Raw genomic sequence first — 57,671 nt, 5'->3', positions numbered from 1 at the left:
TTGTCGTCGATTTTGACGCAAACTTGCTTCACTACAGTGCCGCGCTTGGCTTTGAACTCGTTGTGCATCTTCATCGATTCTAGAATAACGAGCGTTTGGCCCTCCACAACAGGGTCGCCCGCTTCTACGAGCACATCTACAACAAGGCCGGGCATCGGCGCTTTTATAAGTTGTTCGCCACCGGCCTCTCCAAGCACCGCCTTCACGCCTTCGAGGCGACGTCTCCGTTCGTCGAATACTTCGACAAGAATGTTCTCGCCGTTTAATAGGACACGGTACTGATCGCCTTCTGGGACAACTCGCAGTTCGTAGGACTTGTTGTCGAGAATCAGTGAATACAGATTGGGATCCTTCCCTACCTGGAAATCGTATTCCAGACGATCCCCATCAAACCTCAAAGAACCATCGTCCTCGATATCGATTGCGAAGGACTCTTCGCCAGCTGTCGTTTCGTATTTCATCTCAATCAGAATCTCGCTGCTAGTTGAACGGTCCGGGCATATTGCTGCCACTTCTCTCCCACAGGTCTCCGGCCAAGAACAAAGGCGTTCTTGGTTTTCTGATGAGATAACAATGTCGCCGCTACTGCCGCCACCTTGGCTCGCTCATGCGAATTGACCTGCGTAATCATATACTCGTCTTCCAAAAATCGGGTATGGATGCCTCCGCCCATGAACTCGGGCGTCTTCAAGAGCTGAATATAAAAGGGTATCGTAGTATCGATCCCAGCAATCTGGAATTCTTCCAATGCTCGACAGGTTCTTATAATGGCCTCTTCGCGACTGGTATCCCAAATAATGATCTTGGCCAACAATGAGTCGTAGTACGGCGTCACTTCTGATCCCAGGCCCACTCCAGTATCCGTTCGAACACCGGGACCTGATGGAAGGCTGAATCCGCTGATCTCACCGATCGAAGGCATAAAGCCCTGCCATGGATTTTCAGCAAGGATACGGCACTCAATTGCCCATCCATTGAATTCCACTTCCTCCTGCCGAATCGATAGGCGTTTTCCTTGGGCAATTCGAATCATCTCCTTCACGATGTCGATACCGGTTACACGCTCGGTCACCGTGTGCTCCACCTGTAAGCGCGTGTTCATCTCGAGAAAGAAGAACTCCTTCGTATTGTTATCTAAAACGAACTCTACCGTACCCGCTGAGTAATAACCTACCGCACGGGCGGCTTTGAGCGCAGCCTCCCCCATTGCCGCTCGTAGTTCAGGATCCACTACTGGCGATGGTGACTCTTCGATCAGTTTCTGGTGGCGACGCTGCAAGGAACAGTCCCGCTCTCCCAAATGGATTATATTCCCATAGCGGTCTCCCAAGATCTGGATTTCCACGTGCCGAGCGTTAGTCACGAAACGTTCGAGATAAACCCGATCGTCGCCAAAGGAAGCCTGTGACTCGAGACGAGCGATCCGGATGCCCTCCTCCAACTCCTCTGGCTTCGTCACGATGCGCATCCCCTTTCCTCCGCCACCGGCGGCTGCTTTGATAAGGAGCGGGTATCCGACCTCTTCGGCTCCCTTGATCAAATCATCATCACTGATCGCCTCGTTCTTCCGCATACCTGGCACAAGCGGAATTCCCGCCTCCATCGCAGACGCACGAGCTGTGAGCTTATCTCCCATTAGATGAATCGCTTCAGCCGATGGACCAATCCAAACAATCCCTTCATCTTCAAATGCACGAGCTGCATCAGCGTTTTCAGCGAGGAAGCCGTATCCTGGATGAATCGCATCCGCACCTGACCGCTTCGTGACCTCGAGAAGCTTGTCTATGCGAAGATAGCTCTCCGAAGCGGGTGCAGCGCCGATACAATAGGCTTCGTCCGCCATGCGAACATGCGGCTGCATTCTGTCCGCTTCCGAGTAGACGGCAACAGTTGAGCAATTGAGCTCGTTGCACGCTCTAATGATACGAACCGCAATTTCTCCACGGTTCGCGATTAAGATTCTGGATACCTCACTCATGATTGGAAATCTCTTTGTAGCTACAACGCTTATAAATCAGCCATTACTCTATCGAAAGGTAGGGCGGTCTGGCCCAGACCGCCGCAATGTCATGATCCTGCAGCGCGGCTGACTGGGCCAGTCAGCCCTACCATCATCGTCCTAGAGTGGAATGTTACCGTGTTTCTTAGGTGGATTGGTGTCCCGCTTGTTCCGGAGCATCTCGAGCGCATTAATAATACGCGGTCGACTCTCTGATGGCTCTATAATGTCATCCAAATATCCCCAGCTTGCTGCCACGTAAGGATTAGCGAACTTCTCGCGGTAATCTTCTACAAGTTTGGATCTCAAGCCTTCGGGATCTTCCGAGTCCAACAGCTCCTTGCGGTGTAATATGTTGATCGCTCCTTCAGGACCCATCACGGCAATTTCCGCTCCCGGCCACGCCAAGTTAATGTCACCGCGAAGATGCTTACTGCTCATCACATCGTATGCGCCGCCATAGGCCTTTCGGGTAATGAGCGTCACCTTAGGGACGGTCGCCTCCGCATAGGCAAAGAGCAACTTCGCCCCGTGACGAATGATTCCGCCGTGCTCTTGGTTCACACCTGGCAAGAATCCGGGCACGTCAACGAAAGTGAGAATTGGGATATTGAAACAGTCGCAGAAACGAACGAAGCGAGCCGCTTTGGTTGAAGAATCAATATCCAGGACTCCAGCTAACACCTGTGGTTGGTTCGCCACTACGCCTACAGTCTGGCCGTTCATTCGAGCAAATCCAACAACGATGTTTCCTGCAAAATGCTCATGCACTTGCATGAAATCACCTTGGTCCACAACAGATTGGATAATCTCCACCATGTCGTACGGCTTGTTCGGATTATCCGGGATGATCGTATCGAGCTTGGAATCCGACCGCAACGGATCGTCCTCGGTAGTCAGCTTCGGCGAGCCATCCAAGTTATTGCTCGGCAAGAATGCGACTAACTTCCGCACTAGATAAAGCACATGCTCTTCGGACGCACCCGAGAAGTGAGCCACCCCACTTTTCGAATTGTGCGTGCTCGCACCACCGAGCTCTTCAGAGCTGACCTCTTCGTTCGTCACACTCCGCACCACTTCTGGTCCGGTAACGAACATGTAGCTCGAACCTTCGGTCATGAAAACGAAATCTGTCATGGCCGGCGAGTAGACCGCCCCCCCTGCACAAGGACCGAGGATACAGGAAATCTGCGGTACTACACCGCTAGCCAAAACGTTTTTGAGGAAAATATCCGCGTATCCAGCGAGACTAACAACACCTTCCTGAATACGCGCTCCGCCAGAGTCATTGAGTCCGATAATCGGAGCTCCGTTTTTCATGGCGAGATCCATGACCTTTACGATCTTGTTAGCATGCCCCAATCCCAGGCTGCCACCATAGACCGTAAAGTCCTGGGAAAATACATACACGATACGACCGTCAATCGTACCGTAGCCAGTTACAACTCCATCACCCATCAACACACCATCACCTTCGCGACCACCCGTCGCGAAGGTGTCGAGCTCGCGAAACGAACCCTCGTCCAGAAGAAGCTCGATACGCTCGCGAGCCGTCAGCTTCCCCTTGGCCTTTTGTTTCTCGATGCGAGCGACTCCGCCACCGAGCGCCGCCTCTGCGCGGGCTTCGCGCAAGCGATTTAGCTTTTCTTCTATTCCGTGTTTCTCAGCGTCTTCCAGTTGCATAACCGTATCGATTCGGGGCCCGGCGTTGACGGGCCCTATTTGTATTCAGTCATTCGGGTCAACGCCCCGAGATACACGAGCGAGGGTGCGCTTTTCCGCTAATCTCTTTCCGCTAGCCAGTCTACGACTTCTGGCCAAAGCTGCTTTTGAGCTTTGCCGCCAACCGCGAGACCGATGTGCCCTGCTTTGAACTTTATGATCTTCTCGTCTTTCGAAGAGATCAGCTTATTGAGCGGTTCACTTTGGGCAGGCGGAACGAGATCATCGTTGGTCGCCATCAGGTTCAGTACGGGGCAAGTAATCTTGCGCAGATCTACGATGTGCTTGCCGACGGGGAACTTGTTTTGAGTCAGCAGATTCTTTTGGAACAAGTACTTTGCAAACTCGCGATAAACTTCGCCCGGAACGGCGATGTTATCGTTCAACCAAGTTTCCATGTGGAGGAAGTCGTCAACGAAACGGTCGTTTTCGATGTTTTCCCAGAAGCTGAGAGGTTTCTCGATAAGGTTTTGAACCGGCTTCAACATCAAGAACGCCTGTTGCAAGAACTCGGCTGGCACGTTGCCCACAGTGTCCACAAACGCGTCTACATCAAAGTGCTTCTCGTCCGCCCAGAGATTGATCAAACCTTCTCGCGTAGCGAAGTCGATCCCCGTTGCGAGAAGTATCAGATTCTTGACTACGTCTTGATGAAGAGCAGTGAACATAGTGCTCAATGTTCCCCCCATACAATAACCAAGCACGTTAGCTTGTTTGGTACCGCACCGTTCATTCACATAGTCGATGCAGTTTTTGATGTAGCCGTTGACATAGTCGTCGGTGGTCAAGAAACGGTCTGACTGGTTAGGACGTCCCCAATCGATGAGGTAGGTGTCAAAACCTGCGTCCACGAAGTTTGCCACCACGCTGCGTCCTTCCTTAAGGTCGACGATGTAGGGACGATTCACGAGGGCGAACACGATCACCAAGGGAGTCTTGTGCTTAATCGGCCCTTTGCCGATGTAGCGGTACACCTTGAGCTTGTCCTCTTCGTAAACAACTTCCTTTGGAGTTACACCTTTACGCACCTTCTGAGCCTTCTCATGCAAGAAAGGCAATGCCGCCATACGGCGCATGTTGGCGAAAGATTCCTCAACAAGAGACTTTTGCCATGCGAGTACGTCAAATTCCTGATCTGAAGAACTTACCATTGTCACTTCCTCCTCGTCGTTTTAGTTGCGGTTTTGCGAGCCGTCTTGGTTGCTGGCTTCTTAGCCGCTACCTTTTTAGCCGGAGCTTTTGTCGCAGGTGGGCGAGCAGCAGGAGCTGCCTTCTTACTCAAGGTCCGTTCGATCGCGCTAAGCTTCTTCACCAGCTCTTCCTGAAAGGCGTCATTAATCTTGTCGGCGTGCTCTTCGTTCAAGGAACTCAGATCCGTTTCCAAGCCTTCAATCAAATCCTGCAAGGTTTCCAAACGGTCGAGTACACGCTTTTCAACATGGCGGATCGCAAGCAAGACACCATCGATATCCTGTTTTGAAGCAGTCCCCATTGTTTCATGCATGCGGCTCGCGCCTGCCTTGGCTTGGGCGCCCCAGCTTGCGGCTTGCCCCATCGATTCCCTCATCATATCGAGGAATTCAGGGGTTCGCATGAAGTCTTCCCAGGATTTCGAAATAGCCCCTAGCATACGCTGACGCGCTTTCTTCATTTCCTCTCCAGGATCGTTGCTTGGCGAATAATCACTCCAAGACTTAGCCATGCCAGTCATGGAATCTACCCAGAGGTTCTGCAGAGCCGTAGCTCTCTCAAATGACTTTTTGAAATTATCGTCCATCTTCATAGTCCAGCTTGCGGCGTCTCCACGAATGGAAGACGCCGCTCTTACCTTTATTCTACACTAGCTCAATCGCCATAGCGACCGCTTGGCCACCACCTATGCAAAGGCTAGCGATACCTTTTTTCTTACCTGCTTCCTGCAGGGCGTGGATCAAGGTCACAACGATGCGCGTACCGCTCGCGCCAATCGGGTGTCCGATACAAACAGCGCCACCGTGCACATTGACCTTTTCGCGGGGAATACCGAGCTCCTGTATTGCAGCCATGGGCACAACGGAGAACGCCTCGTTGATCTCAAACAGATCAACTTCACCAACGTCCCAATCGATCTTTTCGAGCAGTTTCTTCAAGGCTCCAATGGGAGCGAGCGTGAACCACTCAGGATCGTCCGCGTGCTGAGCATAGCCTACAATCTTTGCCTCAACTTTCGCATTGAGTTCTTCTGCTTTCTCAGGAGAGAGAATCACCACAGCGGCGGCCCCGTCGTTGATGCTGGAAGCATTCCCAGCTGTAACAGTGCCTTCCTTGGAAAACGCAGGACGCAGCGCCCTAAATTTACCTTCGTTGAACCGCTGTGGTTCTTCGTCCGTATCAACTACTGTGATACGTCCTTTTCGATCGGCGATTTCAACAGGAGCGATCTCGCTGGCGAACTCGCCCGCTTCAGTCGCCGCCAAAGCGCGCTTATAGCTCGAAATGGCGTAATCATCCTGTTCTTCACGGCTAAAGCCTCGCTTTTCTGCAGCTTTATCGCCACAGAGGCCCATATGCGAGCCATCAAAAGCGTCGATCAAAGCGTCTCTCAACATTGAGTCGTAGACTTCTCCATTTCCCAGTCGATAGCCATCACGGGCGTGCTCGAGCAGATAGGGAGCGCGAGACATGTTCTCGGCTCCACCAGCAACGACGACGCCGCAGTCCCCCGATTGCACGGCTTGGGCGGCCATCATGATGGTTTTCATTCCTGAACCACAGAGATTATTTACCGTAGTTGCGTTGGCGGATACAGGCACTCCTGCCCCTACCGCTATCTGACGGGCGGCGTTTGGTTTCAAACTGCCGCTTAGGATATTTCCGATTAACACGTCCTCGACCTCGCTCGCAGGAACTCCTGCGCGATCCAAGGACGCCTTGACCGCAACCTTTCCTAGATCAACTGCACTAACGTTTGCAAATGCGCTTCCAAAACTACCTACAGGTGTCCGAGCGCTGCCAGCTATCAAAACATCGCGTAACATGGTGGGCCTCCATTCAGTTGTATATTAAGATAGAAGAGCTACTTCCTGTTGAGCAGATCGTCCCAAGACTTTGTAATCTGGGAGTTCATATCCACCACCGCATGCACGTTTGAACGGAGCGCGGTAAGGGAAGTCTCAACGAGATCCTGCAGCTTTTCCTGGCCTTCTGTAGGAGTGCTTACCTGACAAAGGCCTACTGTCTTGCTGAAGACGTCAGTGCATTGCTTGGCGCTGTCTTGGAATACCTTAGTAATGCTGTCGAGGCGTTCACGATTCAGAGGAACCGCGTCTTTAGTCAACGCTTCGAGTTTCGTTTTTAACTCGTCGGGTGAACCGACTTGATCAAGCACGTCTTTCCAGAGCTTGATGGATTCTTCTTGGAGCTGAATACCGGATTTCAGGGCGTCCTCGAAAAACTTGAGGGCATCCTGAAAAGCTTCTTTTGTAGTTTCAGCAGCAGGTTTTTCAGGTGTTTTAGTGGTCATGATACATAGGTTGGGGTTCGACGCCCTTTGCATCACCGTTAACAACCGGGAACTTCAACTCCACCGGAACCTACTACAAAAATCTTCGGCTCGAGAGAGCTAATGAGCACGATTGGCGCACAGGGCGAACATGCGAATTAGCATGATAAGGAACTAATCACGCTCCACCTGATCGTCAACGCGTTTTGTGCATTTGCACAACGCGAAATCGAAGTAGAAAACAAACTGATATAGGGGATTAATTTTCCCTATATATGAAGCTATTGTTTTTGCTTCTTTAAGTCCTCTACTTCCTTACGTAACCCCGCAATTTCGTCCGCCAATCGACTGGCGTCATCCGATTGACCCTGCTGAGCCCCACCAAACATATTTGCGAAGGGATTCATTGAGCCAAACGATGAAGCGAACGGATTCGAGCTCTGAGACGGCATCCAGGGCGTTTGCCGCAAAAAGTCCTCCATCCCCTTCTTCGATTCCGAAAAGGCCGACAGAGCCTTTCCGAAGTATCCCTCGAAGAACTCCTTTAATATAGAGTCATTAACACGAATCACTTGAGTAAGCAGTTCACTGGAGAAGAAGTTCAGTTTCGTCGGCTCATACTCGAGAAGCACCTGCATTAGAACCTTGGCGGTGATGTCCTCGCCACTCTTCGCGTCCGTTACCTTAATATCGTACCCTTCACAGATCTTGCGGTGGATTTCCTCCAGGCTCATGTGACGACTTTCGGTCGTATTGTAGTACCGTCTGTTCTGGTATTTACGTATCTCTAGAAGCTTCATTTTACAGATCCAAAGCAGCGACTTTTACACAAAGTTAAAAAGTGATAATCGATGCTTATCTCAGTTTACAGAATCCTTATATTTTGCAATTGCAAAATCTTCAAATTGACTGACTCCATCGCTCGGCATATGTTCCGAGCACTCTATTGACGGAAGCACTTTTCCGCCATTTGCCCCAAACCCGAAATCCTACAGAGAAAGGAAACCGATGGAGAACTTATCGGAAAAAGTTGCAGTCATCACCGGCGCTGCTGGCGGCATCGCAAGAGCGTTGGCCAAAGACCTCACTGAAAAAGGCATCAAAGCGATCGCCATGGTAGACTACAGCGACGTAGTAACTGAAGTCGCCGAAAACTGCGACGAAATCGCGGGAAGAAAAGTAGCGTATCCCTTCATTGGAGACACTTCGAACGCAGAGTTCAGAGAACACGTCTACGCAAGTATGACCGAAGAAGTGGGCACGCCAAATATCTGCGTCCCAGCAGCCGCGATCACCCGAGACGATCTCGCCGTGAAGATCAATCGCGAGACAGGCGATCCAATGCTCTACCCTGTCGAGAAGTTCCGCCAGGTGGTTGAGATCAATATGATCGCTCCCATCTACTGGGCCATGGAAATGATTGGCGGCATCGCCAAGGATCGCGTTGTCCAAGGTCTCAAACGCTGGAGCCCTGAGGAAGGCATCCAGGGGGCGGTCGTATTCATCGGTTCCATCGCCTCTGTCGGCAACAAGGGACAGATTTCCTACTCATCTACCAAAGCCGGACTAGAAGGCGCCGCATCCACCCTCATGGCAGAAGCCATGTTCTACGGAATTCGCTGCAGCGTCATCCATCCAGGCTTTACGGATACACCTATGGTGCAGGCCCTCGGCGATGACTATATTCAGAGCAAGGTCCTCCCACAAACCCAACTCAAACGCCTCATCAAACCTGAGGAAATAGCAGACGCGATCTGCTTCATGATAACCAACTCCGCGGTAAGCGGCGAGCTGTGGGCAGACGCCGGCTGGCGTCCCGCCTCCTAACCGCAAGCTTACCACGCGTTTCCAAGCAACATTCTGTTCACCCTAGTTACAACGCCGCATCGTTCATCCCGATCGCGGCGTTCGTATCCCTAAAGAAGAAAGAGCCCATAATGATAATGAAACCCACCGCTAAGCCCCTTAAGGGGAAACGAGCCCTGGTAACAGGGGGATCCCGTGGCATTGGTCGCGCCATTGCCATCGAACTCGCACAAAATGGCTGCGATGTAATAGTCAACTACTGCCATTCGGACGAAGCTGCTGAAGAAACCCAAAAAGCGATCGAGGAATACGGAGTTGAATGCGAACTCTACAAAGCCGACATCTCCAATCGCTCCGAATGCGACAAGATGGTGGCTGACCTTCTTGAAAAGGAAAAATGTATCCACATCCTGGTGAATAATGCGGGCATCAACCGTGACCGCACCTTCCTGAAGATGACCTGCGAAATGTGGGACGAAGTGCTAGGCGTCAACCTAAACGGACCCTTCAACGTCACTCATGGCCTACTCCCCGCAATGGTCGACAACCACTGGGGACGCATCATCAATATCTCCTCCATGGGCGGCCAGACCGGCAACTTCGGACAGGCCAACTATTCTGTTACCAAGGGCGGCATCAACGCCTTCACCATGACGCTAGCACGCGAGGTTGCCCGCAAAGGGGTTACCGTCAATTCGGTCTCACCTGGATACACCGAAACCGATATGACCAACGGAATTCCCGAAACCGTCAGCAAACAGATCTGCAGCTCAATTCCGATGGGACGCATGGCGACCCCGGAGGAAATAGCTTCTGCTGTATCCTTTATCGCCAGCCCTAAGGCCAGCTACATCACTGGCCAAGTCATCGGCGTAAACGGCGGTATGTACATGTAATCCTACCCTCAAAACCTAACTACCCTATACAGAGCGGCCCTTGTCACCCGACGAGGGCTGTTTTGCATTCCGGAGGGCAATGCTCCGTCATTGCCAGCAACAACAAGATCAAATCCCAACGGCAAACACGGGCCATGCCGCTCCCATTCAAGAGTTGACCTCACCCCTCATCCACGCCCCCATTGAGGCAATCCCAAACCTCACCCATGCCTCGCAAGAATTACGACTGGACCCTTCCACCGGAAATCGAATCACGCCTCAGCGCGGAATCCTACGGCCCTCAACGCGCCATTCACGAGGCCGGCCACCTTCTCATCATTCTACACCGCCCCCCATCCGAAGACGATGACCTCAATCGCGAGCGCATTCTCTTCCTCCTTCCCCCGGATGGAAAACTCCAGTGCAACGGTAAACCTGATGGAGAAGCGAAACTGAAGCGGCTCATCACCGACTACAGGACTCGCTGGGAAGAGCTAGATCGCGACTACTCGCTACACCTCGACGCATCTGGACTATTCGAGCTTATCGAAGCAGTGACGCCTCTCAAGCGCTCATCAGCCAACCTCGCCAACACGCTTCAGTCTGCCCGCGAGGCCTCCCAAGACAATCGCTTCCTCATCGGCATGCGTGACGCCTCTCAAGACATAGCCCGAGCTTTCGAAATTCTCCTCTCGGACCTTCAAACAGCACTCGACTTCCGGGTCGCGAAAAACGCTGAAGAACAGTCCGCCAAGACCGAGGAAATGGCCGCTGCCCAACACCGCCTCAACCTCCTAGCCGCATTCACATTCCCCGTGATGGCAGTCGCGACTCTCCTAGGCATGAACCTCAAGCACGGCTTCGAGAAGCAGCATCCCTCTATTTTCTGGAGCGTACTCGGAGCGGGAATACTGATTGGGTTCTTCGTCCGAAGCTGGATTCTTAAAAAGCCAAAAGCTAAGAAACCACAGAAGCTAACCAAGCCGCAGGATTAACGCCAGACCGGCAGGAACGACGCTCGTCCCGCACCGACCAGCATCCTATCTCTCCCAATGAGTCATCGGGTGCTCGAAACACGATCCCGACAAATCCTCCAGGCGTGCTCTCATGAACGCTTCCGCGTCGCCTACTCCTTTGTTGTAGGCAAAAGGACCGATCTCCTTCAAAAAGAACTCCATGAGGAGTTTCGTCTTTAAATCGCTTGAATCGACGCCGTATTCATCGGACAGGTACTGCTGAATCGACTCAACCGCCGCTTTTTCCTCTTCTTTGCTCAACTCCATTTTCATACTCCGCTAATCTCCGCTTAATGTTCCTGTCCTCAGCTTTTCAGCAATATCTAGTGCCCGCTTAATGCGGGTCTCTTCTCGTTTTGCGGAGCCAACATGATACGCAAGCCCCCTTTGTTTCCCCAAAGTCAGGCTTTCCCATCGATCCCTCGCAGCCTTATCCTGCTCCAGGGCGATCAACAACTCGTCACATACATCAATTCCGTTAGCGTTCGGATCCGCCTCTACCTCCACCTTAACCGCATCGCCAAGGCTCGCTCCAGCTTCCCTCAGCAGCGACAGACCAACCACGATATGGCTGCCAAACTCCCGACTCCCCTGCAATCCACGTCTTAACTCGTATCCGTTTACTCTGACAAGCAGTCTTCTCGTGGCAGACTCCCACAACGCTTCAGAAACCTCATCAGGAATTGGAATTCCGTGTGGATTCATTGCCCCATCCACGCGCACAACTCGGGATTTGAACTTATACACTTGCATGTTTGAAGGCTGAGCCCACTCGACCGCATTTGCAATTACCATAAACGGAGAACGACCGCACTTTTTTTGAATCCCTCTTCAAAGTAGAGACGTAATATCCAACAGATTCGCCCATACGAATCGCGAGTAAGCTTACCTCTCCTTAACCGTAGTCCCCAACAGACTACATTGTGTGTGAACCCACGAAGTAGCCCATGCTATTTCCGTCTCCCCCTATCCTCTAATGAAAAAGCTATTCGCTTCTCTTACCCTATTCCTATTCGTCTTTCACGCCTGCCCTGTCCATTTAATCGCCCAAGACAGCGATGAGGAAGAAGTTTTCGAACTAAGCCCATTCCAAGTCAGCAGTGGACGCAATAGTGGGTACCGATCAAAAAACACCCTAGCCGGAACACGCCTCAAAACCGACCTAAAAGATGTTGGAGCAGCGATCAATGTGCTCGACGCTTCGTTCTTCCAAGATTCAGGGGCGAGCATCCTGGACATCGACGACGCAAACGAGAGCCACTACGCCTACGCCAGCGGCATTATTGTTCGATTCGCAGTAGGCTATTACGACGACCTTGAGAAAAACAGACGTAAAGGTCTGACGGATACACTAGCCAAAATCCACGAGAAAGCAGCAAGTGACCGCGACCTCTACTACACGCCGGGGGCGCTCAAAGTGTCCAAGGGCGATCGTAAGAAAATGAAGAGCAAGCCCAAGTCCTACTTCACCTCCTACGCCCATTTCTCCTTGAGCTTCACCCTAGAGGACGGTCTCTCCGCCCTGAAACGAGTCGCAGCTGTACGGCAATTGATAGCCGCCATGGAGCTCGATACCGAGATAACCAAGGTCTACTACGGCGAAGCGTTGCTTCTTACAGAATCCCCATTTTCCAATTCCGCCTACGAAGCCCCCATCTCCCCCATGATTCGTTCAGCCCGCGCCACATCAGACATAGGAGCGAGTCTTCCGTACCTCACCAACGTGCAGGGACAAAAGCTACGCGAGTCCATCCCCCTTTGCTCGGTCACGCTAATCAAGCCAGCAGATAGCGTGTGCTTGAAGTTCGCGATCGATACGCAATCTGGTCTAGAGGAGGAACGTATCCAAGTTTTGAACTCAACCCTAGATACCATCCGCTCTCTGCTCGACGCGCATGCCGGCCTCTCCTTTATCCCCGGAAGCATACTCCTCAGACACGGAGACTCAATTGGTGACCTAGCCAAACCGCAGGCCTCCTTCACCTCCCAAGCCCAATTTTCAGTTGCATTCGAGGTCAACGGCAACCTCGATGCAATGCAGAGAATCGCCTCAATCCGGACCATCGTCCAATCCGCCAAACTCCCGGAAGCCATCCACAAAGTCCACTTCGGATCCGCGTCCCTGATACTCGACAATCCCCAAGCTCATCACACCGAAATCCTAAAGGCGATTTTCAAGGAACTAGCTGACCTCCAACAAAGCGTTGGCGAGTCTTTCGAAGTGGTCCCGCAAATCCAGCACAAGCGCGTCCAGCAACGTCGCCACTCATTAACCGAAGTCGAGCTCTGGATTCCCTACGATTACAAGATCGAGTCGGTCCGCCTTCGCGAACTCGAAGAACGCAAAATGATGCTCGAACATGAACGCGCCCTCGCCGCAAACCAGGCAGCCGCGCACCATTGCCATCACTGCGAATCGAAAACGGATCACTAGAATGCGACAAACCGCTTTGCCTTGACCGCGTCCCTCCTATTGTCTGCTCATCCTCTGCAAAAGGATGAGCCTACCTTTCGACAACACCTACACCAAACTCCCGGCCCGATTCTACGCGCGTCAAACGCCTAGCCCCGTGCCCAGTCCCAAGCTGCTCAAGTTCAACCACGCGCTAGCCAAGCAACTCTCAATCCCAGAAAACTGGCCCAGCACTCCTGAAGCCCTAGCCGCGCTCTCGGGCAACGGTATCCCAGACGGCTCAGAACCCATCGCTCAGGCTTACGCCGGGCACCAGTTCGGGCATTTCGTTCCCCAACTGGGCGATGGACGCGCGCTCTTGCTCGGCGAACTCAAGGCAAAGAACGGGCAACGCTACGACATACAGCTCAAAGGCTCCGGACAAACCGCCTTTTCCCGAAACGGCGACGGCAAGTCTGCGCTCGGTCCCGTCATCCGCGAATACATCCTAAGCGAGGCGATGTCGGCCCTTGGCGTTCCAAGCACGCGAGCGCTCGCCGCGGTCGAGACGGGCGAAACCGTATGGCGACAAGAGGGAGAGGTCCCAGGGGGCGTGTTCACTCGCGTCGCAGCCAGCCACATCCGCGTCGGCACCTTCCAGTACTTTTACGCTCGAAACGATGTGGAAGGGCTCAAACACCTAGCCGAATACACCATAGACCGCCACTACCCCAAGGCCGGAGAATCAGAAGCCCCCTACCTTGAGCTCCTCAAAAGCGTTGTCGAAGCTCAAGCACGCCTCATCCCGCACTGGATGTCTCTCGGCTTCATCCATGGCGTAATGAACACAGACAATTGCGCCGTGTCAGGCGAGACCATCGACTACGGGCCCTGCGCTTTCATGGAGGCGTTTCATCCCAATTGCGTATTCAGTTCGATCGACCAAAACAGCCGCTACGCCTGGGGCAACCAAGGGAACATAGCTCTTTGGAATCTGACCCGTTTCGCCGAGACGCTGCTTCCGCTCGTCAATGACGATCCCGCCAAAGCCGCCCCCAAAGCGGAAAAAGAGCTCGAACGATTCCCCAACCTTTTCGCGGAGCAATACGCCGAACGCTTCAAGACCAAACTCGCGTTACCTGAATCCGCTCCGGACACCGTCATCAAGGAGTGCCTGCAGTTGCTCGCAAAAAACGAAATCGACTTCACCTTGTTCTTTCGCCGACTCACGGAGCTAGCGAGCGGCGGCAACAGCTCAAACGTGGAATCCTTATTCGAGGATCCAGACAAATTCGTACAATGGCGAAACGAATGGCAAAAACACGCCGATATCGAGGGGCTATTGGAAACAATGAAATCCTCAAACCCGATCCGCATTCCGAGAAACCATCGAGTCGAACAAGCGATCCAAGCGGCATACCAGTCAGATTACAGTCCATTCAATCGCTTGGTTGTAGCGCTCAAAAAACCGTATTCGGAATCCGATGACTTCGCCGACCTGGAATCATTACCGCTACCACACGAGATAGTGCATCAGACCTTCTGCGGAACCTGACGCACTCAGAGGCCGTTCTCTCTACAGGTTCCACATCCTCAAACCCTGGATATCAAACCCGCTCAACGAATCCCACTGTACGAAATACCCGACAATTGGGATAATTCACGGTCCCAAGTCGCTAGGTCATCGAGGCTGAACTCACTCAAGCTCGAATGCCCGCAAGCCCGAGCCATCACCTGCATCAGTTCGACCGAAGCATTAAAGAAATTAGCTAACTGTAGTGAACTTTTCGCGACATTTAGTTTTTGCCTGAGATCTTTCTTTTGCGTAGCGATGCCTGCGGGACAATTGTTGGTATTGCAGATACGAGCTGCCACACAGCCAATCGCTTGCATTGCACTATTGGATACAGCAATTCCATCCGCACCCAGCGCCATTGCTTTGATGAAATCGCTCGGCACACGTAAACCGCCAGTGGCGATTAAAGTCACGCGACCACTCGCTCCCTCACTATCAAGAAAGCGTCGAGCACGAGCTAACGCTGGTATACCAGGCACGCTTATGTGGTCACGGAAAAGTAACGGAGCTGATCCCGTTCCGCCCCCTCTGGCATCCAAGATAACGTAATCGGCACCTGCTTTGAGTGCGAAGCCAATGTCACGCTCGATATGGTTAGCGCTTAACTTGAACCCGATTGGTATCCCGCCAGAAACCTCACGGACACGGTCCGCAAAACGCGCATATTCCTCCGGAGTGTTTAGGTCCGAGAAGGTCGGTGGTGAAACAGCGGGCTGCCCTTCCGGTATTCCACGAACCTCCGAAATGCGACCTACATTTTTCGCCCCCGGCAAATGCCCACCGGTTCCTGTTTTTGCGCCTTGCCCAGCTTTGAAATGGAAGGCTTGAACACGTTCGAGCAGCTCTTCCTTGTATCCAAATTTCGCACTCGCCAACTCGTAGAAATAGCGGCTGTTCGCTTCCTGTTCGTCGGGTAGCATGCCCCCTTCGCCAGAGCAAATACCAGTACCCGCCAGTTCAGCTCCCCTCGCCATCGATACCTTTGCCTCCTCCGAAAGCGCTCCGAAGCTCATGTCGGAAACGAACAGGGGAATCTTGAGACTCAATGGCTTCTTCGCTTCTGGCCCGACTACGAGTTCAGTCGCGACCTCCTGGTCCTCCAGCAACGGTTTTCGGTCGAGCTGAGCAACCATGATTTGGATGTCATCCCACTTGGGAAGATCCTTCGCCGGCACCCCCATTGCAGCCATAGGACCATGGTGGCCCAACTTGCTCAACCCCTCCCGAGCGAGTTGATGGATAAAGGCTACATGCGGTTCTTCCTCCGTTGGCTCAACCGCCGCATCCTCTCCATCCGAAACGCCAGGACCTTCCTTTCCAACGAGGTCCGCCCCAAAACTCTTGTGCGAGCCATCACAAAAAGGAGGATTTTTCGTATGCTTGCAGTGACACAGATAGGCATCGCCATCCTCATCCGCAGTGAATGCCTTCGGTGTGAAATTGGTCCCACGATGGGCACCGTCGCAAAACGGTTGCTTGGCTGAACGCCCACAAATGCAAAAATAGTATTCTTCCCCCTTCTTTAGAGCGGCGGGGTGAGGTTTGTTATCGGCAATAATCGGATTAGTCATGTCGGAGTCAGGTTAGGTGAAAGAGCAAAACGTCTGTGCCGAATATACAATGACTCGCCAGAATTGACCAATGCCGAGTTCTTTTCCTGAGCATGCATCTGAAGCATGCTCAGGTGCCATCAGTCATATCGATAACAAAGGGCTCAATCGCTCTTTTCCAACTCCGGAGCAATATCCTCACGAGCGTGAATGATTCGAGCCCCTTTCTTGTAGGTAAGATAAGAATACACCCAATGAAACAGAACCGTCGTCTTATTCCTAAAGCCAACGAGAAAAACGAGGTGGACAAACAACCAAGCCAGCCAAGCCGGAAACCCTTTCAGTTTAAGCCGGGCTACCTGCGCGACCGCTCGACTACGGCCAACCGTAGCCATGGTCCCTTTGTCCCAATACATGAATGGATCTCGTCGATTGGCGTCCTGCTTTCCTTTATCTCGATTGAGCAGCTTGGCAAGATGTTGAGCCATTTGTATGGCTGCAGGAGAAACACCGGGTACACGCACACCATTCGTGTCTACCAAGCTTACGATATCGCCAAGCGCGAACACTTCCGGATGCCCTTCTAAGCTAAGATCGGGCAAGGTCGGAATGCGGCCTCCCCGATCCAACTCGACTCCTAGGGTACTGGTCAGAGGATGTGCCTGAACACCGGCTGCCCAAACGATGTTCCCGGCTTGCAAAGTCTCGCCTTCAAGCTCGATCTCATTTCGCCGGATATCCAGAACACGAGTCTTCAAGCGGACCTCCACTCCAAGCTGCTCCAATTGATGAAGAGCGGCCTGAGACAAGTCGGGATCCATGTGAGCCAGCACCCGATCGGCTGCCTCAACCAAAACGACCCTACTATTCTTCGCTTCAATTTCGTGGAAGTCTTTTGCCAGACAATGGCGCGCAAGCTCAGAAAAAGAGCCGGCCAGCTCAACACCTGTTGGTCCGGCTCCCACAACGACAGTGGTCAGCAGCTTTTGCCTCTCCGCGAGATCCTCAGTCGCTTCCGCCTTCTCGTAGGCATAGAGCACGCTTTGACGGATCCGGGTTGCGTCCTTCACCGTCTTGAGGCCAGGAGCATGAGCCTCCCAGTGGTCGTTTCCGAAGTAGCTCGTAACCGCCCCGACCGCGATCACAAGGTAGTCATAGTCGAGATTTCGCTTTGCACAGGTGACCGTACGCCGCTTCAAGTCGATCGCAGTCACCTCATCCATCAGGATCCGCAGACCTTTCACACCGGATAGGATTCCTCTAATCGGCTGAGCGATCTCCGGCACAGCCAAGCCACTACTCGCTACCTGGTAGAGCAGCGGCTGGAAAAGATGGTGATTCTGCCGATCGACAAGGGTCACATCGAACTTCCTCCCATCAATTCGCTTACAAAATTCGATACCAGCGAAGCCGGCACCGAGAACAAGTACTTTTGTTTTTTTCATTTTTCTGTTGGCAAATGCGTCCGATCTGCGGACGCGTAGTTGGGTTTTGGACACAAAAAAACCTCGCCTTGCGGATGCAGGACGAGGTGGTAAAAGAAATGCGTTACTCTTAGATACTACCGATTCGACCTACGTCCCGAAGACGTGGAGGAGGAGGAAGAAACGGAGGAGGAGCATACAGCAGGAATGAACACGCGACTTAGATGCACGTTCTCAAGTTCGCTCAAAGCGTAGGCCTGCTGACTTGTTGTCATGGGAGGCTTTTCTGAAAATTAGCGGGCATCAGCAAGAGTATTACCGTTCAGAGCCAAACCAATTAGTCCTACTTCTTACCTCAATTAACAAACTTACTCAGCCGTGAAGGAATCTAAGAACTCGTAGCGCTCACGATGCGTATCGGATGACACGGACGGAGTCGCATCGATGTGTAGTACCGGTTTATTGGGATCCCGGTTGTAAGCGGGCCACTCCGGCAGACCCGCTCCATTCGGATCCGCGCTCTTTGCGAAGTTTGTCCAGTAGTCCGCCATCATCTTAGCCACCTCACGATCGCTATCGCGCCAAGGCAGATCCTTCGAGTCGATCACATCAAACACATACTCGATCTCCCAAGCGTGAGCCGCCCGTGGACGAGTGCCTTTCGGTGCATCAGCCGGTAGCGGCAAAGTCTGGTCAAATCGGTAACGATACACGGGCAGCGACTCGTCTTTAGACTGCGCCTCAATCAATCGCCAGGTTCCATGACTTATAAAACGGTCACCAGCGAAGTCAGCGGCAGCCCGAATGACCTCCTCCTTATCCTTTGGCGAATAGACCGCTAAGAACTCATCCGCTCGCTCTCCAAAGACTTCCTGGGCCTTAGTTTCAAAATTCGCTACGGTCGGCTTTAGCTGTTCAAGAAAACCTCCTGGTCCCGACTCATCTAAGGTCCATCCCGCCATCAAAGGCACGTGGTTCTGCTCTTTGGCATCAAATATCTCCTGCGGTGCTTTTGGAAAAAACAAGCCATCGACGCATACACTAAAGCTCCATTGCGCCTTTGCCCATTGCGTATCCATAAGTTCCTTCCCGGAAAGAGCGCGAAGCTCCTTCAAGGAGCTAGCTCCCAAGTGCTCCGACGCAAAGTCCACCGCAACCTTCTCGGCTTCAGCCAAAGCAGGCGGATTTCTCCAAGGGTTTAGAACCGCACCGCTCTGCGCAATCGCCTTGTGGAATAGTCCCTCCGCCAGAGGGGAAGCTATCAGGGAGCTAACCGCCCAAGACCCCGCGGACTCGCCAAAGATGGTCACATTCCCCACATCGCCACCGAACACCTCTATGTTTTCCTGTACCCATTGCAAGGCAGCGACCATATCCAACAGACCGTAGTTTCCAGATGCTCCGTCCGGTGACTCTTTCGTCAGCTCAGGATGTGCCATAAAACCGAATACGCCCATACGGTAGCCGACGCTCACAACGATCACCCCCTTTTTAGCCAACTCCTCTCCGTTTTGACGAGGCTCGGAGGTACCTCCCGCTAGAAAACCGCCCCCATGTATCCAAAACATGACAGGCAAGTTTTTCAGATCCTGATCCGCAGGCGTCCAAACATTTAAATACAAGCAATCCTCGCTTGGCCCTTCGTCGAAGAAGAACATGTCATCCCAAATCGGTTGTTGCATCGCCCTTGGACCAAATCGGGTGGCATCGCGAACGCCTTCCCAAGAAGCAACAGGCTGCGGCTTCTTCCATCGTGAATTTCCTACTGGCGGAGCCGCGTACGGAATTCCTTTGAAGGCAATCACTTGACCATCCCCACTCAGACTCCCTCTCAGGGCGCCATCTGAAACCTGGCGGTGAAGAGAGTCCGAATACAGACTGGTTACTTGCGCTAAAAACAGAAGAAACGACGCGAAACAAAAATGTGATCTTTTCATCTTTTGGGGTTACGAAAACCTACGGCTCCCCGACCCCATAGTTCAACGCAGAACTTAACGCCGACCGACTCCAACTCGCTCCCGAGCTCGAATACACTGCTCGCTTCCCGCGGTGAATTTTCTGCACACCTCAGGCCGCGTGTCATAAATCCGGCACAACTGGTCTTGCTTCAAGAAGCCGCAACCTTCTACCCGAGCAAGCGGAAACAAGCGGTAAGCTGTCTCCTCCTTTCCAAGAAATTGCTCAACCCGAACCCCTACCTTTTCGATTTCAGGTTCCCGAGCCGCATCACTCTCGCTCGCGAAAATGGGATAGCACCTGCAACAAGCCCCACAGTCCGTGCAATCGAACTCTTCGCCCGCAACAATCGCGTCACCATCTTCCAAACCTGACATGCCTGCAATCCAGCAAGATCACCCAAACTGTCAATGCCCCGAACGCTTTAGATTCTCCCTCGTTTGACTTAGCCGCTCCTTAAAATAAACTCCGGAATCCCCGACAGCATACATCCCAACGCCTCATCGACCCAATAATTATGCGATACCTTCTCTACGCCCTACCACTGCTAACGCTAAACCTATACTCGACGCCACAGGCCATCGTCGGAGCCTGGCCCTTGGGAGACGGGACGGAAAAAGGATCAGGCGTTATCTTCTTTTTTCCAGACGGACACTATTTTCACATGGAAGACGTCGACGGAGACGAACCTCCAGGACTCGAAAAAGGCACCTATGTCTGGAACAGCTCGTCCGGCAAAATTGGCGGAGTTCCCTTCGAGGACACGAATGGTGAAGCCGGCCTATCTCACCCCAGAGAAGAAGAAAACCTCCGTCTGCTCGTAAACGGCGATACACTAACCGTATCCACCAGCGAGGGAGATGACAACATCGAGAAAGCGAACGAACCCGCCAACTCCATCCTTGGCCCCTGGATCAATGGCGATCCAGGCGACGTCGATTTCCTTTGCGTCTATTTCTGGGAAAATGGCGACACCGACTACTTCATGGTTGGAGAGCAAATCGATCCCGAGGACGTACACGAGGAAGAGAACGCATCTTCGGGAATCGAACGCGGCACCTACACCTGGGACTCTGAGACAGGAGTTTTTTCCGCGAACGTAATTGTGGATACAAACGGGGACTACGGAGTTTCTAGCTTAGATGGAGTCGCAGGCGTGACCTTCACCGTCTCCGACGATGTACTCACCGTTGCGATCGAAGAAGAAGGCGAATCGACCGTCTTTCATCGCCCCTCAACAGTCGCCGAAAAAACAGTGAATCGATCCCTCTTTGGGGCTTGGCACATCGACCTCGTCAGCACTCTCGCCTTTTTCCAGGACGGAAGCTACTTCAACTCCACTCACATTTTCACCAACGACAACCCGCTAACTGGCGTCGAACGGGGTAGCTATACACTTGACGAGGAAACATTCTCGTTCTCCGCCACAGCCGAAACCGACACAAACTCGACCGCTGGCATGGCTGGTCACGACAACGTATCCAGGATGGGCGTACACGACGACACTCTATATCGCTGGCTAGAAGATGGGCGTGTCTTCCGCTATTCCCGCATAAAACCACAAGCCAAAGAGTATCTAGGAACGTGGAGCTTTGGAGATCCAGCATCCGACGAATCCGGCGTCATCACCTTTTTTGACAACACCTTGATTCAAAATCCAAACGTATCCGGTTCCTATATACTTTCAGAAGACGGTTCAGAGGAAGATGGACCTGGCAGCGACGGAACGGAGTTGGGCATCTACACAATCGATCCAATTAGCAGGCGACTTTCCGTGTATGCAGCCCCCTTTGACACCTCGCCAGATGCGGGACTGGCCGACACCGGCATCAACAGCCAAATCCGCATTTGGGCCCTTGGAGACAAGCTCCTCTTCGTCAATTCAGACCCCGAAGATTCAGAATACACAGTACTGACTCGCGTTTCCGAATCCCCCGCCGAATCGCCGGGGATGATTCTCGCTCCCATCGATTCCGAGACTTGGGCCCTCCTTTTTCGAGGAATCCTTCAGGACAACTCCGACCTCGCGGCCAATGGCTGGGCAGACCTGATGCAACAGCCTGAGAACCCCTGGCTTCTGCAGCCCAGCGAATTCCCTAGTTTCCTTCGAGCGAGGACCACCCAAGCCCCCTAGCTGCACCACTTGAACGACGAGGGCTGCTTATCAAGAGGCGTCTTCGCAACATTGTTAGTCGATTCCCGAAAAGAAAAACTCGCCCAAACACCGTACGAATCCCAGTAATCGAAGAAATAACGTGCCCAAGACTTTTTGCAAATGCAACCCCTCCACTCGTCCGTTAGCCCCCACATGAAATCTTCCCTGAAGCTCCTCTCACTCCTAATCATGACACTTAGCTCTTCCCTCTCCGCCCTCGAAGTTGGAAACGACATTGAAGCCTTTGCCGCAAATGACGACACGGGCGAGATTTGGAACGCCGCCGACTACCTCGGCGAGAAAAACATCGTGGTCTACTTCTACCCGGCAGCGATGACTGGCGGCTGCACAGCCCAAGCCTGCGCTTACCGCGATTTTTCGACAAACCTCTCCGAAGAGGATGCAGTGGTTGTCGGCGTGAGCGGCGACTCCGTCAACGGGCTCTCACTCTTCAAGCAAGCCCACAACCTGAACTTTCCACTCCTCTCTGATCCAAACGGAAGCCTGGCTACCCTCTTTGGAGTTCCCACTCGGGCAGGCGGGTCACTCGAGCGAGAAGTCGGAGGAGACATCCACACTCTTGTCCGTGGCCTCACCACTTCACGCTGGACCTTCATCATCGGCAAAAATGGCAAGGTCATCTACAAAAACGACGAGGTAAAAGCCAAGGAAGACACCGCCACCGTTCTCGAAGTCCTAAAAAAACACCCGTAACCACAGAACCACGACTTTTCCATAAGAGCGTATTGCAGGAAGCAATACGCTCTTTTTCATTCCAAAGAAATGCAACTTCGGGAGATAGAACTCAGCCTCAATCATACAGTTCCAGCCACGGTCCAGGATTTCTTAACGGAAGCCGACCGACGCTGTGATCAGTTTTTCGATACAGGTGCAAACCAAACGATCCCAAGATTTCTCCCCGCGAACTACCACCTCATCTACAAAGCCCTGAGCGAGCTCAAGGAAGGCTTCCCCATCCTAGGAAATCGTTTCTGCGAATGGGGTAGCGGCTTAGGGACGGCAAGCTGCCTCGCTGCGATTTTGGGATATGAGTCATGCGGAGTGGAAATTGAAGTAGAACTCGTAGAGCGATCCCGAAAATTCGCTCACGATCAAAACCTCACAGTCACATTCCTCCATGAAAGCCTTCTCCCAGAGGGCTACGATTTTCTGAAAACCCAAGGCGGCATGGAGCTCCTTACTCCTCCAAGAGCAAACCAGTCGTCCGCTTTCTACCCCGGAGTCGATTGGTCCCTGGACGAGATCGATCTCTTCTACGCCTACCCTTGGCCAGAAGAGCAAGAAGCCACCTTGGCCCTGTTCGAAGCAGTCGCCTGCGACGGAGCCTATCTGCTTTGCTACTACGGCGACGACGAAATCTGCGCCTACCGCAAACACCTTTCTTAAGGGCCTCCGGGGCTCTTTGGCCGTTTTGCTAAAGATTCCACTAGTGGGTATAGCCTCTTGAAACGTTTAAAAGTTTCAACGAGCGCTGGGTCGATCCAACGCGTTAATATTGCATACAACATTCATTAATCATTTTGCCTACAATACCTAACCATGCCTAAACACTACCCCTCCTTCCTGGCATCCGCAGCGACCATCGCTTGCTTAACGCTCTCCAGTTTGACTCACGCTGGCGTCACTGAAGAGTTCCCGTACGGCACACTCCCCGAAGAGCGCCCCAACATCGAACTGAGCTCAGCTATGGAGCGCGTCTACTCGCACTACCCGGCTCGACACCCCACCCAAAACGAACTTTTCTCAACCTTCAAATACACCCCGCTCGAGGGCTTCGACTACAATAATTTCGACGGCACGATCTCCCGTCGCGACTCTTCAAAGGTCATCAAAGTAGACGGGAAGTACTACGTCTATTACACTAAACGCGAAACCGAAGTGCCTCCGGCAGCGGCTCACGGCCCAAACCGCGGGACCGAAGGCGCAACCGATACCGTTCCTTCTCGCGACTGGGATCTCGCTGAAATCTGGTACGCCACCAGCGACGATGGTTTCACTTGGGAGGAGCAAGGTGTCGCCCAGCCACGATTGCCCAAACCTCATGCAGGTTGGCGCTCCGTATCCACTCCCGATATTCTCGTTTGGGAAGGCAAGTACTACCTCTATTACCAAGCCTATACTGACATTCCAGGTCAGCGCGGAGGCGACTATTGCCCTGTCTCGGCTTCGGTTTCCGATTCCCCAGCAGGCCCCTTCGTGCCCGCAAACAAGGTCGTACTCGAAAACGGCCCAGAGGGTTCTTGGGATCAGTACGTCATCCATGACCCTTATCCGATCGTTTTCAAAGGTAAGATCTACCTCTACTACAAGGGCGAGATCGGCGGAGATCCGAAGCATCGAGCTCAGGGCCTCGCCATTGCCGATCACCCGTTCGGTCCTTTCAAGAAGCACCCCTTGAATCCTGTCCTTAACTCAGGACACGAAGTCGCGACCTTCCCGTTTAAAGGAGGAATCGCAGCGATCATGAGTCGCCACGGCCACGAGCATAACACCATCCAATGGTCTCCAGATGGAGCGAATTTCGAAGTCGCAGCGATCACCAGCATACTTCCGATCGCTCCCGGCCCCTACATTCCAGACGCATTCACCGACACTGACTACGGACGCGGACTCACTTGGGGGCTCTGCCACTTCCGCAACCAAGGTTGGCCCGATCACAACCACAGCTTCCTCGCCCGCTTCGACTGCGACCTTAGCCTCGACGTGAACGATCCGGAGATGAAGGACACTGACATTTTAAATCACCCAGAGATCTACTTCCAATTCGGCCTTTCCGAAAAACAACGGAAGCGGATCGACGCATCCCAATAGCGCGGCCCTGCCAAGGCTCCCGCGCTCTCCCCGAACACATGAAGAAGATAATTCTCCCTGTGCTTTTAGCGCAGAGCCTATTCGCAACAGACTATCACGTAGACCTTTCTTCGACGGAAACGACCGAAGATGGGTCCGCTCAATACCCGTTTAAGACCATCGCCCAAGCTACTGCTGCGATGGTCGCTGGCGATACCTGCTACATCCACGAAGGCATTTATCGCGAAATGATTACAACCGCTCGTTCCGGAACGGTTGATGCCCCTATCCGCTACGTCGCTTTCCAAGATGATGACGTCATTATCGCTGGCACGAACCTCGTCGAGAACTGGGAGTTGCACGAGGGCTCGATCTACAAGGTCACCAACGTGGACATGGCGAAGGATGAAAATGATGACGATCTGGAGCTACGAAACATGCTCTACTTCGAGGCCGATGCGCAGCAGTTGGCCCGCTGGCCTAACGACCTCGACGGAGATCCCTTCACCTACGACGCCTATAAAATCAAGACCGACGCTGGCACTTACTCCAACTCCTACATCACGCACGACGACATCCCAGACTATTGGGACGACGGCGTCATGTTCTGGCTCGGAGCCCACAGCGGCTGCGCCGTTATGCGCAGTATCACTGGCTTCGACGAAAACACCAATCGCCTGAGCTTTCTAACTTTTCCCGAAGCCTGGCCCTTTGGAACTCACAGCCCCAATCGCTGGGAAAACGGCCACCGCGGTATCTTCTACCTGATGAACAAGCTTGAAGCCCTCGACGCTCCCAGCGAGTGGTACTACGACCAAGCAAACCGAACGCTCTACTTTTACCCTCCGGAGGGTGTCGATCCGTCGACCGGAACAGTAGAAGTTTCGCGGCGAGAATGGACCGTCAACCTCTCCCACCACTACATCGAGTTCGACAAACTCAACTTCTTCGGAGCACCACTCCGCCTCAACGGAAACCACTGCAAAGTCTCGAACGCCCGCATTCGCCACTGCGTCGCCGAGCTCATAACCGACAGCACCAGCGCCACAGCCGGAGGCGCTGCCGTTCTCATCTACGCCGACAATATCCACCTAGACACCTGCCTCATCGAGGAAGGCTCCGCGACAGGTGTAAACATTGGCATGAATGCCGACAATGCCATCGTCGAAAATTGCGTGATCCGAAATTTCAATACACAGGGCAACCACTGCAGCCCTATCCGCTCCAGCGGTCCAAACGCGCTCATCACTCGCAACCGACTCTACGGCTCCGCTCGAGATGTCTCTCGCGCCACCGGGCGAGACAGCGTATTCAGCTACAACGAAGTTTCCCACGGACTCCTCGCCAATACGGATGGCGGTCTTTTCTACGTCACCGGAAATAGCCAGCCCGTAAATGTAGAGCTCCACCACAACTGGTTCCACACTGTCGATTCCCCAGATTACACCTCCAATCACTCGACAGGAATCTACCTCGATAACAACAGCGCCGGATTTAAGGTGCACCACAATGTCGTTTGGGATGTTCCTTGGGGTGGCCTGCACTTCAACTGGGACGCTCTCGAAAACGAGATCTACAATAACACCTTTTGGAACGTCGGCTACGATCTTGATGAAGAGCACGACTACGCCGTCATTCTTTGTTGGATACCTGAGCGAAACGGACGTCGAACCGACGTTCGCGACAACATTCTCCACAACAACCTCTCCGACGTACGCGAATGGTGGGACTCTGGAGCGGGCTCGTACACCGAGGACGAGACGCTCGACAACACCTTCACCAACAATGCCCAAGTCACCTCCGACGCCTTCGTGTCCGCAGCAGAAGGCAACTTCATGCCGACAAATCACAGCACAATCGTAGATCAAGGGCTCACGATCGATGGCGTCACCGACGGACACCTTGGCACAGCTCCAGATATGGGAGCTTACGAATATGGAGCTGAACGCTGGATCCCTGGTCCCGATTGGCAACCAGAGGAGTTCTCCTGGCTCCTCCCTTCTATCCTCAATCGCATCAGCTTCTCGAATTGGATCCTTGAATACACGCTCGATGAGGCGGATCGCTTGATGGACGCCGATCCCGATGGTGATGGACGAAAGAACTTCTTCGAATATGCATTCGGCGGCGACCCTACCAAGGCAGACGATCAAGGCGGCTACTTCCCAGAAATCCGTTCATCCAGTTCTGGCATCAACCTCAGCCACATCACTCGCGACGACGCAAACGACATCACCTACCACGTCGAAACAAGTACCACACTGGAACCGGATAGCTGGACACCCTTGAGCCAATCAATTCAAACACTCGAAGAAGTCGAAACAGGCCTAACGCAACGACTGCAAGAACTAGGAACAGGAGCAGACAAAGTCTTCATCCGGATCCGAGTGACACCGAACCTCCCGTAGCGCGGAGCTTCAGCCCGCGGTGCATGCAGGATCAAGTCTAAGAAACGCGGGCTAAAGCGCCGCGCTACGTGCCGCCTTAGCCGCCCGTCTGCTGCAAAAACTCGATTCTCAAGCCTGTCAGAGCGATTCCCTTCGGCGGCCTCGCGAAGATCCCAATACTACGGTATCCAGCAACCACCTTGCGATCGAACTCAGCATCGCCGCTCGTTTGCAGAAGCCGAATATTGGTCACATGTCCACCGGCCGTAATATCGCAAATAACGACCGCCGAAAGCTTGCTCCCCCGAAACGGGTGATCTTTGACATTCCTCTGCAGAGTAGCCTTGAAACTCGCAATGTATCCGTCGAGTTCCGACTGCTCAGCCATGCTATAGGATTCTAGCTCGGCCAGCGGGATACTATCGATCTGCACCGAACTCAGATTCGGCTGAAACTTGAGCTGAACCGGCTTCTGCGGAACAGGCTTCGTCCGCTTGTTCTTCTCCTTATCAGCATCAGGATTCTGCTTCATAAAATCCTTCCAGCTCATCTTCTTGGGCTCTGGAGGTTTCGGCTGCTCGACAGGAATTAAAGGCTGCTCAACTTCAACTGGCGTCGGCTCAGGCTCAGGCATCTCTACCACGACTTCGATCGGCGGACGTTCCTCGATCTGAATGTCATCCAAAGTCGGCAGCGGCTCCACCGGCTGCGAATCGTAGGTAACCTCTTCTAATGTCGGCAAGTCGTCCGACGTCTCCGCGCTGGCCGCAGGAGGCGGTGGCACTAGCTCGAACTTGAACTCCTCAGGCTCTTCCTCCGGAGAAAACAAGGCCCAAATCGCCGCCCCAACTAATAGGACAAGGTGCACGCTAGCCGAGAAGACCAATGGCCCCCTCTGCTCGTAAAACACGCCTGCGACTCTTACCCCGTGCACCGCTCGCTCCTTACTCGTCCGGTTTGGTTACGAGGTTAATCTTACTCAACTTGTACTCCTTCAGCAAATCGAGCAGTCTTATATAAGTTTGGTACGGAGTATCCGCATCCGCTCGAATGCTCAAAACCGGAGCCTTCGGCATAGTCGAATACTCAGCCAGGCGGTCCTCTAACTCGGGTTCTCCCATCTGGACCCCATCCACGCGGTAGCCGCCGCTTAGCATGATCGTGATATCGACCGACTTTGGAGGAGCTTCGTTGCTCTGGTTCGGATCAGCTACCGGCAGATCGACCTCCATCACCTGTTCCTTCTCGATCAAAGGTGTACTGATCATGAAGATGATGAGCAGAGCGAAGCCCAAGTCGATCAGAGCCGTAACGTTCAGCTCCGAATTCGGCTCCAGCGAGCGTTTTCTATGAAAGGAACGAGCCATCTCCTTATCGGCTTTCGAGCTCGATCACGTCCGCCAGGGCACTGGCGTAATTCTCAAGTTCCGTCACCAAAATCTTAGTACGTGACAAAAGGTAGTTGTAACCGAATACCGAAGGAATCGCCACGCAGAGGCCAGCAACCGTAGTCAAAAGCGCTCCGGAAACACCAGGAGCTAAATTCTGCAAGGTCGCGTTCGCTTGAAGCCCCATAGAACCGAATGCGTCCATAACCCCCCAGACGGTACCGAGCAGACCGAAGAACGGGGCGCCGGAAACGATCGTCGCCAGAAAGACCATGCTCGATTCGTAGTTGAGTGTCTTATTCGCCACCGCGCGTTGCAGAGCGTTTTCCACGTGCTCCACGCGAGCCGCTCGCAATTGCTCTTGAGATTCTCCGTCCTTGGCTTGGATCCGATTGTAGGCATCTACCGCGTCCAGATAAAGAGCCGCGTACGGCACGTGACGCGGAGCCTTGAAGGACGCCGGCGGAGTCAGCACCAAAGGCTGGCGGTGCAAGCTGTGCTCGAATCCGAGGTTGAGCAGACGAAGCTTCTTCAGCTCCCAATACTTTCCGATCATCACCGCCCACGCGCAGACGCTGAAGAAGGCCAAGGCCATGATGATGCACTTTCCGGCCAGATTACTCTGGCTGAAGTAGGTAAAGAGGCTCGCAGATTGGGCTAGAAGCACGGCAAATCAAAAAGGAATCTATCTAATAAAGGGTGATGCGACAGAGGATGTCGCACTCTTTTGAACGCAAGCCGAGCATTACGTTCAACAAATTTTCGAATTCCATGAAAATTAGCTGAGCGGCGAACCCGTTAAGACGAGCTTATGCTAGAACAAATTCTATTGCGCTAGGCGCATGCTGACGCTTAGTTCGACCCTTTCTTCTCCCCTTACACTATGGACTATCGTCAAAGAGCTCTTCAGGAACTTTCAGAAAAACGTAGCAACCAGGCAGGCAAGCGTGTCGTGGTCGGACTTGATGGATTTGTGGATACAATCCTCCACCTAGTGGACAAGAGATCCGGAGCTGGAGAGAATTTTTCACGAATCGAGACCATCGCCGACTTCGGCTCCCGCGTTTCCGCAGCCTCCGGCAAGAGCGCTAACATCGAGATGTACCCAAGAATGGAAAAGCTCGGCGGCAACGGCCCCATCATGGCCAACGCCATGGTCTCAGCCGGCTTCCCTCTCCGCTACATCGGCTCCCTCGGCAATCCCAACATTGCCCCTGTTTTCCAGGACTTCGCGAAGAAGACCGAGGCCGTATCGATTTCCGAGCCTGGCCTCACCAACGCCATCGAGTTCAACGACGGCAAGATCATGATGGGCATCACCCGCTACCTCGAGGACATCACCTACGGCGCGATCGTCGAGTCCATGGGGGAAGGCGCGCTGCTCGACGAGCTTTCACGCTCCAGCATGATCGCCTTGGTCAACTGGACCATGATCCCGAACATGACCCAGATTTGGGAAGACCTTCTCAACAAGGCCCTGCCAATGCTCCCTCCAATCGACGGAGGCCGTTCGTTCTTCTTCGACCTCGCTGACCCAGAAAAACGCTCCGAGTCAGACCTCGTCACCGCTCTTCGCACCATCGGAAAATTCCAAAACCACGGCAACGCGGTCCTCGGCCTCAACCTCGCGGAAGGCCAGCAAGTCAGCAAAGCCTTCGGAATCGATGAAGACGGCGAAACTCCTGAGTCCCTCAAGGCAATGGCTGCTAAGATCCGCCGCGAGCTTGGAATCAAGGCCCTCGTCGTTCACCCGAAGGAGCGTGCCGCTTGCGCGACCAAGGACGGCGAATGGTGCGTAGAAGGCCCTTACGTCGAGAATCCAAAGATCACCACCGGAGCAGGCGACCACTTCAACGCCGGCTTCATGACAGGCCAGCAACTCGGACTCTCTCCAGAAGGATGCCTCACCGTCGGCGTTTGCTTCTCCGGATTCTACGTCCGCACAGCCAAGAGCCCAAGCTTGAACGATATCGACGGCTTCCTCCACGAGTGGAAATCTTGATCCCGTCCCTACCCCTATGAGCGAAACGGTAAACTACACCGGCACCTTCTTCACCTTCGAAGGACCTGAAGGCAGCGGCAAGTCGACTCAGATCAACTTGCTGGCTGAAGAACTTATCGACCTCGGACACGAAGTCGTCGTCACTCGCGAGCCGGGTGGAACGCCGATCGGAGAAGAGATTCGTCACCTGCTCATCCACAGCTCATCAGGCAAGGACATGTCTCCAGAAGCAGAGCTGCTGCTCTTCGCCGCGGCTCGCGCTCAACTCGTTCGCGAGCTTATCCTCCCATCGCTCGAAGCCGGGAAGGTTGTCATCTGCGATCGTTTCCTCGATTCGACAACGGTTTACCAAGGAGCCGCACGCAGCATCGCAAGCGATCCGGTCTCCTACATCAACCAATTCGCAGTCGGACCTGTCACGCCAGACCTAACCTTCATCCTGGACGTCCCGCATGAGGAATCCATGCGACGCGTCAAACGCCGAGCCACGGATGTCCCGGACCGTATGGAAGAGGAAAATGCCGACTTCTATAAGAAGGTTCGCGACGGCTATCTGCTTTTGGCCGGATCCATGCCAGAACGTTTCCACGTCGTAGACGGAACTCGCGAGCTCGAGGCCAATCGCGAGGAAATCCTCAAGACCGTTTTGGAAAATCTCTAGTTTTCTGAACCAGAGCTAATTCCCAATTCATTTTCGAGGGGCAAGGTTTACTAAATCTTGCCCCTCAAACGTTTCAGGACGCGCAAAATTGAATCAGCACGCAGCTTTCGGGACCGTCATGCATCGAGCGAAATCGCTCCAACTGCCTGACATTCAACGACCCCACTGCTACTATGCTTCCATTCCGACGCCGCACAACCGTCGCGATTTGCTCATTGATCGCGCTTGCTACGTTCACACTTTCCGCCAAGGACCGTCCCAACGTCATCCTCATTCTCGCTGACGACATCGGATTCGAAGGGCTGAGCTGCTACGGAAGCGCCAGCTACCACACTCCTTACCTGGACCGGATGGCGGACCAAGGCGTACAGTTCCAAAACGCTCACGTGCTTCCGATTTGTACGCCTACCCGAGTCTCTTTGATGACCGGTAAATACAACTCCCGCAACTGGCTCGCCTTCGGAATCCTCGAGCCGAACATCCGCCACATAGGCCACTGGATGACCGATGCCGGATACCGCACCTGCATCACCGGCAAATGGCAGCTCCAAAGCTACAATCCACCTAACTTCATGCCTGAATGGCGCGACAAGGGCCAACGTCCCGAAGACGCCGGGTTCGAAGACTACTTCCTCTGGCACACGGAACATACAGAAGATAAAGGGAGCCGCTACCCGGATCCCCGCATCCAACACAACGGTAAGTATCTATCCAATACAGAAGGCAAATACGGGCCAGATCTCTTCAACAACCACGCACTCGAGTTCATCGAGAAGCACAAGGACGAACCGTTCTTTATCTACTACCCGATGGCGCTTCCACACGATCCGTTCCAAGCCCCTCCCCATACCGAAGACTGGAAGGTCGACCGCTTCAAACAAGACCCGAAGTACTACAAGGACATGGTCGAGTACATGGACAAGATGGTCGGCCGCGTCCTCAACAAATTGGACGAGCTCGAGCTTCGCGAAAACACATTGGTCATTTTCCTCGGCGACAACGGAACACCTCCGCAAGTCACATCAAAGCTCGTCGACGGCACAGTGATTCCTGGCGGCAAAGCTCACAACAATCTCCGCGGCACCCACGTGCCCTTCATCATCAGCTATCCCGAAGCCCAGAAGGCTGGCAGCAAGCACGAAGGGCTTGTCGATTGTAATGACGTCATCCCTACAATCTTTGAGGTCTGCGGAATCGAGCCACCAGCTGGAGAGGTATTCGACGGTGAATCTCTCGTAGAGCAAATCCAAGGAAAACCAGGCACTCATCGCGATTGGCTGTTTTTCCACCACGATCCGCTCCCCGGCCACGGCAAAAACAGATTCAAGCTAGAGCGCTGGGCAATCGACCGTCGCTGGAAGGTCGTAGAGAGCACCGGCGAACTCTTCGATATTCAAGCCGACCCAGAAGAGACCACCCCAATCGATCCCGAATCATCAGTGGCCGCTCGTGTCGCCTACGCGAAACTCACAGCCGTTATCGATAGCTTCCCAACGGAATACACTCCAAAGCCGAATCGAATCGACTAACGCAAAAACAGGCCTACTACTTCTCACTCTGAAGTAATCAAGTAGGCCGACACTCCCGCTGGCGGCCACTTTCAGGACCCATTTTCCCAAGTGACCGAAGCGACAGCGCCCACAGATCCTAAAGCACTCATCGACCGAGCGATGGCGGAAAACCGCCTTGCTCACGCTCTGCTCATACACGGCCAGAACCTCTCAACCGTCGAGCGTTTCGCCATCGAACTCTCCGCCCGCTTGCTCCACGTCCAAGCCCACGGCGACGAGCTTGAGGAAAAGCTGTTCCGTCACCCGGACGTATTCACGCTTCGCCCTTCCAAGAAGTCGCGAATCATATCCGTCGATGACACCCGCGAAGCGATTCGGAAAATCCAGCACTCACCGCAGGCAGGCGATCGCAAAGTAGCCATCATCTTCGAAGTCGACCGCTTCAACACGAGCGCTGCCAACGCCTTCCTCAAAACCCTCGAGGAGCCACCGCTCAACACGACAATCCTGCTGCTCACGACTCGACCGCACTCCCTGCTTCCAACGATCCGCAGTCGCTGCCAACTCTTCCGTCTCCCGACAGCCGCCCACACCTTTGACGACCCTAGCGCTCAAGCTTGGCTAGAAAGCTACCAAACATGGCTCGCTGACCTGCTCACCGGCGGTCCCGGAGGCAAGCAAAGCATCCCTCACTTCATCATCGGAGCCTACGCTCTCGTCGAACGCTTCAGCGCCATCATCCAAGCGCTCGGCAAGGAAACCTGGAAAGCCCAGTCGAAGAACCTTCCCGAGGACATGAAAGACGATGAGCGAATCGCCCTCGAGTCACGTATCAGCATCTCCATTCGACAAGACTTTCTAGCGGCTATGGAAAACGCCACCGACGCCCTTGCCCGCAAAAAACTCTTCGAGGACGCCACCGTCCCCCAAAAACTCGTCGAAACCGTCGACGCCCTAGAGAACGCCACCAACCTCCTTCGTCTCAACATGAAGACGGAAACCGTCCTAGAATCCTACCTGCTCCGAGCTCTCCGGATCTGGACCGCGAAATAGGCAGCTACTCCAGCGGCTCCAATTGCGTGCCGCACATGCGACAATACTTGGCGGTCAATTTATGATCCGCCTCACCGCACTTCTGGCAGCGCCTTTCTTTGCGCTGCCCCCTCGTCGCCAAGGTGATCTCCGCCGTCACAATCCCCGTCGGTACCGCAATCACCGCATAACCGATAATCATGATCACCGAGGCAAACATCTGCCCGACCGGTGTCTGCGGAGAAATGTCACCATAGCCAACCGTCGTCAGCGTCACGATCGCCCAATAAACGCTCTTAGGAATACTGGTAAATCCATTCTCAGGCCCCTCGATCAGAAACATGATTGAACCGAGTATAAGCACCAACAAGACCACCGCAGTCATGAAAACGACGATTTTCTTCACACTCGCGCCCACCGCGCGAAACAAGACATTCGCCTCCCCGATGAATTCGACCAGTTTCAATACCCGAAACACCCGCAACACTCTTAGGCAACGAACCAACAGTAGATAGTGAGCCCCCGGGAATATCAGATCGAGATAGGTCGGCAGTATCGCCACAAAGTCGACGATTCCAAAAAAGCTACGCATGTAGCGTAACGGCTTTTTCGATACGTAAATCCGGAAAATATACTCTACGGTAAACAAAATAGTGAAACCTAGCTCCAGCTTGAAGAGCATCGGCCCCAACTCATTCCGCACGCTCTCCACACTCTCGAGCATCACGATCACCACACTCGTCAAAATCGCCACAATCAGCAGCACGTCGAAAAGCTTCTCGTCCCAACGTGAGGAATGAAATATGATCCTCCGGCTACGTTCCCGAAATTTCGACCAATTGGCAGGCGTTTCCTCACTTTCCAGCATTCGCTCAGGAAAGGGCTTTTAGCGATTTCTACAACACCGGATTCCCGATTGTAATATCACTCTTCTAATTCCAAGCATTAGTTGCAGAGATTTCCCCGATAGCTCTACGCCAACCGTTCCCCAGCCCCTTGCTCTTTTCCAAGTTTCGCTTATCTTTTCATTAACGAAACGAAGCAAACGAGAACTCAGGGAACGACGCAGGGCGACGTCCCGAGGCGCCCCTGAAACACTCTCACCACCACAGTTTGAGAATTAGAATAGGGGGTCATTATGTTTGGCAGAAAAAGCGTCGAATCACTCGTAGTTGGGGCCGGCCCATGCGGCATGTTAGCAGCTCTCGTCCTAGCAGATGGAGGTAACGACGTCACCATCGTCGACTCAGCCCCGCGAACCTGCACCAGCAGCAACTCGGCCATCATTCACCCGACCACCCTCAGGGTGCTCGAGCGGATCGGCATCTCAGAAAAACTCATTCAATCTGGATACAAGATCGAGTCCTACCAATTCTACGATGGCAACTCGCTCCGCGAGACCTTCAATCTGAAGGACCTTCCGCTCGCCTTCCCCTACGCTCTGAGCGTCCCTCAATCAGAACTCGAGCTCCTACTCGAGGAGGAACTGGAAGAAGCAGGCGTCCACATACTCTGGAACCATCGCGTTTCAGACGTGAAGGAAGAGCATGGCGGCCTAGACGTCACGGTCGATCGCTACTCCGAACGCGACACCGGCTACGCCATCTCCCACACGGAACGCGTCATAACGAAGACCTTCCATTACCATACCAAGCTCCTAGCAGCTGCCGATGGATACAACTCCGTCCTCAGGCGCATGGCTGGCGTGCAACAGAAGACACTCGGAGAAGACCAGTACTTCGTTACCTTTGAGTTCGACACCGAACGAGACCCAGCTCACGGCGTGTTCGTAAGCATAAAGGATGGACTCGCAACGGCTCAACAACCGATCGACTCCGGAATCGCGCGTCTACAATTCCAGTACTCCGGGCTCACCCTCCCTTCCCGCAACCGAGAGAAGGAACGGTCTTATCTACAAGACAGATCAGAGCTTCCGGACTATCTCGACGAGAAACACTTCAACGAACTCGTCAAAGAGCGTGTCCCATGGAAAACTGGATACATCAACCGACTCCGCTATCGAGCCGCCGTTCCCTTCAAAAAACGCTATCTAGAACGCCCGCGCAGCGGAAACATATTCTTCCTCGGAGACGCCGCGCGCTCGTTCGCGCCACTAGGCAACCTAGGACTTAACCTCGGACTGCAGGAGGCTGAGCAACTCGCTCACATCACACTTCTGAACCCAGAAGAACCAAAGGTAAGAAACGAGGTTCTCGATCAGTTCGGAGAAAACATGGTCGAAAACTGGCTGCAACTTACAAATCTCGACGCAGCCGCCACCGCCTCCGAAATGACAGACCCATGGGTCGCCAAAAACACCGGCCGTATCCTTCGGACTCTACCGGCTACTGACGAAACCTTGGAACGACTCGCAAGCCAGGCCTTCATTAACTTGGACGAGAAGAAACTAAGCCAAATCCTGGTTTGAGCCAGAGTCGCCAAGACCCGTCAAACCAAAGGGCGGCCGGTCGAAACATAGGTTTCGACGGTCGCCTCTTTTTTGTCGCAACCAAAGCCCTACTTTTTAGCCTCCCTCCCCAGTGAGCTCCTCCCAATCAGAAATTGTATCCGAATACCAAACCACTCTGCTCCTCGCAGCGGAACGCTTCTTCGGCCGCGGTCGCATTCCCAAGCGTATTCGTCAGGCCTTTATGGATACTCCTCGGCACCTGTTCGCAAAACGGTTCTACTCCTCGGCGAAACAGGATTGGGTCGATCTCGAGACCGCCGATTTGCGCGACCATCTTACGGAACTCTACTCCGACCATCCGCTCTGCATCTATCGCGACAAAAACGGCAAATCGCTCTCCACCGTATCCCAGCCATCCCTAGTGCTGTATATGATCGACTTGCTCGAGCTAGAGCCAGGTCAGAGCGTTTTTGAACTGGGCGGCGGAAGCGGATGGAACGCCGCCCTCATGGCTCACCTCGTTGGAAAAAAAGGCAAAATCCTGAGCTTAGAAATCATCGAAGAGCTAACCCCATCCGCTCAGGCAGCGCTAGAGGAACTGAACTTAAATCAGGTGTGTTTCCGATCCGGCGACGCGAATCTCGGATCAGACGAAGGCAATTTCGACCGCGGCGTGTTCACCGCAAGCGCTTGGGATCTTCCCGCCTGCTTTTACCAGCAGATAAAGCCAAAAGGCCTCCTTCTCTATGTTTTTAAGGCTCAACCAAACTACGATCTGCTCTGTCTACTTCGCAAGACGGATCAATCCCATTTCGAAAGCGAACTCCATTTCAGTTGCAGCTTCGTCCCCGTAACCGGCTCAAATAGCCAGCCCAACCTACCCGCGATACCCGTATCAAAACTTCCACCACAAGGAGAAATGGCGGAACTTGCATGGAACGATATCAAAATCGCCGATACAGCGATTCCCGAATTCATCGACTTCACCAAACTCGTCTTCGATTGCCAGCAAAGCTATCTGGTCGAGAACGATGAGCTCGCATTCGACGAAGAATTTTGGGCGGTAGGAAATCCCAAAGACGGCAACCTCCTACTCTACAACGAAGATCGACTCCTCCTCTACGGCGACGATACGAATCTAATCAAGTTCCGACGAACCGCAAAACGCTGGCAAAAAGCTAAGCAGCCCGGAATCGAGGACCTAAAGCTCTCGGTCTACGCCGCCTCCAACGCCCCCGAAACGAGCAATGACCAATGGGCCGTCAATCGTGGAGACAGCACCTTTATCTGGGGGATTTAGCACCCACCCCAGACTCGACTAACCAAGAAAGTTCATCTGCGAGTCCTTTACCAAATCGAAGGTCTTTAGCATTCGCAGCAATTGAAGCAGGTCCGATTTATCGTACACCTGTTTTGTATCCACCCTGTCGATCAGATCGAGCACCATCGATTTAAAAGAGACGATTCCATCCACTCCCTTGTCTTTCAACTGCTCAACACACTGCGAACGATGCGGCTCCTGAGTTGGAAAAACCGGAGCCACTAGAATCTTTTTTGGAGGATTCTGCGTCCCAAAACTTACAGCAGGGTCGTATTCGAACCACTTCTCCACTTTTTTGAATACATTCGACTCCAAGTATTTCAGAATCTCCGCTCCTCCCGTCATACTAGCCAAGGCCGCTTTTTCTCCAAACCAGCCACGCACGCAGACAATAGCGCTCTCCAAATAACGAAGCTCGCTAGAAAACAATAGAAAGTTCGGCTCACGAGCCCCTTCCCGAAAAACCATATTCCGGACGTAGAGGTCCAGCCCGTCATCAAGCGTTTTCTTAGATTGAGGCCGGGACTTCCTCAAAAGCCTCACCAGAAAGCCATTTTGTTCGAGGTATTCGGTGACGATGACTTCCTCGATACGTTGCATGGCTTCGCTGCAGATAGATTAAATAAAGACGCTTCCTAGCTCGCTCCGCACTCTCTCCAAATATCGCTGATCAGATCCATATCGGCGGACTCAATTGTCGCAGCTTGGCCAATACGCTTCATGATTACAAACCGAATTACCCCAGCCTTCACCTTCTTGTCCAATCTCATAGCGGCAAGGAGCTTCTCTGTCGACAGCGGCTTGTTCAAACTCGTAGGCAACCGATGAGTCGCCACCACTTTGCGAATACGGACCACGTCATCTTCAGAGATGTGCCCGAGACGCTGGCTTAAAATCCCCGCCGCAACCAGTCCTATTCCGATCGCCTCGCCGTGCAGGTACTCCCCATATCCGGCAACATTCTCGATCGCATGCCCAAAAGTATGCCCCAGATTCAACAAAGCGCGCCCACCACTGGCAGCAGTCTCTTTTTCGTCCGCATTGACCACGGCTGCCTTTATCTTGCAGTTCCATTCCACCACGGACTCCATCCGGTGATCCGCTGGTCCGTTGATCGGCGCCGCTTCGAGCAAATCGAAGAGCTCCGAATCCTGCAACATGCCGTGCTTGATCACCTCAGCCATTCCCGACGCAAATTCGCGCGGCGGCATAGTCTTCAACAGCTCGATATCTGAATACACCGCAATTGGCTGATGAAAGGCTCCAACCAAATTCTTGCCCGCGGAAATATTTATCCCCGTCTTACCTCCCACGGAACTGTCCACCATAGAGAGCAACGTAGTCGGAATCTGAATAAAGCGAACACCACGAAGATAGGAAGCAGCAGCGTATCCTGCCAGATCGCCCACAACGCCCCCACCAACAGCCAGTACGACTCCACCACGGTCCAACTTGTGTTCAGCCAGAAAATCCAGGACCTCAGCAAATTTTCCCACGCTCTTGCTGGTTTCACCAGCAGGCACCACAAAAACTGGTACCTCCGATCCCAAAGAAGCAAACCAAGCCGACTGCGCCGTATAAACGTTCCGATCCGTAACGGCTGCCACCAAAGCTCCTTTCGAACGGACGCTTTCGACCTGCTCCTTGAGTTGAACACCGAGATCTCGCCCGATGTGAATCGGGTACGAAGAGTTAGCAGTTTCTACGATAACTTGTTTTTGAGAAGACACGCGCGTATTCAGAAATCTGATAGGAGGCTAGAATTAGTTAGCCCGAATCAGGTCCATCAACGCAATGTCTCTGTCCCCTAAACCGAGCTGCTCGGAAAACTCGAGGATCTTCATCTGTTCCGGCAAGGGATCAAACCCATTTTTAGCCCGATGGTTGTTGATTCGCTCGGTCATGAGAGAATCGAGCATCACCGGGTTGTCACTCAACAGCACATATGGCTCCGACACTGTATAAAGAGAATTGAAGATCGGCCCCCCCACATACTGGTAGCGCTCGAGGCTCACAATATTGAGCGTCCACGTTTCGCGTAGCTCGGGAATCGCTCCCATCTCCGCCACTGCGACAGGAGCGGTAGCCGGGCTATTCAAGAAGCGGGTCGTATTGCTCGCATTCCAAAGCGTCGCGTTCATCAATGCCCCATTAACTCCAAGCACCGGATGGTCCGAGTAGCACGGCAAGTTGATCCAGAAATCCACCTCGTGCAGAAGCGGCACCGGTAAATAGCTCTTACGGGCAAGCTCCTCCTCGTTTTTCGCCGGGAACGGATTCTCCGCCGCCACATCGATCCAATACTTCGCTGACTTCGCGGGCAAGGGACTGTCGTAAAACCACTTCTCATGATAGTACTGCCCAGTATCCAACGGACGCACAAACACCCGGTGAAAATCATAGGACCGCTGGCTCAACGGCGGCAAAAAGCCGGAATCACGCAATTTGTTCGCGCTCATTCCCATGATGAAAATCTCGTTCCGGGCGTACCCCCGCATTTCCAGAGATTGCACCACCGCCTCTACCAACGCTTCAGGAGTGCTCAAACCCGGTCCCGAATCACTGTAAACCTTCAAGCCGACACGGCCACGCGGCCCCTTGCTCAACTTGTCCTTACGAGCCTGCTCGAACAGAAGAATCATATCCTCCACTGCCGAACGGTAATGCTCCAGCTCGAAGCCAGGCACCTGATACTCGAAAACTCGATTCGATGGCGGAGGAGGCTGATCGGCGAACAAATCGAGTTGCTCCTGTCCTTTGACCGACTCGGCCAAAGCAATTAGCAGGACAATAATTCCTAGCCAAATTTCCATGCGGAAATAACGGCGTAAGGATACGGAAAACGAAATAGGGAAAGACTTAGACACTATTGCGAGAAGCTCTTTGGGTGAAACGGAGGCACCATGCGATTGATTACAGCGAGGATCAAGCTTCCGCACAGGAAATCGAAAAGCGCTATCGAACTGACACCGAACGCAAATAAAAGTTGTCAAAAAACAACCGTACTCTCTACAACCTACGGTTTCAGCAACTGACACCTTTCCGGGCTTCCCGCTCGGATGCCGCCTTCACAGCAAATGCTTCCCGAACTCTCGTCGCTCCATCGCGCCCTGACACCCGTACTTCTCCTCTGCCTCGCCGCCCTAATCTCCGGCTGCGCCAGCCGGGAGGAACGCATCCAACAGGTCCAGGCCGAAGCGAACGCAGCCCTCTTCGTCAACGACTCGGCCACCGCCATCGAGGCCCTAAGCCAGGGGCTCGAGAAATACCCCGACTCCAACGAGCTTCGCATCGCCCTCGCCCGAGCCCTGCAAAACGCCGGCAAGCTCGAAGAAGCGGCCGCCCACTACGAGGAAGCGATCAAACAAGATCCCGAAGCCGATCAACTCTGGGTCAAGATCGGCGAAATCCGCGCTAAACTCGGACAAAGCCAGGAATCGATCCGGGCATTCGAGGAGTACCTCAAAAATCACGCCGGCGATTTCCTCGCATGGAAAACCGTCGCCATCGAAAACGAAAAGCTAGGCAAGCTGACCGACGCGATCAAAGCCGCCAGCAAGTGGAACGAAATCACCCCCTCCTCCCAGCCTGCCCTCAAAATCGGCCAACTTTACCTCCTGAGCAACAATACCGCTCAAGCCCGATCCTGGTTCAGCCAAGCCGCCGCTTACGGCGATACCCATGCAGCAAAAGACGCTTTCGCCGAGCTCATCAAACTCGAGACCGGCCTCAGCCAACTCGAACAAGCCCAAGTCTGGCTCACGCAATACCAGCAGCGCTACGGCAACGACCTGAGCGATCCACGAGTCCGCGAGTCTAAGATCATCCTCGACAACTGGGAACGCGCCCGGCGCGAAATCGCCGAAGCCGCCGCCGCGCTCGAACGGGAGCGCGAAGAGCTGGAAGCCCAACGTCTCGCCGATGAAAAAGCCGAAGCGGAACGCCAAGCCGCCGAACTCGCAGACTCACTCGCCAACCAGCAACCCGCTGAAGATCCAACCGCAAGCCCAGCAACCACTCCCGACGGCGAAGCAAACGCAGACACAGGCCGAGCGCCTCTCGCCCTATTCGAAGACGAAACCGCGCCCGACACCACTCCCTCCACTTCAGGCGAAGACGACCAACCTGCCCAATCCAACGATCTCGCCCTATCCGCTTACGAAGCTGCAGTCGCAGCCTACGAGTCCGGCGACTATCCCGCCGCAACCGCCGCGTTTTGGGAACTGCTCGGAGAAAATCCCGACGATCCCCAAATCTGGTACCGCCTCTCACTCACCTATTTCGCGCAGCAAACCTGGTACGACGCCGAAAACACCATCCTTCAAGCCAAGAGCCTCGCGCCTCGCTCGGAAGTCATCGCCCACCAGTATCTGGCGACCATTATCAATACCCAAAACACCAACCGCGTGCTCGAGGAAATTAAAGCCCATCGCCTCCTTTTCCCCGACAGTCCCGCCATCGCCCTCACCCTTGCCCAGACCCTGCGAAACGCGAACGCCCCCAAAAATGTCGTGGTCGCCGCCTACCGCGATTTCCTCTCGATCGCCCAACGAGGCGAAACCGGTTACCAGGAAGCCATTCAGTACTTGCAAAACGGCAACTGATGAGGATTCTGCCCAAGCCTCATCGGGCCCCCCATGCCAGCAATTAAACCCAGCAGCATTCGCGACCTTAAAGACCGCATCAATATATATGATGTCGTCTCGCGGGAAGTCGCACTGAAAAAGTCCGGATCCGAATACAAAGGCCTCAGCCCGTTCAACAACGAAAAGACGCCTTCTTTTTACGTTTCGCCGGACAAAGGCTTCTACAAATGTTTCAGCTCCGGAAACTCCGGAGATGCGATCGCCTTTGTGATGGAGGTCGAGCGGCTAACATTCACCGAAGCGGTGGAAGCCCTCGCCAAACGATTCAGTTTCGAGCTCGAGTACGAGCAAGGCAACAGCCGAGCCCGCGAAGAGCGGAGCCTCCGCCAAGAGCTCTTCGAACTTCACGAAGTCGCAACCGACTTCTACTACGAACAGTTTCTCGCGACAAATAAAGCCGGAGAATGGATCCGCAACTACTGGGTCCAAGGACGACAATTCAGCATCGAAGTCGCCGAAGAATTCAAAATCGGATTCGCCCCGACAAATAGCGTGGCTCTCGGCGAACTTGTTCGCAAACGAGGATTTTCCAAGGAAGCCATCGAAGCCTGCGGCCTCTTTTACGCCAAGCGAGGCATCGATCCGCACCGCATGGGGTACCGCTTCCGCGGCCGCCTGATGATCCCCATCCGCGACCACCAAGGACGCGTCACCGCCTTCACCGCTCGCCAGCTGGAGATCACTCCACAAGACGATCCCAGCCGCGAGGCGAAGTACGTAAACTCGCCCGAAACCCCGATTTTCCACAAGAGCAACCTCCTCTTCAACCTTGACCGAGCCCGAATGAAGGCGGGCCCCGAGAAGCCCTTCGTCATGGTCGAAGGCCAGCTCGATGCCATTCGCTGCTGGAGCGTCGGACTCGATACGGCGGTCGCCCCACAGGGCACCGGCATTACCGAGTCTCAGCTGCGCTTGCTAAAACGATACGAGCCCCAGCTTATCGTTCTACTAGACGGAGATGCCGCCGGCCAAAAAGCCGCTCTCCGCATGCTCCCACTCGCACTCGCTCAAGGCGTCGAAGCGGTCTTTATCCCTCTCACCGACAAGGAAGACCCCGACGATATTTTCCGCGAAGGCGGCAGCGAAGCCCTAGAAGAGCTCCTCAAACGCCAGCTCCAGCCCATTCCCTTCGCCTGCAAAGCTCACACGCCTCCCGGAGAACGCCTCACGCCACAAAGCAAGGCCAAGGCAGCGCGCGAAGTCTTTGCAATAATCCAGAAGTCCGATTCCGAAGCCGCAAAAGTAGAATTTGTAAAACAAGCCGCCCAAGCCTTCGAACTCGACGAGCAAGCGACCATCTCGGACTTTCACCGTTTCGCCGGAGGTCAAGCTCCAGCGCCCCAACCAGCCGCGCCACCGCCGCCGCCGCCCAGCGCCCCTCCCGTAACAATCGCTCAAAATGGAACCGCGCCCGAACCAAGCCGTCGAAAGGCTGTCTACTCGGTGGAACATGACATTCTCGGGCTTTGCATGATCGAAGAGGAACTTGGCAACCAAATCGCTCAGATAGTTGATCAAGATTGGATCGACGGTACCTTACCCGAAGGAAAATTGCTCAACTTCGTTCTGAACGAATTCCTCCACGACATGTGGAATGGTCCGGATTCCCTTAACGAAAACTTGGAAAGCGCCGAACAGAGGAAGCTCGTTTCATCAATTTACTTTGAAGCAAAATCACCAGATAACCCGGAACGATTCGCCAACGAGGCGCTCAAGCGCTTGGTCGTCAAATTCGTAGATCGCAAGAGCAAGGAAATAAAACTTGAAATCGGCAGAAAAGAGGCAACCAATGACCACGCCACCGCGAGTGCCCTCCTCAGTGAACTATTCGCATTAAACCAACTGAAGCATAAACCGCCTCAGGTGGGTTCTTTATTTTCATAAGACAGCACCAGACTCAGCCACATGCCACGCAAGAAGAAAAGCGAAGAAGAAAACAATGCTAGCCTCAACAAGCAGCAGGTAAACGAGCGTATCCGCTACCTGATTCGTCAGTCGAAGGAGCAAGGCTATCTCACGCACAGCGACATCAACGAAGCGCTTCCCGAAGGAGTCGATAGCCAAGACGATATCGATAACGTCATCTCCATCCTGCAAAACCTCGAAATCGACATCCTCGATCCCGAAGAAGTAGACAACTTCAAAGCCAAGCAGGAAGAAGCAGAAGAGGAGCAGACCAAGGCGAGCCAGCACGACATCCTGGACGACCCCGTCCGAATGTACCTCAAGCAGATGGGACAAGTGCCCCTGCTCACTCGCGAACAAGAAGTCGAAATTTCCAAGCGCATCGAAAACGCCGAGCAAAAAGCCCAAGAAGAGCTTTTCTCCGTCGGCATCATGGCGGAATTCACCATCGACCTCGCCGAAAAGCTTCTAAACCGCGAAGAACGCTTCGATCGCATCGTTATCGATAAGAAGATCGAAAACCGCGAAACCTACTTTCAGGAGCTCCCAATCAACGTCGAGAAGAGCCAAAAGACCTACGGTCGCATGATGACCACTTGGGAAGAGCTCATGGAAGAGACCGACGCGGAAGCCAAAAAGAAGATCCGCTCCCGCTTCCGTAAGCAGGAAAACACGCTTCGCGCCTACTTCCCGAAATTTTTCTTCAAACTCAAGGTCTTCGAAGAATACATCGACGAAGAAATCAGCAAGGACCTCTCCCGCATCAACGCGATCTACCGTAAGCTCGATCGGGCCAAAAAGCCCAAGACCACGGCTGATACGCTGATCAAGACCGAGCCCCTCCAAGAGGAACTCGAGATCCTGCACAACACCTACCGCATCGAGCCGGAAAAGCTGTTGAACCTAATTTCCGCCGTGCGCAAGCACCTCAAGGCGGCTCACAAGGCGAAAACCGAGATGGTAGAGGCCAACCTCCGCCTCGTGATCTCCATCGCCAAGAAGTACACCAATCGCGGACTCTCCTTCCTCGACCTCATCCAAGAAGGCAACATGGGTCTCATGAAGGCGGTCGAGAAGTTCGAGTACCGTCGCGGCTACAAGTTCTCCACTTACGCCACTTGGTGGATCCGTCAGGCCATCACTCGTTCGATCGCAGACCAAGCGCGTACCATTCGCATTCCGGTCCACATGATCGAAACCCTCAACAAGGTCATGCAGGTCCAGAAGCAGCTTCTCCAAGAGTACGGCCACGAGCCAACTCCAGAGGAAGTAGCCGAAGAAATGGCGCTCCCAGTCGAACGCGTACAGACCATCATGAAGATGGCTCAGCAGCCGATTTCGCTCCAAAGCCCAGTCGGCGACGGCGACGACACCAATTTTGGCGACTTCATCGAAGACAAATCCGCCGAAAACCCTTACGACCAAACTGCTTTCAGCCTCTTGCGCGAAAAGATCATCGACGTTCTCGACTCTCTCACCGAGCGCGAACGACGCGTGCTTTCACTCCGCTTCGGACTCGTGGACGGCTACAGCCGCACCCTCGAGGAAGTGGGCAAGCAGTTCAAGGTGACCCGCGAGCGTATCCGCCAAATCGAGGCGAAGGCGCTTCGCAAGATGCGTCACCCGACCCGTATCCGCCAGCTGCACGGCTTCTTCGAAAACGAGCAGTTCGACGGCCCGAATACTTTCCTCTCCGGCTCCGAAGAAGGAGGAAAGGACGCTAAGGACTAAAGTGTTTCAGGCGTATACAGTACGCTTCTAGCTTTACAGAGCGCAGCCGCAACGATTCAAACAACTTACAGATGCAAGCAACTAACGCAGTACTCGGATTCATGAACATGGGTTGGCCGGAGATCACGATCGTCATCGTAATCTTCATTCTCCTATTTGGCGCCAAAAAACTTCCAGAGCTCGCTCGCGGAGTCGGCAAGTCGATCAAGGAGTTCAAGAAGGCCACCAGCAATATCGAGGACGAAGTTCGCAGTGCGATCGAGGAAGAGCCGCAAAATACAGCTCCCAAGCAGGTCACCCAAAAGGAGAACACCTCCTCGGAAAACAAGGCCTAAGCCGCGTCTCCGAATCTTAACTACGCATTTCAAGCCGGTCTCCCCAAAAGGAAACCGGCTTTTTTGCGCTTACACCGCCAGAATCCTCCGATTTTCCGGCAAAAGTAAAAAATACCCTTGATCCTGAGAAATTTGCGTTTGCCTAGGGGGCAATTAGCCACTTGCTTCAAAACGTCCTTTTATTGAGCATCTTAGCTATCCATGTGGCGTAATCTTCTCGGTCTCTTCTCCAACGACATCGGCATCGACTTAGGTACTGCGAATACCTTGGTCTATTCCAAGGACAAAGGTATCGTCCTACGAGAGCCGAGCGTGGTCGCCATCCACAGTGCCACGCGTCGCGTTTTGGCAGTTGGTGACGAGGCGAAAAAGATGCTCGGACGTACTCCGGGCAACATCACTGCGATCCGCCCAATGAAGGATGGCGTCATCGCCGATTTCGACATCACCGAGGCCATGCTCCGCTACTTCATCAAGAAGGTGCAGACTGCGAAAATCATTCCGCCTCGCGTTGTCATTGCAATCCCCTCCGGCATTACCGAGGTGGAAAAGCGAGCCGTGAAGGAGTCTGCCACTCACGCCGGCGCCCGCGAAGTCATGCTCTTGGAAGAGCCCATGGCCGCTGCCATCGGCGTAGGTCTCCCCGTCGAAGAGCCAGCCGCAAACATGATCGTAGATATCGGCGGTGGTACTACGGAAGTCGCGATCATCTCGCTCGCAGGCGTGGTCTACGCTCGAAGCATTCGTGTAGGCGGTGACGAACTGGACGCGGCAATCATCAACTACATGAAGCGTGCCTACAACCTCCTCATCGGGGAACGCACCGGAGAAGAGATCAAGCTCCGAGTCGGTTCAGCAAACACGCTCGACGAGGAAATGACGATCGAGGTGAAAGGTCGCGACTCAGTAGCGGGTCTCCCTAAGACCATTATGATTTCATCCCAGGAAATCCGCGAAGCGCTTTCCGATACAGTCAGTGCCATCACTGAAGCCGTCCGTAGCGCCCTCGAACGCTGCCCACCTGAACTTTCAGCCGACCTCGTCGACCGCGGATTCGTTCTAGCGGGCGGCGGCGCGCTCCTTCGCGGAGTCGACCGACTCCTTTGCGAGCGCACAGGACTGCCAGTCACCATCGCCGACGATCCACTTTCAGCGGTTGCAAACGGCACCGGCGCCGTACTCGCAGAACTCAACGACCTCCTCCCTTACGTCACCAGCAACGCTAAGGACTAGGAAGGCAAAACGCCCCGCCACCCTCCTGCGAAGGACTGATCCTTGTACAAGAAGCGACTTTCCCAGTTCAAGCCCCTCATCGTCCTTGGAGTCGCAACCATGGCGTGGCTTTTACTCCCCGTCGTATTCAAGTCTTTTGCCAAAAAAGGCTTCTACGAATTTCAAGCGCCAGTCTCGCTCACAAGCTCCTACGTTCGCGACCTTCAAGACTTTTGGTCCGCAAGAACCAAGTCCAAGAACGAACTCTATGAAGCCGGGCAAAGCCTAGCCCGCCTCAACGCCGGCTACCAAATCGCCGCTCTTGAAAATCAGACTTGGCAGGCCGAGATCGCCCGACTGGAAAACCTCCTGCAACTACCCTCACGCCCCGACTACCAATACGAGATCGCCCGAGTCGTAGAACGCGACTTCAACGCCTGGTGGCAACGGATCATCATCCGAAAAGGCAAAGACTACGGCATCCCGGTTGGAGCTCCCGTCGTTTTCGTAGGCGGCGTAGTCGGCAGAGTCAGCGAGGTCCACGCCTACACCTCCGTCGTCGACCTGATCAGCAACAACCACCTTCGCCTCGCCGTCGTCATAGATGGCGACAATCGCCCCATGAGCTACCGCGGCGGCGGTTCCGAATCCTTCGCCCAACCCGTCGGACTCGCCGAGTTCATTCCAACCGATATCCAAATCGCCGATACAGAAAACCGTCCCGTCCTCATAACCTCCGGGATGGGTGGAGTCTACCCTGCCGGCCTCAAGGTAGGAGAATTGCGACGCCTTCGCCAAGGAGCGGGCGGAATGTTCTACGACGGCGAAGTCGAACTCGACGCCCGCCTCGCGTCCCTAACAGAGGTCGCGGTCATGATCCAAATCCCCCCCGAACCGGAGCAATGATCAGCCTTTCCAAAAACCGCTGGATCCTCGTAGCTACCGGGCACTTCGTGCTCCTATTCTTCCTCGGGCAAGCAAACCACTATCTTTCATCCGTTGGCGTTCAGCTATTTCTCATCGGCATGCTACTATCCTTTAGCGCCCTGGAACTAAGCTACTCTCAGGGCGTCCTCTCCATAGCCCCGATCTGCTTGATCATCGATAGCAAAACCCCCTTTCCCTTCGGCTACAATCTCATCGCTTGCCTAACCCTCTTTACCATCGCCCACATTCTACGCTCTCGTGTAAGACGAGAAGTCACCGCATCAGCCCTCGCCACCTCCATCCTGCTAAATATCGGAGCATTCGCTGCTTACACATTTGGAGCCATTCGCTATTTAGGTATCGAATCCCTCCATTTCGTCCCGCTCTCAATGAATCTTTTGGCCAGTACCCTTGTCGTAACGCTATTCAACCGGATTTTCTTCGATACCCAAACCGGCGTACTATCGATCTTCGGAATCAATCTGGCTGAAGAACAACGAGAAGCTCGATGAAGGCAGAAGAGAAAATGAAATACCAGGGGCGGCTGCTCCTATTCTACGGGCTCCTCGTGCTAATGATCGGGACCCTCCTCGTAGGAGTCGGCTACCGTCAACTTTTCGAGAGCGACGAATTTTCCGAACGCGTAAAAGTTCAGAACCACCGCCGAATCGTCACTCCCGCCCCACGTGGCAACATCTATGATCGAGAAGGACGCCTACTGGTCGGCAACAAGCCCAAATTCTCCGCCGTCGTCTACCTTTCCGACTCAGGCGTACGTTCCGCATTCCGCCAAGAGTACCGCGTCCTCGTACGTGACTACCGAGCGCGAGGCGAAAGCTACCAGACCGGCATGCTCCAGAAAATGGCACGAGCCAACGTCATCCAAACGTACTTGGACGACGTCAACCGCATGCTCGGACTCGAAGAGACTGTAAACGTCGAAAAGGTCTCCGCCCACCTCAACTACAACCCGCTGCTTCCATTTCCCATCATCGATGACCTGACTCGCGAAGAGTTTGCCGTCCTGCTAGAATCACTCCCCGTAGAATCCCCTGTTCAAGTTTACGTCTCCAACCAGCGCAACTACCCCTACGAGGCCACCGCGTCTCACACTCTTGGATACGTTTCCTCCACGATCCTAACCCCTGACGCAGGTCTTCCCGGCGAGGACCTCACCACCTTCGCTGAAAAAGGGACCTTCGGACGCGCTGGAGTTGAAAAACAGTTCGATGAAATTCTCCAAGGCGAGATGGGCACAGAGATCTGGGTCGTAGATCCCTACGGCTTCCAAGTCGAAAGCAAAGAACGTCGCTACCCGACCAAAGGCCGCGACATCCAGCTCTCCCTAGACATCGACATCCAAAGGGCGGCAGAACAAGCATTCAAATACCACGATCGCGAAACCGACACCATGATGGACCACATCGGCGCGGCCGTGATGCTGGACGTCAACACGCTTGAAGTCCTCGCCATGGTAAGCAAGCCGGACTACGACCTGAACGACACCACCCCGTTCATCAGCAACGAAACGTGGAAGAAAATGAACGAAAATGGAGGATTGCAAAACCGAGCGATCCAAGGCCTCTACCCGCCAGGCTCGCCATTCAAGCTCGTTACCTCCACCGCCGCTCTGAAAGCGAACACTGCCCACGCCGAAACCATGCACTTCTGTCCCGGGCATTTTCGCCACAAGTCCGGCATGATCCAATACTGCGCGAAACGCTCAGGACACAAGGAGGAGATCCTATGGGAAGGCATTCGCGACAGTTGTAACGTCTATTTCTTTCAAACCGGCCTCGAAACCGGTATCGACAATTTGAGCCGCGAAGCGATCTACATGGGACTGGCCAATAAAACGGGTATCGACCTTCCCCACGAAACAGGCCGCATGATCATCCCCACTCGCGACTGGAAAAGGAATCGCTTCAAACAAGGCTGGTACCATGGCGACACCACCAACTTCTCTATCGGCCAAGGGTTCATCCGCGTAACGCCCCTCCAGATGGCAACCTTTGCAGCAGGCATCGCTCGCAATCAAATCGTTACCAAACCGAGCATCCTCAGACTCAGCCCGCAACAAGCAGCCGAACGCCCGCCCCCAAAACCGACAGGCTTGAGCACAGAACAGCACTCCATTCTCGTCAAAGGAATGATCGCTTCCGCGCAACTCGGAAGCAGCCGCCGGATCGCAGTCCCAGGACTTTCGATCGCGGCTAAAACTGGCACCGCTGAAGTAGCCAAAGAAGGCGGCAAGATCGAACTTGCTTGGATTGTAGCGTTCGCTCCGGTGCAGGACCCTCAAGTTGCCCTCGCCGTCATTATCGAAGGACAAAAATTAAACGCCGATTTCTTCGGAGGCGTCTGGGCCGCCCCTATCGCCAAAGCGATGCTGGAAACCCATGTAGCGAAAAATCCAGACCTCCTCGAAGTCCGCCCTACCGCAAGCGTCTCGCTTCCCTGAATACAAGACGGGCGTTCGGCCAACTATCCTTCGACCCAAAGCGTAAGCGTTGTAGATCAGCAACCACGCTCGCCCTCTTCTCCAAGTTCTCACAGCGTCTCTCCGAAACTTTGCTAAGCAGCTTGCTCGCTTTTCGTCGAATGGGATCACCTCGCCTAAAGGGAGCCAACAACAATTCGCGAACATTCAATGCCATGTTGCGCTGTATCAAAAATGCAATCACCAGCAAAGAAGCCAAGAAAACCATATAAAGGATTCGCCATATGCTCCAAGGAGCTGTCACCCAAAGAAACAAATATTCACCAGTTTTCTTAGCCCACTGTTCAGCTACGGAGATATAAGCGAGAAAGAAATCCTTCAATTGAATCGCCGCTTCTTTTTGCGCGTCCTCATCGAAGTTCACGATCCTTCGATACCACAACAAACGGAGACTATCTAGAAACGCTGAAGAGTCAGCGACTCCGAAACGGCTGACCACCGATTCAGTCATAGGGTTGACCACGGGAGCCTCAGACCCTGGAGTTGGGTCAACTCGTATCCAACTTCCAACTCCATCATAAATTTCCGCCCAAGCGTGAGCATCCGCGTTGCTCACCATAAAATACTTTTCGTAAGGGTTCCATTTCCCGCCTTTAAAACCAACAACGACACGAGCCGGATGCCCTGCCGCACGAGCAGTAAGCACAAATGCAGAAGCAAAAAACTCACAATGCCCTGGAAGGTCGGATTCAAACCACCGCGCCACAGGATCCTTAACGTCCTCAATCTTTGGTAGCGAAACGGACATAGAATAGTGATGCATTTCCCACATCTGGCTCAAAGCCTTTCTCGCAAAAGCCAACGGCTCCAGCGTCTTTCCATTCGTAACCTTCATGGCCGCGCGCCTAAAGACCTGCACGGCCTCGTCTTCCTCCGGCAGAGCCAACAAGGTTTCCGGGTATTCCACCCGAGCTTCTAATTTATCGCCAGCGAGAGACTCCGTAAGGAATTTAGGATACGAATTGGCAGGCACATCTGGCACAGTTCCAGACAAATCAACCCCTTCAATTTGATAGGAGATCATCTTGGAATTGATGTCCTTCAAAGAAATAGAATGCATGTGCGGACCAATCGAGATCTCAGTGAGATTCGATACCGTCATGTGCTTGAAGGTACCGATAGTCGGCAGATACTTACTTACCTCCGGTTCCAAAAAGAATGTCCAACGGTCTCGATTTTCAGTGCTAGGAGATTGTGCGAATCGACGATCTGGCCAGTAACGGATTGCATGATACGGCGACGCCAAGGGGCTCTTTTGCAATTCACTCAAGTTATCGGAGAGCTTGAACCCTCCCTCCTGGTATTCGTCCAGCGCGAGCATTCGCCAGTAAGGCGTCAGTGGCACTATCGCGTCTTCAGGAACATCCACACGCAGAGCAACAGTCTCGTCGTTCTTTATGTTTGTGACTTCCCCCAGCTGAACGCGATCACTGAAACCAGAAAGCGTCTGCTTAGACTTCATCTTAAACAGACTAACCTTGTCTTCGATATCTATCCGAGGAATCGCAATAAACACAATTGCAGCCACGAAAACCATCGACGAGAAAATCGAAACTCCTAAAAAGACGAAACGAGTCGAGACGACCGATTTCAAAGACCTTATGAAGTTCAGATCTGACTTTTTTCTCAACTCCTCCAGACGAGCGTAATCACCTTCCGCCTTGGTTTCGATCGAAGTGTTTACGACCAAATAGCCAATAGCGACTCCGGCAAACGCCAGTAGTTGCAAACCAAATACCAGCGTAGCCGTCAGAATGCCTGTCATGATAATCAAGAATAGACATAGCAACGCCAACTGCATTTCCTCCCGCCGCTTATTGTGATTCAAGCAGCGAAACAGGATGAGCCACGTGTTAAGGTGCAGGAGAGCTGGTATCGTGTCCTTCGCCAACACATCCACCAGCACCAGCGGAATAATGGCGACCGCATAAACCTTCCAAACAATTTGAGGCACTCGAGCGATCCACGATGGTTTGATCAAAGCTAGGATCACAACTGAAGAAGCAATCAAAGCAGGCGTTTTACCATGACCGCTAATATTGAACAGCGTGGTGATACAGATAAGCCCCATCAAAGCCCCAAGCATCCACTTTAGGGCGAGCAAATCCTCAAGACTATGCCTGTGCGACTTGGATTTCATTCACGAAAGCTCCTACCCCTCCACCTTGAATTGGCTGAAAACAGATTCGATTACGCCCGCTAACTTCTTGCTGATCGAAATCCCCGTTGTTGATAGTCAGCTCCGCCAGAGCGTCAAAAAACGCTTCTAAGTCCGGAACTCTCTGAATTCGTATGCTAGGACCGCCAACAATATAACAATTCTCTATCTTACTCTCGAGAAACAGATCCTCAGCCAAACTCGCAGCGAACGAACACATTTTATCGAAACTCTCGTAGTCCTTCCAAAGAAAGGCGGCTGGATCCACGACTAGATCGAACAAAGCCTGAGTCTCGCTCGCGTTTTGCTTCACGATCAGACGTCCTTGCTTTGCGGATACTTTCCAATGGATAGAACGAAGAGCGTCCCCCTTCTCGTACTGGCGAAGCCCGATCAACTCTCCGGAGACGCCTTGCTTCTTACTGCTTTTGCCTTGGTACGAACCTGCGAGTTCGGAATTTCGATAGCGCGTATACGATATCCGCTTGGGCCACACATGGATCTCAGCTTCGCATTCACCAGGCAGATATTTCGACAAAAAACCAAATGGAAAATTGGAAACCGCATTCTCGATCCGCACCAAAGTTTTCATGCGGCGCACCGGTTTAAACCTCCACTCGAGCGAGGTTTCTTCGCCTGGATCGAGTCGCTCCTTCATGTAAAGCCGACGTTTTTTATCCACAGCTTCCGTTTCCAAACCAAAGGAGACGCAAAACAACGGAAACCGTTGTCGGGCATTTTCAATGACAACCGATACGCTTCCTTCTTCGCCCACTCTAAAGGTCGAACTCGTCTCCAGACGCCAACGTGCGCAGCGCAAGTTTCCCCAACATATCACACCGCTCAAAATCAAAGCTGAGATCAGCAAGGCTAGTGCAGCAAACAGAATGTTGTTCACGGTGTTGTAGGCAGCCAACCCAATCGTAAGCCCAATAAAAATCAGCAAAAGCCCTGAACCCGTCGGGACGACCTTGTGCCCACGAGGTGGCACGAAAGTCTCCGTGAATAGCCGAAACAACGAGCGACGCTTTTTAGAAACCGCCGGGCCCCGCCAATCAAATCGCTCCTCTGCAACCTGAGTCGCCATACGAGCCTACTTAGGTTGTGGAATAGCGTTCAGCAAACGGGTCAAAATCCCCTCCACCATACGGCGTTCCTCCAGAGCGTCTGAAGAAGGACGGCGGAGATTCAGACGATGCCCCATCACGGGGACAGCTACCTGCATCACATCCTCCGGGATTACAAAGTCGCGTCCCATGCAAAGAGCGCGAGCCTGAGCCGCCGTCTTGAGAGCGATCCCGCCACGCACACTCACACCGGCCTTGAATTCGCTTTCCGTACGAGTCGCGGTGATCAGCCTCAAAAGATACTCCAAAATAGACTGTTCAAGATACACCTTGGAAACAGCCTTCTGCATCGCTTCGATAGCCGCTGGCTCAACCGCATCTTCGATTTCGAGTTCATCGTAGCTCTGCGATTCTTCAGCCAAAATCGCCAGCTCATGCTCCGGGTCGGGATACCCCATCTGCAAACGCATCAGGAAGCGGTCCATCTGGCTTTCCGGAAGCGGGAACGTGCCCTCGTAGTCGACCGGATTCTGAGTCGCGATCACCATAAAGGGCGACCCCACCTCATACGTGCCACCATCGATCGAGACTTTTCCGTGGTCCATGACTTCCAAAAGGCTGGACTGGGTCTTTGGCGTCGCACGGTTGATTTCGTCTGCGAGAACGATGTTCGAGAAAATCGGCCCTTGCTTGAAATGAAACTCCCGATCCCGCTCGTCGTAGATAGAAACCCCAGTCACATCCGTTGGCAGCAGGTCACTGGTGAACTGGATTCGCTTAAAATCAGTGCGCATCGCCTTCGCTAAACAGTAGGCAAGCGTCGTTTTTCCGACCCCCGGGAGATCCTCGATCAAAATGTGCCCCCCCGCAGCTAAACAGATAAGCGCTTGATCGATAACGTCTTCCTTGCCCTTGATCCGGGAGCGCATCACCTCGCGAAGACGGTCGAGAGTCTTGCGAGACTCGCTTAAGGCGTTTGTGGGAAGAAATTCACTCATCATAAGCTCCTAGGGAATAACAATTTAGATAAGGCAGAAAAGTCGTCCTCTATATCGGCATCTACGTATCGAAATTTACACATTCCTCAGACCAATTCGCCCCGCTCCCTTCCGTACACCTCCAAGTAGCTCCCCCTCAATCAGTCTGCCGAATCCTCAGCTCGCCGCGCAGGCAAACCCAAGCTGCCACATTCCCAGAAAAACGCGAGCTCCCGCTAATCCTTTGCATGAATTTCACTTCATGAAATCCGACGATCTCCCTCTGAAATCACCTAATTCTCAGAAAAAAATACCTGCGAGTGATTGTTGCACTCCCCAGCCTTGCATTTCTCGAAAGCACGGTCATAAGTTCCAGCCCGTTCGTCGGGACTACCCGGCGAAAGAATCGTTAAATATCACAAAAGAAAATGACGACTGATATCATAGACATCAACGCACGTGAGATCCTCGACTCACGCGGCAACCCAACAGTCGAAGTCGACGTAGTACTCGCTTCTGGAATCGTCGGCCGCGCGGCCGTACCATCTGGCGCCAGCACTGGCGAGCACGAAGCTCTCGAGCTCCGCGACGGCGACAAGGACCGTTACCTCGGAAAGGGTGTCAGCAAGGCCGTTGACAACATCCACAAGCTCATCCTCCCAGAACTCGAAGGCATGGACGCTTGCGATCAAGTCGCAATCGACAAGGCGATGATCGAGCTCGACGGCACAAAGACCAAGAGCAAGCTCGGCGCGAACGCGATCCTCGGTGTTTCTCTCGCGACTGCTAAGGCAGCTGCTCAAGCTTCTGGCCTCGAACTTTACCAGTACATCGGCGGACCAAACGCTAAGACTCTCCCAGTCCCAATGATGAACATCATCAACGGCGGTTCTCACTCTGACGCTCCAATCGCGTTCCAGGAGTTCATGATCCGTCCAGTTGGCGCTCCTTCTTTCAAGGAAGGTCTCCGCATGGGTGCTGAAGTTTTCCACGCCCTCAAGGCGATCTTCAAGAAGCGCGGTCTCTCCACAGCTGTTGGTGACGAAGGTGGTTTCGCCCCAACTCTCGAAGGTACAGAAGACGCTCTCGACTCCATCATCCAAGCGGTTAAGGACGCTGGCTACAAGCCAGGTCGCAAGGAAGACGGCGGCGAAGTTTCTATCGCTCTCGACTGTGCATCTTCCGAGTTCTTCGAGAACGGCGTATACGACTACGCTAAGTTCGAAGGCGAAGGCGGTGCGAAGCGCAACTCCGACGAGCAAGCAGCATACCTCGCAGAGCTCTGCGAAAAGTACCCGATCGACTCCATCGAAGACGGCATGGACGAAAACGACTGGGATGGCTGGGTTGCAGTAACTAAGGTTATCGGCGACAAGGTTCAGCTCGTAGGTGACGACCTCTTCGTAACCAACGTTGACTACCTCTCCAAGGGCATCGAGCTCGGCGCAGGTAACTCCATCCTCATCAAGGTTAACCAAATCGGCTCCCTCACCGAAACTCTCGACGCGATCGAGATGGCTCACCGTGCAGGCTACACTTCCGTGACTTCTCACCGTTCCGGTGAAACGGAAGACGCGACCATCGCTGACCTCGCCGTTGCAACAAACTCCGGCCAGATCAAGACTGGTTCACTCAGCCGCTCCGACCGTATCGCTAAGTACAACCAGCTCCTCCGCATCGAAGAGCAGCTCGGCGAAAACGCGCAGTACGGCTTCTAGTCGTATCCGCGTTTCCATACGTCATCATTTCCAAGCCCGACGCCTCCCGGCGTCGGGCTTTTTCGTGCCAAAACGTAGCGCGGTGCTTCAGCCCGCGACCGCAATGCAGGATCAAACAAATTCAGACGCGGGCTAAAGCACCGTGCGACCTCTTCAACTTCCTCATAGACATCCCCCATCCTCTCCCTACTCTTTCCACCAATGCCCTCGACCTCTCTCCAGTCGATTCTCGATCGCGGCAAACTAGAGCTTACTTCCGCCCCAATCCTCTACCGTTGCGAACCCATTTGGAGCTGGAGAGTAGACTCCCTCCCAGGGCACGCCATCCTTTTGATACTCGATGGCCGAGGAAAGCTCACCGTCGACGGCACCCCCATCGATCTCCGTCAAGGCCTCTGCTTTTTCCTCAAACCAGGAGCTAAAATAGAAGCCCAGCAAAATCCATCCTACCCGCTCTTTCTCTTCCTCGCCCAGTTCGAGAATCTGAATACAGTCCCCAAAGCCCAAGAGGAAGAAGAAGACATCAACTACGAAAGTCTATTCATCCACAACGCCCGCAATCTCGAAACACTGGCCGAACTGGTTGCCTCCCGCGAGCCCCAGGACGCCCTCTTTGACGATGCCATAAGGATGCTCATCCGCCTTATCGTCTCCGAAGCCAACCACAACGCTGGCAACTTCGATCCAAACGCCTACGAAGCACTGTACGCCATCGAAAACGACCTCGCCCGCAAATGGACGATCGCCGATCTCGCCGCCGAAGCGAAGATGTCCGCCACAAGCTTTGCCCGCTCCTTCAAGCGTATGACCAGCGAGCCCCCAATCCACTATGTCATTCGCAGACGAATGGAGGAAGCCAAACGCAAAATCCAGCAATCCAGCCTACCCATCGAGGAAATCGCCATAAACCTCGGCTACGACGACTTCTCCTTCTTCCGCCAACTATTCCAAAAACGCCTCGGACAAACACCAGAGAGCCTTAGGGTTGGAAGGACTATCTAACTTTTGCGGGAAGCGGCC

General features: G+C 53.6%; 50 protein-coding genes (1 of these 50 running past the window's edge). 26 read left to right on the top strand and 24 right to left on the bottom strand.

Annotation, left to right across the window (positions count from 1 at the left end):
- The 8 genes from JIN87_RS11715 to JIN87_RS11680 all read right to left on the bottom strand — a co-directional run.
- Positions 1–461: the 5' portion of an acyl-CoA carboxylase biotin carboxyl carrier protein subunit gene (locus JIN87_RS11715; protein ID WP_200355750.1), read on the bottom strand. 37 nt of this gene lie to the left of the window's left edge; only the first 461 of its 498 coding nucleotides appear in the window; it begins with the start codon at positions 459–461; its stop codon lies beyond the left edge, outside the window.
- A gap of 5 nt (positions 462–466) precedes the next feature.
- On the bottom strand, positions 467–1,978 hold the full coding sequence (locus JIN87_RS11710; protein WP_200355749.1) for an acetyl-CoA carboxylase biotin carboxylase subunit: 1,512 nt from the start codon (positions 1,976–1,978) through the stop codon (positions 467–469).
- A gap of 141 nt (positions 1,979–2,119) precedes the next feature.
- A complete protein-coding gene (locus JIN87_RS11705; protein ID WP_234033363.1) occupies positions 2,120–3,682 on the bottom strand; it encodes an acyl-CoA carboxylase subunit beta in 1,563 nt (520 codons plus the stop codon).
- Positions 3,683–3,780: 98 nt separating this feature from the next.
- Positions 3,781–4,872 (bottom strand): class III poly(R)-hydroxyalkanoic acid synthase subunit PhaC, encoded by a 1,092-nt coding sequence (gene phaC / locus JIN87_RS11700; RefSeq protein WP_200355748.1) that lies wholly within the window; start codon positions 4,870–4,872, stop codon positions 3,781–3,783.
- A gap of 2 nt (positions 4,873–4,874) precedes the next feature.
- Positions 4,875–5,504, bottom strand: coding sequence for a hypothetical protein (locus JIN87_RS11695; RefSeq protein WP_200355747.1), 630 nt, complete (start codon positions 5,502–5,504; stop codon positions 4,875–4,877).
- Between the two features lie 52 nt (positions 5,505–5,556).
- Positions 5,557–6,738, bottom strand: a complete 1,182-nt coding sequence (locus tag JIN87_RS11690) for a thiolase family protein (protein ID WP_200355746.1) — start codon at positions 6,736–6,738, stop codon at positions 5,557–5,559.
- A gap of 38 nt (positions 6,739–6,776) precedes the next feature.
- Complete coding sequence (locus tag JIN87_RS11685) at positions 6,777–7,223, bottom strand: hypothetical protein (RefSeq protein ID WP_200355745.1); 447 nt, start codon at positions 7,221–7,223, stop codon at positions 6,777–6,779.
- 260 nt (positions 7,224–7,483) lie between these two features.
- The gene (locus JIN87_RS11680) at positions 7,484–8,002 is read right to left on the bottom strand and encodes a polyhydroxyalkanoate synthesis regulator DNA-binding domain-containing protein (RefSeq protein ID WP_200355744.1); all 519 of its coding nucleotides are present in this window, start codon (positions 8,000–8,002) and stop codon (positions 7,484–7,486) included.
- A 208-nt stretch (positions 8,003–8,210) separates the two neighbouring features.
- Between JIN87_RS11680 and JIN87_RS11675 the strand changes: the two genes are divergently transcribed.
- From JIN87_RS11675 to JIN87_RS11665, 3 genes are all read left to right on the top strand, one after another.
- Positions 8,211–9,029, top strand: a complete 819-nt coding sequence (locus tag JIN87_RS11675) for an SDR family oxidoreductase (protein ID WP_200355743.1) — start codon at positions 8,211–8,213, stop codon at positions 9,027–9,029.
- A 116-nt stretch (positions 9,030–9,145) separates the two neighbouring features.
- The gene (gene fabG, locus JIN87_RS11670) at positions 9,146–9,904 is read left to right on the top strand and encodes a 3-oxoacyl-[acyl-carrier-protein] reductase (RefSeq protein ID WP_200355742.1); all 759 of its coding nucleotides are present in this window, start codon (positions 9,146–9,148) and stop codon (positions 9,902–9,904) included.
- A 206-nt stretch (positions 9,905–10,110) separates the two neighbouring features.
- On the top strand, positions 10,111–10,878 hold the full coding sequence (locus JIN87_RS11665) for a magnesium transporter CorA family protein (protein ID WP_200355741.1): 768 nt from the start codon (positions 10,111–10,113) through the stop codon (positions 10,876–10,878).
- Between the two features lie 45 nt (positions 10,879–10,923).
- Here JIN87_RS11665 and JIN87_RS11660 read toward each other — a convergent pair whose 3' ends face one another.
- Complete coding sequence (locus JIN87_RS11660; RefSeq protein WP_200355740.1) at positions 10,924–11,172, bottom strand: DUF2164 domain-containing protein; 249 nt, start codon at positions 11,170–11,172, stop codon at positions 10,924–10,926.
- A gap of 6 nt (positions 11,173–11,178) precedes the next feature.
- Positions 11,179–11,694 (bottom strand): YdeI/OmpD-associated family protein, encoded by a 516-nt coding sequence (locus tag JIN87_RS11655; protein ID WP_234033362.1) that lies wholly within the window; start codon positions 11,692–11,694, stop codon positions 11,179–11,181.
- A 181-nt stretch (positions 11,695–11,875) separates the two neighbouring features.
- Between JIN87_RS11655 and JIN87_RS11650 the strand changes: the two genes are divergently transcribed.
- On the top strand, positions 11,876–13,333 hold the full coding sequence (locus tag JIN87_RS11650; protein ID WP_200355738.1) for a hypothetical protein: 1,458 nt from the start codon (positions 11,876–11,878) through the stop codon (positions 13,331–13,333).
- A gap of 64 nt (positions 13,334–13,397) precedes the next feature.
- Positions 13,398–14,846 (top strand): protein adenylyltransferase SelO, encoded by a 1,449-nt coding sequence (locus JIN87_RS11645; protein ID WP_200355737.1) that lies wholly within the window; start codon positions 13,398–13,400, stop codon positions 14,844–14,846.
- Positions 14,847–14,908: 62 nt separating this feature from the next.
- On the opposite strand, the gene JIN87_RS11640 is transcribed toward JIN87_RS11645, so the two are convergent.
- From JIN87_RS11640 to JIN87_RS11625, 4 genes are all read right to left on the bottom strand, one after another.
- The gene (locus tag JIN87_RS11640; protein ID WP_200355736.1) at positions 14,909–16,438 is read right to left on the bottom strand and encodes a glutamate synthase-related protein; all 1,530 of its coding nucleotides are present in this window, start codon (positions 16,436–16,438) and stop codon (positions 14,909–14,911) included.
- Positions 16,439–16,581: 143 nt separating this feature from the next.
- A complete protein-coding gene (locus JIN87_RS11635) occupies positions 16,582–17,862 on the bottom strand; it encodes an NAD(P)/FAD-dependent oxidoreductase (RefSeq protein ID WP_200355735.1) in 1,281 nt (426 codons plus the stop codon).
- Between the two features lie 347 nt (positions 17,863–18,209).
- Positions 18,210–19,778 (bottom strand): carboxylesterase/lipase family protein, encoded by a 1,569-nt coding sequence (locus JIN87_RS11630; protein WP_200355734.1) that lies wholly within the window; start codon positions 19,776–19,778, stop codon positions 18,210–18,212.
- A 54-nt stretch (positions 19,779–19,832) separates the two neighbouring features.
- Positions 19,833–20,174 carry a YkgJ family cysteine cluster protein gene (locus JIN87_RS11625; protein WP_200355733.1) on the bottom strand — a complete coding sequence of 114 codons (342 nt, stop codon included), beginning with the start codon at positions 20,172–20,174 and terminating at the stop codon, positions 19,833–19,835.
- Positions 20,175–20,314: 140 nt separating this feature from the next.
- Between JIN87_RS11625 and JIN87_RS11620 the strand changes: the two genes are divergently transcribed.
- From JIN87_RS11620 to JIN87_RS11600, 5 genes are all read left to right on the top strand, one after another.
- Positions 20,315–21,931, top strand: coding sequence for a hypothetical protein (locus JIN87_RS11620; protein WP_200355732.1), 1,617 nt, complete (start codon positions 20,315–20,317; stop codon positions 21,929–21,931).
- Between the two features lie 174 nt (positions 21,932–22,105).
- On the top strand, positions 22,106–22,666 hold the full coding sequence (locus tag JIN87_RS11615) for a peroxiredoxin (RefSeq protein WP_200355731.1): 561 nt from the start codon (positions 22,106–22,108) through the stop codon (positions 22,664–22,666).
- Positions 22,667–22,735: 69 nt separating this feature from the next.
- A complete protein-coding gene (locus tag JIN87_RS11610) occupies positions 22,736–23,359 on the top strand; it encodes a hypothetical protein (RefSeq protein WP_200355730.1) in 624 nt (207 codons plus the stop codon).
- Between the two features lie 153 nt (positions 23,360–23,512).
- The gene (locus JIN87_RS11605) at positions 23,513–24,784 is read left to right on the top strand and encodes a glycoside hydrolase family 117 protein (protein WP_200355729.1); all 1,272 of its coding nucleotides are present in this window, start codon (positions 23,513–23,515) and stop codon (positions 24,782–24,784) included.
- 38 nt (positions 24,785–24,822) lie between these two features.
- The gene (locus tag JIN87_RS11600; RefSeq protein WP_200355728.1) at positions 24,823–27,171 is read left to right on the top strand and encodes a right-handed parallel beta-helix repeat-containing protein; all 2,349 of its coding nucleotides are present in this window, start codon (positions 24,823–24,825) and stop codon (positions 27,169–27,171) included.
- A gap of 76 nt (positions 27,172–27,247) precedes the next feature.
- Here the strand turns inward: JIN87_RS11600 and JIN87_RS28770 are convergent, their stop codons facing one another.
- The 3 genes from JIN87_RS28770 to JIN87_RS11585 all read right to left on the bottom strand — a co-directional run bounded on the left by JIN87_RS28770 (position 27,248) and on the right by JIN87_RS11585 (position 29,205).
- Positions 27,248–28,018 (bottom strand): TonB family protein, encoded by a 771-nt coding sequence (locus tag JIN87_RS28770; protein WP_200355727.1) that lies wholly within the window; start codon positions 28,016–28,018, stop codon positions 27,248–27,250.
- 76 nt (positions 28,019–28,094) lie between these two features.
- Positions 28,095–28,517 carry an ExbD/TolR family protein gene (locus JIN87_RS11590; RefSeq protein WP_200355726.1) on the bottom strand — a complete coding sequence of 141 codons (423 nt, stop codon included), beginning with the start codon at positions 28,515–28,517 and terminating at the stop codon, positions 28,095–28,097.
- 4 nt (positions 28,518–28,521) lie between these two features.
- On the bottom strand, positions 28,522–29,205 hold the full coding sequence (locus JIN87_RS11585) for a MotA/TolQ/ExbB proton channel family protein (RefSeq protein ID WP_325176381.1): 684 nt from the start codon (positions 29,203–29,205) through the stop codon (positions 28,522–28,524).
- A 216-nt stretch (positions 29,206–29,421) separates the two neighbouring features.
- Between JIN87_RS11585 and JIN87_RS11580 the strand changes: the two genes are divergently transcribed.
- From JIN87_RS11580 to JIN87_RS11565, 4 genes are all read left to right on the top strand, one after another.
- Positions 29,422–30,540 (top strand): PfkB family carbohydrate kinase, encoded by a 1,119-nt coding sequence (locus tag JIN87_RS11580; protein WP_200355725.1) that lies wholly within the window; start codon positions 29,422–29,424, stop codon positions 30,538–30,540.
- Between the two features lie 16 nt (positions 30,541–30,556).
- The gene (gene tmk, locus JIN87_RS11575; protein ID WP_200355724.1) at positions 30,557–31,201 is read left to right on the top strand and encodes a dTMP kinase; all 645 of its coding nucleotides are present in this window, start codon (positions 30,557–30,559) and stop codon (positions 31,199–31,201) included.
- 173 nt (positions 31,202–31,374) lie between these two features.
- Positions 31,375–32,730, top strand: a complete 1,356-nt coding sequence (locus tag JIN87_RS11570; protein WP_200355723.1) for a sulfatase family protein — start codon at positions 31,375–31,377, stop codon at positions 32,728–32,730.
- 90 nt (positions 32,731–32,820) lie between these two features.
- The gene (locus tag JIN87_RS11565) at positions 32,821–33,765 is read left to right on the top strand and encodes a hypothetical protein (protein WP_200355722.1); all 945 of its coding nucleotides are present in this window, start codon (positions 32,821–32,823) and stop codon (positions 33,763–33,765) included.
- A gap of 4 nt (positions 33,766–33,769) precedes the next feature.
- Here the strand turns inward: JIN87_RS11565 and JIN87_RS11560 are convergent, their stop codons facing one another.
- Positions 33,770–34,612 carry an ion transporter gene (locus JIN87_RS11560; RefSeq protein WP_200355721.1) on the bottom strand — a complete coding sequence of 281 codons (843 nt, stop codon included), beginning with the start codon at positions 34,610–34,612 and terminating at the stop codon, positions 33,770–33,772.
- A gap of 270 nt (positions 34,613–34,882) precedes the next feature.
- Between JIN87_RS11560 and JIN87_RS11555 the strand changes: the two genes are divergently transcribed.
- Positions 34,883–36,172, top strand: coding sequence for an FAD-dependent oxidoreductase (locus tag JIN87_RS11555; protein WP_200355720.1), 1,290 nt, complete (start codon positions 34,883–34,885; stop codon positions 36,170–36,172).
- A 112-nt stretch (positions 36,173–36,284) separates the two neighbouring features.
- Entirely contained in the window at positions 36,285–37,454 is a 1,170-nt protein-coding gene (locus JIN87_RS11550; protein WP_200355719.1) for a protein-L-isoaspartate O-methyltransferase family protein, read from the top strand.
- Positions 37,455–37,472: 18 nt separating this feature from the next.
- Here the strand turns inward: JIN87_RS11550 and JIN87_RS11545 are convergent, their stop codons facing one another.
- Genes JIN87_RS11545 through JIN87_RS11535 form a run of 3 tightly spaced genes read right to left on the bottom strand, consistent with a single transcriptional unit; the run spans position 37,473 to position 40,288 of the window.
- Positions 37,473–38,075 (bottom strand): hypothetical protein, encoded by a 603-nt coding sequence (locus JIN87_RS11545; protein WP_200355718.1) that lies wholly within the window; start codon positions 38,073–38,075, stop codon positions 37,473–37,475.
- 35 nt (positions 38,076–38,110) lie between these two features.
- Positions 38,111–39,205, bottom strand: coding sequence for a 3-dehydroquinate synthase (aroB, locus tag JIN87_RS11540; protein WP_200355717.1), 1,095 nt, complete (start codon positions 39,203–39,205; stop codon positions 38,111–38,113).
- Positions 39,206–39,238: 33 nt separating this feature from the next.
- Positions 39,239–40,288, bottom strand: coding sequence for a DUF362 domain-containing protein (locus tag JIN87_RS11535; RefSeq protein ID WP_200355716.1), 1,050 nt, complete (start codon positions 40,286–40,288; stop codon positions 39,239–39,241).
- A 264-nt stretch (positions 40,289–40,552) separates the two neighbouring features.
- On the opposite strand from JIN87_RS11535, the gene JIN87_RS11530 reads away from it, so the two are divergent.
- The 8 genes from JIN87_RS11530 to JIN87_RS11495 all read left to right on the top strand — a co-directional run bounded on the left by JIN87_RS11530 (position 40,553) and on the right by JIN87_RS11495 (position 50,692).
- Positions 40,553–42,079, top strand: a complete 1,527-nt coding sequence (locus tag JIN87_RS11530) for a tetratricopeptide repeat protein (protein WP_200355715.1) — start codon at positions 40,553–40,555, stop codon at positions 42,077–42,079.
- Positions 42,080–42,112: 33 nt separating this feature from the next.
- On the top strand, positions 42,113–44,005 hold the full coding sequence (gene dnaG, locus JIN87_RS11525; protein ID WP_200355714.1) for a DNA primase: 1,893 nt from the start codon (positions 42,113–42,115) through the stop codon (positions 44,003–44,005).
- A gap of 21 nt (positions 44,006–44,026) precedes the next feature.
- Positions 44,027–45,757, top strand: coding sequence for an RNA polymerase sigma factor RpoD (gene rpoD, locus JIN87_RS28765; protein WP_200355713.1), 1,731 nt, complete (start codon positions 44,027–44,029; stop codon positions 45,755–45,757).
- 71 nt (positions 45,758–45,828) lie between these two features.
- Complete coding sequence (locus JIN87_RS11515; RefSeq protein ID WP_200355712.1) at positions 45,829–46,092, top strand: Sec-independent protein translocase subunit TatA/TatB; 264 nt, start codon at positions 45,829–45,831, stop codon at positions 46,090–46,092.
- Positions 46,093–46,293: 201 nt separating this feature from the next.
- Positions 46,294–47,325, top strand: a complete 1,032-nt coding sequence (locus JIN87_RS11510; RefSeq protein WP_200355711.1) for a rod shape-determining protein — start codon at positions 46,294–46,296, stop codon at positions 47,323–47,325.
- A gap of 42 nt (positions 47,326–47,367) precedes the next feature.
- The gene (gene mreC, locus JIN87_RS11505) at positions 47,368–48,210 is read left to right on the top strand and encodes a rod shape-determining protein MreC (RefSeq protein ID WP_200355710.1); all 843 of its coding nucleotides are present in this window, start codon (positions 47,368–47,370) and stop codon (positions 48,208–48,210) included.
- Positions 48,207–48,743, top strand: a complete 537-nt coding sequence (locus JIN87_RS11500) for a hypothetical protein (RefSeq protein ID WP_200355709.1) — start codon at positions 48,207–48,209, stop codon at positions 48,741–48,743. Before mreC ends, JIN87_RS11500 begins: the two co-directional genes overlap by 4 nt.
- On the top strand, positions 48,740–50,692 hold the full coding sequence (locus tag JIN87_RS11495) for a penicillin-binding transpeptidase domain-containing protein (RefSeq protein ID WP_200355708.1): 1,953 nt from the start codon (positions 48,740–48,742) through the stop codon (positions 50,690–50,692). Before JIN87_RS11500 ends, JIN87_RS11495 begins: the two co-directional genes overlap by 4 nt.
- On the opposite strand, the gene JIN87_RS11490 is transcribed toward JIN87_RS11495, so the two are convergent.
- From JIN87_RS11490 to JIN87_RS11480, 3 genes are read right to left on the bottom strand one after another with little or no spacing between them, the layout of a single operon-like run.
- Positions 50,667–52,871, bottom strand: a complete 2,205-nt coding sequence (locus tag JIN87_RS11490) for a transglutaminase TgpA family protein (protein ID WP_200355707.1) — start codon at positions 52,869–52,871, stop codon at positions 50,667–50,669. The genes JIN87_RS11495 and JIN87_RS11490 overlap by 26 nt on opposite strands.
- On the bottom strand, positions 52,846–53,976 hold the full coding sequence (locus JIN87_RS11485; RefSeq protein WP_200355706.1) for a DUF58 domain-containing protein: 1,131 nt from the start codon (positions 53,974–53,976) through the stop codon (positions 52,846–52,848). The genes JIN87_RS11490 and JIN87_RS11485 overlap by 26 nt, the downstream gene beginning before the upstream one ends.
- Positions 53,977–53,982: 6 nt before the next feature.
- Positions 53,983–54,957 carry an AAA family ATPase gene (locus tag JIN87_RS11480; RefSeq protein ID WP_234033361.1) on the bottom strand — a complete coding sequence of 325 codons (975 nt, stop codon included), beginning with the start codon at positions 54,955–54,957 and terminating at the stop codon, positions 53,983–53,985.
- Positions 54,958–55,361: 404 nt separating this feature from the next.
- On the opposite strand from JIN87_RS11480, the gene eno reads away from it, so the two are divergent.
- Both eno and JIN87_RS11470 read left to right on the top strand, forming a co-directional pair.
- Positions 55,362–56,651, top strand: coding sequence for a phosphopyruvate hydratase (gene eno, locus JIN87_RS11475; RefSeq protein WP_200355705.1), 1,290 nt, complete (start codon positions 55,362–55,364; stop codon positions 56,649–56,651).
- Positions 56,652–56,852: 201 nt separating this feature from the next.
- Entirely contained in the window at positions 56,853–57,653 is an 801-nt protein-coding gene (locus JIN87_RS11470; RefSeq protein WP_200355704.1) for a helix-turn-helix domain-containing protein, read from the top strand.
- The last annotated feature ends 18 nt before the right edge of the window (positions 57,654–57,671 follow it).

This window comes from Pelagicoccus mobilis (assembly GCF_016595505.1).
Lineage (GTDB): Bacteria > Verrucomicrobiota > Verrucomicrobiia > Opitutales > Opitutaceae > Pelagicoccus > Pelagicoccus mobilis.
Note: the sequence above shows the minus strand (reverse complement) of the source record. Positions and strands in the feature narration are given on the sequence as shown.

Excerpts from the sequence above, each read along its gene's own strand:
- JIN87_RS11685 (WP_200355745.1), bottom strand. The coding sequence starts at position 7,223 with ATGACCACTAAAACACCTGAAAAACCTGCTGCTGAAACTACAAAAGAA.
- JIN87_RS11655 (WP_234033362.1), bottom strand. The coding sequence starts at position 11,694 with ATGGTAATTGCAAATGCGGTCGAGTGGGCTCAGCCTTCAAACATGCAA.
- JIN87_RS11690 (WP_200355746.1), bottom strand. The coding sequence starts at position 6,738 with ATGTTACGCGATGTTTTGATAGCTGGCAGCGCTCGGACACCTGTAGGT.
- JIN87_RS11555 (WP_200355720.1), top strand. The coding sequence starts at position 34,883 with ATGTTTGGCAGAAAAAGCGTCGAATCACTCGTAGTTGGGGCCGGCCCA.
- JIN87_RS11635 (WP_200355735.1), bottom strand. The coding sequence starts at position 17,862 with ATGAAAAAAACAAAAGTACTTGTTCTCGGTGCCGGCTTCGCTGGTATC.
- JIN87_RS11620 (WP_200355732.1), top strand. The coding sequence starts at position 20,315 with ATGCGATACCTTCTCTACGCCCTACCACTGCTAACGCTAAACCTATAC.
- rpoD (WP_200355713.1), top strand. The coding sequence starts at position 44,027 with ATGCCACGCAAGAAGAAAAGCGAAGAAGAAAACAATGCTAGCCTCAAC.
- JIN87_RS11470 (WP_200355704.1), top strand. The coding sequence starts at position 56,853 with ATGCCCTCGACCTCTCTCCAGTCGATTCTCGATCGCGGCAAACTAGAG.
- eno (WP_200355705.1), top strand. The coding sequence starts at position 55,362 with ATGACGACTGATATCATAGACATCAACGCACGTGAGATCCTCGACTCA.
- JIN87_RS11590 (WP_200355726.1), bottom strand. The coding sequence starts at position 28,517 with ATGGCTCGTTCCTTTCATAGAAAACGCTCGCTGGAGCCGAATTCGGAG.
- tmk (WP_200355724.1), top strand. The coding sequence starts at position 30,557 with ATGAGCGAAACGGTAAACTACACCGGCACCTTCTTCACCTTCGAAGGA.
- JIN87_RS11710 (WP_200355749.1), bottom strand. The coding sequence starts at position 1,978 with ATGAGTGAGGTATCCAGAATCTTAATCGCGAACCGTGGAGAAATTGCG.
- JIN87_RS11705 (WP_234033363.1), bottom strand. The coding sequence starts at position 3,682 with ATGCAACTGGAAGACGCTGAGAAACACGGAATAGAAGAAAAGCTAAAT.
- JIN87_RS11665 (WP_200355741.1), top strand. The coding sequence starts at position 10,111 with ATGCCTCGCAAGAATTACGACTGGACCCTTCCACCGGAAATCGAATCA.
- JIN87_RS11600 (WP_200355728.1), top strand. The coding sequence starts at position 24,823 with ATGAAGAAGATAATTCTCCCTGTGCTTTTAGCGCAGAGCCTATTCGCA.
- JIN87_RS11510 (WP_200355711.1), top strand. The coding sequence starts at position 46,294 with ATGTGGCGTAATCTTCTCGGTCTCTTCTCCAACGACATCGGCATCGAC.
- JIN87_RS11480 (WP_234033361.1), bottom strand. The coding sequence starts at position 54,957 with ATGATGAGTGAATTTCTTCCCACAAACGCCTTAAGCGAGTCTCGCAAG.
- JIN87_RS11695 (WP_200355747.1), bottom strand. The coding sequence starts at position 5,504 with ATGAAGATGGACGATAATTTCAAAAAGTCATTTGAGAGAGCTACGGCT.
- JIN87_RS11675 (WP_200355743.1), top strand. The coding sequence starts at position 8,211 with ATGGAGAACTTATCGGAAAAAGTTGCAGTCATCACCGGCGCTGCTGGC.
- JIN87_RS11490 (WP_200355707.1), bottom strand. The coding sequence starts at position 52,871 with ATGAAATCCAAGTCGCACAGGCATAGTCTTGAGGATTTGCTCGCCCTA.
- JIN87_RS11530 (WP_200355715.1), top strand. The coding sequence starts at position 40,553 with ATGCTTCCCGAACTCTCGTCGCTCCATCGCGCCCTGACACCCGTACTT.
- JIN87_RS11560 (WP_200355721.1), bottom strand. The coding sequence starts at position 34,612 with ATGCTGGAAAGTGAGGAAACGCCTGCCAATTGGTCGAAATTTCGGGAA.
- JIN87_RS11640 (WP_200355736.1), bottom strand. The coding sequence starts at position 16,438 with ATGACTAATCCGATTATTGCCGATAACAAACCTCACCCCGCCGCTCTA.
- JIN87_RS11515 (WP_200355712.1), top strand. The coding sequence starts at position 45,829 with ATGCAAGCAACTAACGCAGTACTCGGATTCATGAACATGGGTTGGCCG.
- dnaG (WP_200355714.1), top strand. The coding sequence starts at position 42,113 with ATGCCAGCAATTAAACCCAGCAGCATTCGCGACCTTAAAGACCGCATC.
- JIN87_RS11650 (WP_200355738.1), top strand. The coding sequence starts at position 11,876 with ATGAAAAAGCTATTCGCTTCTCTTACCCTATTCCTATTCGTCTTTCAC.
- JIN87_RS11605 (WP_200355729.1), top strand. The coding sequence starts at position 23,513 with ATGCCTAAACACTACCCCTCCTTCCTGGCATCCGCAGCGACCATCGCT.
- JIN87_RS11580 (WP_200355725.1), top strand. The coding sequence starts at position 29,422 with ATGGACTATCGTCAAAGAGCTCTTCAGGAACTTTCAGAAAAACGTAGC.
- JIN87_RS11495 (WP_200355708.1), top strand. The coding sequence starts at position 48,740 with ATGAAGGCAGAAGAGAAAATGAAATACCAGGGGCGGCTGCTCCTATTC.
- JIN87_RS11630 (WP_200355734.1), bottom strand. The coding sequence starts at position 19,778 with ATGAAAAGATCACATTTTTGTTTCGCGTCGTTTCTTCTGTTTTTAGCG.
- JIN87_RS11610 (WP_200355730.1), top strand. The coding sequence starts at position 22,736 with ATGCAACTTCGGGAGATAGAACTCAGCCTCAATCATACAGTTCCAGCC.
- phaC (WP_200355748.1), bottom strand. The coding sequence starts at position 4,872 with ATGGTAAGTTCTTCAGATCAGGAATTTGACGTACTCGCATGGCAAAAG.
- JIN87_RS11660 (WP_200355740.1), bottom strand. The coding sequence starts at position 11,172 with ATGAAAATGGAGTTGAGCAAAGAAGAGGAAAAAGCGGCGGTTGAGTCG.
- JIN87_RS11570 (WP_200355723.1), top strand. The coding sequence starts at position 31,375 with ATGCTTCCATTCCGACGCCGCACAACCGTCGCGATTTGCTCATTGATC.
- JIN87_RS11500 (WP_200355709.1), top strand. The coding sequence starts at position 48,207 with ATGATCAGCCTTTCCAAAAACCGCTGGATCCTCGTAGCTACCGGGCAC.
- JIN87_RS11625 (WP_200355733.1), bottom strand. The coding sequence starts at position 20,174 with ATGTCAGGTTTGGAAGATGGTGACGCGATTGTTGCGGGCGAAGAGTTC.
- JIN87_RS11545 (WP_200355718.1), bottom strand. The coding sequence starts at position 38,075 with ATGCAACGTATCGAGGAAGTCATCGTCACCGAATACCTCGAACAAAAT.
- fabG (WP_200355742.1), top strand. The coding sequence starts at position 9,146 with ATGAAACCCACCGCTAAGCCCCTTAAGGGGAAACGAGCCCTGGTAACA.
- JIN87_RS11615 (WP_200355731.1), top strand. The coding sequence starts at position 22,106 with ATGAAATCTTCCCTGAAGCTCCTCTCACTCCTAATCATGACACTTAGC.
- JIN87_RS11535 (WP_200355716.1), bottom strand. The coding sequence starts at position 40,288 with ATGGAAATTTGGCTAGGAATTATTGTCCTGCTAATTGCTTTGGCCGAG.
- JIN87_RS11645 (WP_200355737.1), top strand. The coding sequence starts at position 13,398 with ATGAGCCTACCTTTCGACAACACCTACACCAAACTCCCGGCCCGATTC.
- JIN87_RS11485 (WP_200355706.1), bottom strand. The coding sequence starts at position 53,976 with ATGGCGACTCAGGTTGCAGAGGAGCGATTTGATTGGCGGGGCCCGGCG.
- JIN87_RS11680 (WP_200355744.1), bottom strand. The coding sequence starts at position 8,002 with ATGAAGCTTCTAGAGATACGTAAATACCAGAACAGACGGTACTACAAT.